General features: G+C 64.1%; 43 protein-coding genes (1 of these 43 running past the window's edge). 19 read left to right on the forward strand and 24 right to left on the reverse strand.

Annotated features, from left to right (window positions below; translation table 11 throughout):
- A partial coding sequence (locus P9273_RS03970) for a DUF5801 repeats-in-toxin domain-containing protein (RefSeq protein WP_278047715.1) occupies nucleotides 1-3,212 on the reverse strand: 3,212 nt, incomplete at its 3' end.
- Between the two features lie 350 nt (nucleotides 3,213-3,562).
- Here P9273_RS03970 and P9273_RS03975 point away from each other — a divergent pair.
- On the forward strand, nucleotides 3,563-4,492 hold the full coding sequence (locus P9273_RS03975) for a transglutaminase-like cysteine peptidase (protein WP_336619358.1): 930 nt from the start codon (nucleotides 3,563-3,565) through the stop codon (nucleotides 4,490-4,492).
- A gap of 360 nt (nucleotides 4,493-4,852) precedes the next feature.
- On the opposite strand, the gene P9273_RS03980 is transcribed toward P9273_RS03975, so the two are convergent.
- From P9273_RS03980 to P9273_RS03995, 4 genes are read right to left on the reverse strand one after another with little or no spacing between them, the layout of a single operon-like run.
- Nucleotides 4,853-5,494: a ribbon-helix-helix domain-containing protein gene (locus P9273_RS03980; protein ID WP_041003200.1), complete on the reverse strand. Its 642-nt coding sequence runs from the start codon at nucleotides 5,492-5,494 to the stop codon at nucleotides 4,853-4,855.
- The gene (locus P9273_RS03985) at nucleotides 5,484-6,773 is read right to left on the reverse strand and encodes an HlyD family type I secretion periplasmic adaptor subunit (protein ID WP_278047717.1); all 1,290 of its coding nucleotides are present in this window, start codon (nucleotides 6,771-6,773) and stop codon (nucleotides 5,484-5,486) included. The genes P9273_RS03980 and P9273_RS03985 overlap by 11 nt, the downstream gene beginning before the upstream one ends.
- A 15-nt stretch (nucleotides 6,774-6,788) precedes the next feature.
- Nucleotides 6,789-8,921 carry a type I secretion system permease/ATPase gene (locus P9273_RS03990; protein WP_278047718.1) on the reverse strand — a complete coding sequence of 711 codons (2,133 nt, stop codon included), beginning with the start codon at nucleotides 8,919-8,921 and terminating at the stop codon, nucleotides 6,789-6,791.
- A gap of 40 nt (nucleotides 8,922-8,961) precedes the next feature.
- Complete coding sequence (locus P9273_RS03995; RefSeq protein WP_278047719.1) at nucleotides 8,962-10,410, reverse strand: TolC family outer membrane protein; 1,449 nt, start codon at nucleotides 10,408-10,410, stop codon at nucleotides 8,962-8,964.
- Between the two features lie 413 nt (nucleotides 10,411-10,823).
- Here P9273_RS03995 and P9273_RS04000 point away from each other — a divergent pair, with 413 nt between their 5' ends.
- Complete coding sequence (locus P9273_RS04000) at nucleotides 10,824-12,164, forward strand: NAD(P)H-dependent oxidoreductase (RefSeq protein WP_278047720.1); 1,341 nt, start codon at nucleotides 10,824-10,826, stop codon at nucleotides 12,162-12,164.
- 7 nt (nucleotides 12,165-12,171) lie between these two features.
- Here P9273_RS04000 and P9273_RS04005 read toward each other — a convergent pair whose 3' ends face one another.
- The 6 genes from P9273_RS04005 to P9273_RS04030 all read right to left on the reverse strand — a co-directional run bounded on the left by P9273_RS04005 (nucleotide 12,172) and on the right by P9273_RS04030 (nucleotide 17,920).
- Nucleotides 12,172-12,459: a PTS sugar transporter subunit IIB gene (locus tag P9273_RS04005; RefSeq protein ID WP_278047721.1), complete on the reverse strand. Its 288-nt coding sequence runs from the start codon at nucleotides 12,457-12,459 to the stop codon at nucleotides 12,172-12,174.
- Nucleotides 12,460-12,472: 13 nt separating this feature from the next.
- Complete coding sequence (locus P9273_RS04010; RefSeq protein WP_278047722.1) at nucleotides 12,473-12,934, reverse strand: PTS sugar transporter subunit IIA; 462 nt, start codon at nucleotides 12,932-12,934, stop codon at nucleotides 12,473-12,475.
- Nucleotides 12,935-13,012: 78 nt separating this feature from the next.
- Nucleotides 13,013-14,419, reverse strand: a complete 1,407-nt coding sequence (locus P9273_RS04015) for a PTS galactitol transporter subunit IIC (RefSeq protein ID WP_278047723.1) — start codon at nucleotides 14,417-14,419, stop codon at nucleotides 13,013-13,015.
- A 318-nt stretch (nucleotides 14,420-14,737) separates the two neighbouring features.
- A complete protein-coding gene (gene proC, locus P9273_RS04020) occupies nucleotides 14,738-15,553 on the reverse strand; it encodes a pyrroline-5-carboxylate reductase (RefSeq protein ID WP_278047724.1) in 816 nt (271 codons plus the stop codon).
- 80 nt (nucleotides 15,554-15,633) lie between these two features.
- Nucleotides 15,634-16,953 (reverse strand): O-antigen ligase family protein, encoded by a 1,320-nt coding sequence (locus P9273_RS04025; RefSeq protein WP_278047725.1) that lies wholly within the window; start codon nucleotides 16,951-16,953, stop codon nucleotides 15,634-15,636.
- Complete coding sequence (locus tag P9273_RS04030) at nucleotides 16,922-17,920, reverse strand: glycosyltransferase family 2 protein (protein ID WP_278047726.1); 999 nt, start codon at nucleotides 17,918-17,920, stop codon at nucleotides 16,922-16,924. Before P9273_RS04030 ends, P9273_RS04025 begins: the two co-directional genes overlap by 32 nt.
- A gap of 169 nt (nucleotides 17,921-18,089) precedes the next feature.
- Between P9273_RS04030 and P9273_RS04035 the strand changes: the two genes are divergently transcribed.
- The 3 genes from P9273_RS04035 to P9273_RS04045 are packed head-to-tail and all read left to right on the forward strand — an operon-like array spanning nucleotide 18,090 to nucleotide 20,976.
- Nucleotides 18,090-19,262: a glycosyltransferase gene (locus tag P9273_RS04035; RefSeq protein WP_278047727.1), complete on the forward strand. Its 1,173-nt coding sequence runs from the start codon at nucleotides 18,090-18,092 to the stop codon at nucleotides 19,260-19,262.
- Nucleotides 19,259-20,053, forward strand: a complete 795-nt coding sequence (locus tag P9273_RS04040; RefSeq protein WP_041003215.1) for a WecB/TagA/CpsF family glycosyltransferase — start codon at nucleotides 19,259-19,261, stop codon at nucleotides 20,051-20,053. Before P9273_RS04035 ends, P9273_RS04040 begins: the two co-directional genes overlap by 4 nt.
- On the forward strand, nucleotides 20,050-20,976 hold the full coding sequence (locus tag P9273_RS04045; RefSeq protein ID WP_278047728.1) for a DUF6492 family protein: 927 nt from the start codon (nucleotides 20,050-20,052) through the stop codon (nucleotides 20,974-20,976). Before P9273_RS04040 ends, P9273_RS04045 begins: the two co-directional genes overlap by 4 nt.
- A gap of 3 nt (nucleotides 20,977-20,979) precedes the next feature.
- Here the strand turns inward: P9273_RS04045 and P9273_RS04050 are convergent, their stop codons facing one another.
- Entirely contained in the window at nucleotides 20,980-22,275 is a 1,296-nt protein-coding gene (locus P9273_RS04050; protein ID WP_278047729.1) for a lipopolysaccharide biosynthesis protein, read from the reverse strand.
- Between the two features lie 199 nt (nucleotides 22,276-22,474).
- Here P9273_RS04050 and P9273_RS04055 point away from each other — a divergent pair, with 199 nt between their 5' ends.
- From P9273_RS04055 to P9273_RS04070, 4 genes are all read left to right on the forward strand, one after another.
- Nucleotides 22,475-24,937, forward strand: coding sequence for a GumC family protein (locus tag P9273_RS04055; RefSeq protein ID WP_278047730.1), 2,463 nt, complete (start codon nucleotides 22,475-22,477; stop codon nucleotides 24,935-24,937).
- A 212-nt stretch (nucleotides 24,938-25,149) separates the two neighbouring features.
- Nucleotides 25,150-26,049 carry a bifunctional methylenetetrahydrofolate dehydrogenase/methenyltetrahydrofolate cyclohydrolase FolD gene (folD, locus tag P9273_RS04060; RefSeq protein ID WP_041003220.1) on the forward strand — a complete coding sequence of 300 codons (900 nt, stop codon included), beginning with the start codon at nucleotides 25,150-25,152 and terminating at the stop codon, nucleotides 26,047-26,049.
- An 18-nt stretch (nucleotides 26,050-26,067) separates the two neighbouring features.
- Entirely contained in the window at nucleotides 26,068-27,066 is a 999-nt protein-coding gene (locus P9273_RS04065) for a GlxA family transcriptional regulator (RefSeq protein WP_201413496.1), read from the forward strand.
- 95 nt (nucleotides 27,067-27,161) lie between these two features.
- Nucleotides 27,162-28,823, forward strand: a complete 1,662-nt coding sequence (locus tag P9273_RS04070) for a vWA domain-containing protein (RefSeq protein WP_278047731.1) — start codon at nucleotides 27,162-27,164, stop codon at nucleotides 28,821-28,823.
- A 67-nt stretch (nucleotides 28,824-28,890) separates the two neighbouring features.
- On the opposite strand, the gene edd is transcribed toward P9273_RS04070, so the two are convergent.
- From edd to zwf, 3 genes are all read right to left on the reverse strand, one after another.
- The gene (gene edd, locus P9273_RS04075; protein WP_278047732.1) at nucleotides 28,891-30,714 is read right to left on the reverse strand and encodes a phosphogluconate dehydratase; all 1,824 of its coding nucleotides are present in this window, start codon (nucleotides 30,712-30,714) and stop codon (nucleotides 28,891-28,893) included.
- Nucleotides 30,715-30,775: 61 nt separating this feature from the next.
- A complete protein-coding gene (gene pgl / locus P9273_RS04080) occupies nucleotides 30,776-31,492 on the reverse strand; it encodes a 6-phosphogluconolactonase (RefSeq protein WP_278047733.1) in 717 nt (238 codons plus the stop codon).
- Complete coding sequence (gene zwf, locus P9273_RS04085; RefSeq protein WP_278047734.1) at nucleotides 31,474-32,943, reverse strand: glucose-6-phosphate dehydrogenase; 1,470 nt, start codon at nucleotides 32,941-32,943, stop codon at nucleotides 31,474-31,476. Before zwf ends, pgl begins: the two co-directional genes overlap by 19 nt.
- A 290-nt stretch (nucleotides 32,944-33,233) precedes the next feature.
- On the opposite strand from zwf, the gene P9273_RS04090 reads away from it, so the two are divergent.
- Nucleotides 33,234-33,980, forward strand: a complete 747-nt coding sequence (locus tag P9273_RS04090) for an SDR family oxidoreductase (RefSeq protein WP_278047799.1) — start codon at nucleotides 33,234-33,236, stop codon at nucleotides 33,978-33,980.
- A gap of 75 nt (nucleotides 33,981-34,055) precedes the next feature.
- Nucleotides 34,056-35,351: a Mur ligase family protein gene (locus P9273_RS04095; RefSeq protein ID WP_278047735.1), complete on the forward strand. Its 1,296-nt coding sequence runs from the start codon at nucleotides 34,056-34,058 to the stop codon at nucleotides 35,349-35,351.
- Nucleotides 35,352-35,385: 34 nt separating this feature from the next.
- On the opposite strand, the gene P9273_RS04100 is transcribed toward P9273_RS04095, so the two are convergent.
- The 4 genes from P9273_RS04100 to P9273_RS04115 form a co-directional block, all read right to left on the reverse strand.
- Nucleotides 35,386-36,276, reverse strand: coding sequence for an SH3 domain-containing protein (locus tag P9273_RS04100; protein ID WP_278047736.1), 891 nt, complete (start codon nucleotides 36,274-36,276; stop codon nucleotides 35,386-35,388).
- 260 nt (nucleotides 36,277-36,536) lie between these two features.
- The gene (locus P9273_RS04105) at nucleotides 36,537-37,823 is read right to left on the reverse strand and encodes an NAD(P)/FAD-dependent oxidoreductase (protein WP_278047737.1); all 1,287 of its coding nucleotides are present in this window, start codon (nucleotides 37,821-37,823) and stop codon (nucleotides 36,537-36,539) included.
- A gap of 53 nt (nucleotides 37,824-37,876) precedes the next feature.
- Nucleotides 37,877-38,245: a four helix bundle protein gene (locus P9273_RS04110; protein WP_442920180.1), complete on the reverse strand. Its 369-nt coding sequence runs from the start codon at nucleotides 38,243-38,245 to the stop codon at nucleotides 37,877-37,879.
- A 53-nt stretch (nucleotides 38,246-38,298) separates the two neighbouring features.
- A complete protein-coding gene (locus tag P9273_RS04115; RefSeq protein ID WP_278047738.1) occupies nucleotides 38,299-39,735 on the reverse strand; it encodes a glutamine synthetase family protein in 1,437 nt (478 codons plus the stop codon).
- A 256-nt stretch (nucleotides 39,736-39,991) separates the two neighbouring features.
- Here P9273_RS04115 and P9273_RS04120 point away from each other — a divergent pair, with 256 nt between their 5' ends.
- Entirely contained in the window at nucleotides 39,992-40,699 is a 708-nt protein-coding gene (locus P9273_RS04120) for an HAD family hydrolase (RefSeq protein ID WP_278047739.1), read from the forward strand.
- A gap of 359 nt (nucleotides 40,700-41,058) precedes the next feature.
- Here P9273_RS04120 and P9273_RS04125 read toward each other — a convergent pair whose 3' ends face one another.
- The 3 genes from P9273_RS04125 to aceA form a co-directional block, all read right to left on the reverse strand.
- Entirely contained in the window at nucleotides 41,059-41,508 is a 450-nt protein-coding gene (locus tag P9273_RS04125) for a response regulator (protein WP_442920188.1), read from the reverse strand.
- A 225-nt stretch (nucleotides 41,509-41,733) separates the two neighbouring features.
- Nucleotides 41,734-41,976: an SMc00767 family acetate metabolism repressor gene (locus P9273_RS04130; protein ID WP_027168360.1), complete on the reverse strand. Its 243-nt coding sequence runs from the start codon at nucleotides 41,974-41,976 to the stop codon at nucleotides 41,734-41,736.
- A gap of 55 nt (nucleotides 41,977-42,031) precedes the next feature.
- On the reverse strand, nucleotides 42,032-43,321 hold the full coding sequence (gene aceA / locus P9273_RS04135; protein ID WP_278047740.1) for an isocitrate lyase: 1,290 nt from the start codon (nucleotides 43,319-43,321) through the stop codon (nucleotides 42,032-42,034).
- Nucleotides 43,322-43,572: 251 nt separating this feature from the next.
- Here aceA and P9273_RS04140 point away from each other — a divergent pair, with 251 nt between their 5' ends.
- The 6 genes from P9273_RS04140 to P9273_RS04165 all read left to right on the forward strand — a co-directional run bounded on the left by P9273_RS04140 (nucleotide 43,573) and on the right by P9273_RS04165 (nucleotide 50,548).
- On the forward strand, nucleotides 43,573-45,015 hold the full coding sequence (locus P9273_RS04140) for a helix-turn-helix domain-containing protein (RefSeq protein WP_278047741.1): 1,443 nt from the start codon (nucleotides 43,573-43,575) through the stop codon (nucleotides 45,013-45,015).
- Nucleotides 45,016-45,151: 136 nt separating this feature from the next.
- Entirely contained in the window at nucleotides 45,152-46,105 is a 954-nt protein-coding gene (locus P9273_RS04145) for a DMT family transporter (protein ID WP_278047742.1), read from the forward strand.
- A gap of 338 nt (nucleotides 46,106-46,443) precedes the next feature.
- Nucleotides 46,444-47,541 carry a polyamine ABC transporter substrate-binding protein gene (locus tag P9273_RS04150; protein WP_278047743.1) on the forward strand — a complete coding sequence of 366 codons (1,098 nt, stop codon included), beginning with the start codon at nucleotides 46,444-46,446 and terminating at the stop codon, nucleotides 47,539-47,541.
- Nucleotides 47,542-47,621: 80 nt separating this feature from the next.
- Complete coding sequence (locus P9273_RS04155; RefSeq protein WP_278047744.1) at nucleotides 47,622-48,761, forward strand: ABC transporter ATP-binding protein; 1,140 nt, start codon at nucleotides 47,622-47,624, stop codon at nucleotides 48,759-48,761.
- A 9-nt stretch (nucleotides 48,762-48,770) separates the two neighbouring features.
- Nucleotides 48,771-49,733, forward strand: a complete 963-nt coding sequence (locus P9273_RS04160) for an ABC transporter permease subunit (protein WP_278047745.1) — start codon at nucleotides 48,771-48,773, stop codon at nucleotides 49,731-49,733.
- Nucleotides 49,730-50,548: an ABC transporter permease gene (locus P9273_RS04165; protein ID WP_041008830.1), complete on the forward strand. Its 819-nt coding sequence runs from the start codon at nucleotides 49,730-49,732 to the stop codon at nucleotides 50,546-50,548. The genes P9273_RS04160 and P9273_RS04165 overlap by 4 nt, the downstream gene beginning before the upstream one ends.
- Before the next feature lie 35 nt (nucleotides 50,549-50,583).
- On the opposite strand, the gene P9273_RS04170 is transcribed toward P9273_RS04165, so the two are convergent.
- Nucleotides 50,584-52,464 carry an AsmA family protein gene (locus P9273_RS04170; protein WP_278047746.1) on the reverse strand — a complete coding sequence of 627 codons (1,881 nt, stop codon included), beginning with the start codon at nucleotides 52,462-52,464 and terminating at the stop codon, nucleotides 50,584-50,586.
- Nucleotides 52,465-52,729: 265 nt separating this feature from the next.
- On the opposite strand from P9273_RS04170, the gene P9273_RS04175 reads away from it, so the two are divergent.
- Entirely contained in the window at nucleotides 52,730-54,688 is a 1,959-nt protein-coding gene (locus P9273_RS04175) for an acetoacetate--CoA ligase (RefSeq protein WP_278047747.1), read from the forward strand.
- Between the two features lie 238 nt (nucleotides 54,689-54,926).
- Here the strand turns inward: P9273_RS04175 and P9273_RS04180 are convergent, their stop codons facing one another.
- Nucleotides 54,927-57,671 carry the 3' portion of a PAS domain S-box protein gene (locus P9273_RS04180; protein ID WP_278047748.1) on the reverse strand. The gene runs 1,296 nt beyond the window's last position, so 2,745 of the gene's 4,041 nt are visible here — the last part of the coding sequence; the start codon falls outside the window, past its right edge; the stop codon is at nucleotides 54,927-54,929.

The following is a 57,671-nucleotide window of genomic DNA, read 5'->3' on the forward strand; positions in this document are numbered from 1 at the left end:
ATCGAGGGGCCGTCATCGAGGAAGGTGACGGCGCCGCCGATGTCGATGGCACCGGTGCTGGCGGTGTCGCCGTCGGCATCCGTCACCGTCGCCGTCACGGCAATCTTGCCGGCAAGGTTGAGCGCGTCGTTGTAGGCGGCAGCCGTCGAGCCGTCGACCAGGTGTTCGAGCGCGACGTTCTGCACCACCGTCAGCTTGCCGTCGGAGGCGATCGACACGGTGAAGGCGGTGTGCGTGCCGCCGGCATCGGTATACTGGCCCTGCACCGTGGCGCCGACCTGGACCAGCGTGATGGCATGGTCGCCCTGTGCCGTCGCAAGGCCCGAGGCCGCGTTCGTCACCGACAGCGCATAAGCCGTCGTGCCGGCGCCGTCGGCGCCGTAGGTCGAGGTCAGCGTCACGATCGCCGCAGCGCTCGTGGCCGTCATGATCGCCGGGTTCAGCACGCCGTCCGTCGTCGGACCGTTGCTGGTCTCGTCGAGCGTCACCGAACTGCCGACCACCGCGCCCGAGATCGTCGGCACATCGTCCGTGATGTTGATCTTGATGGTCGACGTGGATGTATTGCCAAAGCTATCGGTCACCGTGAACGTGAACACGTCCTGCCCGGGCTGCACATTGGCGCCGTCATTGCCGGCCGGCACATTCGCTTCCGGCTTGGTCAGCGTATAGGTATAGGTGCCGTCCGCGTTGAGGTGCAGGATGCCGTATGTGCCATTGATGTTCGTGCCGACATTGCCGCTCACGTCACCGCCGATATCACCGGCCTGAACACCGGTCACGGTTGCTCCGTCGGGATCCGAGAAGGTCAGCGTGCCCGTCGTGGTCTCCGAGCCGTCGCCCGCATGCGAGCCGTCCACCGTCCCGGGGCCGAGGTCGCCGGCCGGCGGCGTCGTGTCGATGCCTGCTTCGTTGACCGCCGCAACCTCCGCCACCACACGCGGCTGGCTGCCGGTCACCTCGATCGTCAGCGTCGCCGGCGAGGTGTCGCCGTCACCGTCGGTGATCGTGTAGTTGAAGACGTCGGTGCCGGTGGGCGTATTCGGGGTGGCCTGATAGCTGTAATCGCCATTGGCATAGACCGTCAGCACGCCATGCGCGCCCGTCACAGTCGTCACGCCGTTGTTCGTTACCGCACCCGTCCAGGTGATCGATGCGATGCCGTCGGCGCCCGCCGTGTCGGCCGCGCCGGTGCCATGGGTGCTGGTGCCGGTCTCGACATTGCCCGTCACCGTCTCGCCGGACTGGGCGGCGTCAGTATCGGCCTTCGCCGCCGGCACGTCGTCGATGACATTGATCACCAGGTTGCCGGAAGCGGGCTGGCCATCCTGATCGGTCACGACGATTTCGAAGCTGGGTGTGGCTTCCGTGTTGGTGCCGTCGCCGCCCGTGGCGCTGTGATAGTCGGTCGTCAGTTCGTAGCTATAATGGATCGTGCCCGCTCCGGTGGCGCTGTTGTACTCGTACCACGCGCTCACCGTGCCACCCGTAGTCGGGTCCGTGAACGTCGTCGGATTGCCCGAATCGCTCGACAGCGCGTGGCCGCCCAGCGAAACCGAGTTCACCCCATCCTGCGAGGTAAAGCCGATCGTGCCGCTCGTCGCGTTCGAACCGTCATGGAGCGTACCGCTCGCCAGGCCTGCCTCGTTGACGACCGCGCCGTCGGCGCCTGCGGCCGGGATGTCGCCCAGCTTAGGTGGCTCGTTGCCGATATTGATCGTCAGCGTGGTGCTCGACTGATCGCCATCGCCATCAGTCAGCGTGTAGTGGAACACGTCGTCCACGCCGCCCGGCGTGTTTGCCGCGCGCGTGTAGGTGTAGCTGCCGTCCGAGTGCAGCAGCAGGGTGCCGTACTGGCCGGCGATCGAGACGCCTGCGTCCGTCACCGTCTGCGCGGAGCCGGCGCCGTCCTTGCCGTAGGCCGATGTCACACTGGCGTCGTCGGCGCCCTTGCCGTCGGCGCCCGCGGCGTTGCCGTCGCTGCCGGCGCCGGTAATGACATTGCCGTCGATCGGCGCATGTGAGCCCGCGGCCACGGCATCGGTGTCGGCGTTCGCCGTCGGCACGTCGTCGACGATCCGGACCGAGAGCGTGCCGGGAAGCGAGACGTCGCCGTCCGAGTCGGTGACGGTCACCGTCATGTTGTCGAAGATGGAATCGGTGCCTGCGCCGGGGTGAGGCTCGCTATGCAGCAGCGTGTAAGTGTAGCTCACCTGGCCGGTTGCCGGATCGTAGCCGTTGATGGTCAGCGTGTTGCCGAGCGGCGTCGTGATCTCGATCGGCGTCGTCCCGCTGTTGGTGAGCGCGGCTGCCGAGATCACCTGGCCGTTGATGTCAACCGAGCCGATGCCGTCGGGCGAATTGATGGTGAAGGTGCCGGTGTTGTGCTCTGACGGGTCGTTGTCGACCGCGACGTTGGTGCCAGCTTCTCCGGACCCTGTCGCGCCGGCGGTTTCCAGACCCTTCTCATCGACAGTGGTGTCGCCGCCGTCGACCGAAGGCGTCAGGTCGAGGATCGTCGGCGTGGAATTCTCGCGCACGAGACCCGGGAACAGGTCGCGATGCTCGGGTTGGCCGAACGCCAGATCCGTCGGCGGCAGCAGGGCGGTGAGGCCGAAGCCGTCGCCGATGCCGCCTGCGGGCTGTTCGAAATTTCCGCCCGCGCTGCTCGGCGAGCCGTTGCCGCCGGCCGAGATCGAGCCGTCGGCGCCGAAGGCGACATCGACATGGCTGGCCTCGAGCGCGGCGATCAGTGCCACGCGCGGCACCTCGACGTCCCCCAGGATGAAGGTCGGCACGTTCAGCGCGCCGTCCTTGATGACGATCTCGGATCCGTCAGGCTGCACCAGCACCAGATTGTGTCCGTCGACCTTGATGTTGTCGATCGAGACATTGGCGGGGAGCTTCACGACATTGCCGGCTTCGGCGTGATACTCATGCGGAACGTTCGTAGCCGCGGCATTCGCCGCCGGCGCGTTTCCTGCCGGCGCGTTTCCTTGGGCGGCATTGGAAGCCGGAGCGTTGGCGGCCGGCGCATTGGCCGCGCCCTGCGCCGGCGCGCCGCTGCCGACATCGACCGGCACGGGCTCGCTCGCCGCCTGGCCGGTGGTCGCCTGCGCGACCTGGACACCCGTCGAGATATGATTTTCAGCGGCGCTGGTATGCTCGTCCCAGGAATTTGAAACGGCGTCGAATTCGATATTGGTCGTCATAGCTAAAGCCCCTCCGGCATTTCCCGGAAAGAGACATGTCAGGCCCGGACTTTGCAACAGACCTTCAATCTATTTCATATACTCGAATATGTAGAGAATCGCATTTTTTACACTTGGTAAATCGCGATGATATATCCGGATATGCATGATCTTAAGGAATGCTGGATCGGCTTCGGCGCGCCGCGCCGGTTTGGTAAATGAAAGTATAAATTTAAATAAAATTTGATAGAAAATAGAACAGAGTGATTCGCGGAAATTTACCCACCTTCCTTTCCGATAATTTGAGACAAGATTGGTAGCGTCCACAGTCAAAGGTGGGCGTTATGAAAATACAAAAAGCAGCCCCGGGGATGACGGGGATCAAGGTTCTCTTGCTAGCGATCGGCCTTGCCGTTCCGGCGAATCCATCATCAGCCGGCGTGAATTCGGGCGCGGATCCGGCCCTGCAACAGGTGCCTGCGCCGGCGAGCCTCGGCGGCGTTTCGCTGGCCCGGCCGCAGCCTTTGCAGCCGGCCGCCGCCTACCGGATCGCCGACGTGTTGGCGGGCTATGCGCCGACGCTACGTTATCAGGTTGAAGCGCACTCGACCGCCATGGCCGATCCCGGCATCGACCCGATCCAGACCGCCGCGATCATTCCCGGTGTCTTCGGCTCCGTCGCTTTGTCGATGCGCAACTTTCCTGTCGCGGCGCGCTGGGCTCCCGTCTACAAGGCCATCCTCGATTGCACCGCCGGCAGCCCCTGCGACCATGAGAGCCCGACTTTCGCCGAGATCATCAAGATTGCCGGCGACAAGGGTTTTCGCGAGAAGCTGTCCTTCGTCAACAGCAGCATCAATCGCCTGATTGCCTACAAGTCGGATATGACCGTCTACGGCAAGCTCGACTACTGGGCGAAGCCCTCGGAAATTCTCGAGCATCGCGCCGGCGATTGCGAGGATTTCGCCATACTCAAGATGGCGGCGCTGCTCAGGGCCGGCGTCCCGGCGCAGAGCATGTCGCTGGTGGTGCTCCAGGACCGCCGCCGCAAGTTCTTCCATGCCGTGCTGTCGGTGAGCACGGGAAGCGGCGCCTTTATCCTCGATAGCCTCGGCAACGCCGTCATGCGCGACAGCGATCTGCCTGACTATGTTCCGCTCTATTCCTTCAGCACCGATCGCGCCTGGATCCACGGATCGAAGTCCGGCGCGCAGATCGCCGACATCGCCGGCGGTGTCGCGACGGTGGCGCCGGGCGAAGGCGCGCCGGAACAGTCAGTGGCTTCCGATCTCAGGCAGTAGTCCGAAGCGGCTAAACGTTTCCGGCGGAAACTGCCCTCTGCCTGTTGTCGCGCAAGCGCAAACGCTGGCGGTGAGCTGAAGGCTCCCGAACCTCGTCATTCCAGGGCGGAGCAAGGAGCGAAGCGACGCGCGCAGACCCTGGAATCCATGCCGTTACCTGGACCGAAGTGTGCAACGATGCGAATTCTGGACCGCTGCGGCGCTCCCAAGTCACGGCATGGATCCTCGGGTCTGCGCGGTTCGCTTCGCTCCTTGCTCCGCCCGTGGATAACGATCGCGATAGGCGTCTCGGCCAATCGCCAAGGCCGGAGATCTGCCAACGCACACTAACCCACCGGTCAATACTTCTGTATTGAGGAACTACCCGTTAAAGACGAACGCCATCAACAGTTCCGGTTCGGCGACGGGCGCGCGCACGGCGCTGAGCTGGCCACGATAGCGGCGCTCGCCGGCGCCGATGACGAAACCGCTGGTGACGGGTGTTTCGCCATTGGCGTCGAGCCGGGCGAAGATATCGGGAACGTTGAGGTCGAGCGCCAGCTTCAGATCCTGCCGGCCATCCTCGCCCGGCGCGCTCGGCAGTTGGCGCCTGACCAGTTGCTGGAACGGCGTGTTGAAGGCCAGGATCTTCTTGGAGGACGACAGCGCGAAAGCGGGTGAGGGGCAGGCGACCAGGATCGCGTTGATCGTGCGGATCGAAGCGAGCTTGCGCAGCTCCATACTCTCTTCGGCAAGGCCGCGCATGCAGGCGACCCGGATCGCCGAGGTGAGGTTGCCCTGGTCGGGATGATGTTCGGCGATCTCCTCGACCAGCATTCCGATCGTGCATTTGCGGCTTTCGGCCATCTGCTTCAGCGACACCCAGAAGGCGCGCTCGAGTCGGATGCCGCGACGCACGCCGCCGCGCGCCACGACGCGGAATTCCGGGCCGAAATCCTCGGCCGCGAGCGCCGGCAGCAGCCGCTCGCGCGAAGTGTCCGGACGGATGGCGCTATCGCTCACTCATTGCCTCCTGACGCGCCTTGTTGATGGGCTTCAAAAGATAGTTGAGGATCGTCTTGCGGCCGGTCTTGATGTCGACCGAGCAGATCATGCCGGGGATGATCGAATAGGTCTTGCCGTTCCTGGTCAGCGTCGACTTCTCGGTGGCGACCCGCACCTGGTAGTAAGGCTCGCCGGTCTTCTGGTCGACGAGGCTGTCGGCGGTGATGTTGGAGACCTTGCCCTCGATGCCGCCGAAGATCGAGAAATCATAGGCCGTGACCTTGATGAGCGCCTCCTGGTCCGGCTGGATGAAGGCAACGTCGCGCGGCGAAACCCGGGCCTCCACCAGCAGCGTCTCGGAGGTCGGCACGATGCCGGCCACCACCGCGCCCGGTTGCACGAAGGCGCCGAGCGTGTTGACGTCGAGCGTGTTGACGATGCCGTCGACCGGCGAGCGGATGTCAGTGCGAGCCACCTTATCGGTGGCGCCGCGGATGGTTTCGTCGACCACGGAAAGATCGGCAAGCGCCTGCGTCAGGTCGCTCAATGCCTCCTGCTGCAATTGCAGGCCCAATTCATTCACCTGAAGCTGCGCCTCGGTGATCGCGGCCTTGCTCTTCTTGATGGTCTCGCCGGCAAGGTTGAGCTGGCCGTGCAGGTCCGTCTGCTCCCGCTCGACGCGGATCTGCTCGGTCTTGGCCATCAGGCCCTTCTTGACCATGGATTCGACCAGCGCGGTCTCCTGGTCGCTGACGGCCAGGCTCTTGGACAGGCGGTCGGCATTGGCGGTGGCCTCGTCCAGCTCCTTCTCGCGCTGGTCGAGGCGCGATTTGAGAACCGACAGCTTGACCTCGAAATTGTCGCGGCGCGCGACGAGCAGCTTTTGCTCGTTGTCGCAGATTTCCGGCGCGACCTTCTGGATTTCCGCGGGGCAGGGGAACGACCCTTCGACATTGCCGCTCTGCTCGAACTGCAGCCGCGCGATGCGCGCCTGCAGCGCGCGCGCCTTGGCCTGTTCCTCGCCGAGGCTCGACGTGTTCCCCGAATTGTCGAGACGGATGATGAGGTCGTTCTTCTTGACGATCTGGCCGATCTGGACCGCGATCTCCTGCACCACGCCGGCTTCACTGGCCTGGATGATCTGCGTCTTCGAAGCCGGTATGACCTTGCCTTCGCCGCGCGCGATCTCGTCGACCTCGGCAAAGGATGCCCAGGCCGTGAAGCACACGAACAGCGCTCCGATGATGTAGACGGAGGCCGAGGCGAATAGGGGTGGCCGATCTTCCCTTGCAAGCATGTCTATGCGTTCCGGTCAGGCATTTGCCTTCTGCAGCGCCTGGATGACTTGTTCCTTCGGCCCGTCGGCGACGACGCGGCCCTGATCGATGACGATGAGGCGGTCGGCAAGCTCCAGCATGCTGTAGCGATGGGTCGACACGATCAGCGTCGTGTTGCGGTCGAACGCCACCTTGAGCTGCTTGATCAACTGCCGTTCCGAAGCGAGGTCCATCGAACCCGACGGCTCGTCCAGGAAGACGATCTTGGGTTTGGTCAGAAGCAGGCGCGCGATTGCCACCGCTTGCCTTTGCCCGCCCGACAGATTGGTGCCCCGCTCGCCGACATTCATGTCGTAGCCGCGCGGATGGCGCGAGACGAAGTCGTCGACGCCGGCGGCTTTGGCGGCATCGATGATCTCTTCGTCGGTCGCTTCGGGCGCCGCCATCAGGAGATTCTCCTTGATGGTTCCCGAAAACAGGTCGCCGGCCTGCGCGACGATGCCGACGGCGGCGCGGACCTCCGAGGGGTGGTATTGGCGGATGTCGATGCCGTCGATGAGCAGCTCTCCCGACGTCGGCAGGAAGAGCCGGCCGATCAGCCGGCCCATCGTGGTCTTGCCGGAGCCGATGCGGCCGATGATGCCGACCCGCTCGCCGGGCCGGACGGCGATGTTGAGCCCGCTCAGGACCTCGTTTTCCGTGCCCGGATAGGCGAAACCGACATTCTTGAAGACGAACGCGCCGCTGCGAATCGGCCGGTTGACGAAACCCACCGTGTCGGGCCGGTCCTCCGGCTGCGACATGATCGTGTTGATGATCCTGAGCGACAACATCGCCTGCCGGAAGCGGGCAAGCGTGATGGCGATCTGGCCGAGCGGCGCCACGGCTCGGCCGGCAAGCATAACGGTGCCGATGATGGCGCCGGTCGAGACCTGGCCTTCCGAGAACGCATAGGCGCCGGCCACAACCAGGGCAACGGTGACGAATTGCTGGATAGCGCCGGTGATGTTGCCTGCCGCCGCCGAGAGTTCCTTGATCTTCTCCGACGTGTTGGCCGCGTTCTTCGAGTGCTCGCCCCATTTGCGCAGCAGATAGGCTTCGGCGCGCAGCGACTTGATCGTCTCCAGTGTCGAAATGGATTCGACCAGCAGGGCCTGGCGTTGCGATGCCTCGTTCATCGAGGCGGCGACCCGTTTGCCGATCCGCCGCTGCGTGATCAGTCCGACAAAGACGGAGATGACGAAGGCCAGCGCCGGTATGATCACCAGCCAGCCGCCGATGGCGTAGATCACAGCCAGGAAGACGAAGACGAAGATCGTGTCGATGAAGACGCTGATCGTGTTCGAGGTGAAGAACTCGCGCACGAACTCATATTGCGTGACGCGGTTCGCATATTCGCCGGTCGACCCCGGCCGCGCCGAAAGCGAGGAATTCAGTACTTTCTCGAACAGCAGATAGGAAATCCGCAGGTCCGCCTTGCGGCCGGCATAGTCGATCAGCGATGCCCGGGCCGTCTTGAGCAGCAGGTCGAACAGGATCGCCACGCCGATGCCGAGCGCCAGCACCCAAAGCGTCGAGATCGCCTTGTTCGGCAGGATGCGGTCGTAGACGTTCATGGTGAAGATCGGCGAGGCGATCGCCAGCAGATTGATGAAGACGGCCGACAGCACCACCTTGGAGTAGGTGCGCCAGAACGCCCCCATCGTGCCGGTCAGCCAGTGGCGCCTTTCGATCCGCGCGGCCGTGCCGACCGTCATCTCCTCGGCCTGATTGGCATAGGTGATCGAAAAGGACGTGCCGCCGCTGATATAGCTTTCGGCGAGTTCCGCCCTGTCGATCGTGGTGCGGCCGTTTTCCTGGGGCGCAGTCAGATATTGTCCGCCCTCGATTTCCGCCAGGAGAGCGATCGGCAATTGGCTGACGCGGAAGACGATCGCCGGAAGGTCGAAGCGGCCGCGCAGGAAATCGCGATGGTTGAAATCCTGGACCTCCAGGCCGATGCGCTCGGCCAGATGGCGGATTTCCTCCGGCTCGATGCGCGTCTCCGAAATCGGCACGCCGGCGAACAGCACGGTTTCCGCGCTCGGCCGGCCGAGATAGGCCGCAACGGCGCAGAAGCAGGCTTTGAAGGCCTCCTTCGGCGACAGGATGTTCGGTTGCTGGTTCACGATCCGCCCCGAAGGACTGAAAGATCGATGCTTACATCGGCTACTTTTTCCTGACCGGCGCGAGGATGTCGAACGGCAGATCGTTCTTCTGCTCCGACGGCGTGCGCGCGTAGGTTTCGGTATCGGCCGTCGGCGGCACGCCGAACTCAGTCTGCGCATAAGCCGTGGCCTGCTTCGGCGGCTGGATGTTGAGCGTCTTCAGCAATTCCCCGGTCGCGGCCAGCAGCCTGTATTCCGCAAACAGCGACGCGTAGGACGATGTGTCGGCCAATGTCGCGGTGTTGAAACGCGTGTTCTGGGCATCGAGCACATCGAGCAACGAGCGCTGTCCGACCTTGAACTGCTCGCGATAGGAAGCGACGAGCTTTTCATTCGTGGCTGCCTGTTGCCGCAGTGTCTTTGCGAGATCCGCCTGGCGGAAGCGGCGGTCCCACGACGTGCGGACGGCTTCCTCGATCTCGCGCAGCACCTGGTGCATCGCAAGACGCTGCTCGCTGGTGCGGCGGATCTGTTCCTGTTCGTTGGCCTTGTCGATGCCGCCGCGGTAAAGGTTCCAGCGCAGCACCACCCGGGCCTGCAGGTCGCTCGCATCGCCGTTGTCGCCATCGATGTCGTAACCGCCCCGGGCAACGCCTTCGGCGGTGATCGTCGGGCCGTATTTCGCCCGCGCCGCATCGACGAGCGAGGCGGCGGCGTCGATATCGCTGTTGGCCATATGGACGCGCGGATTGTTCTGCCTGGCGAGCCCGATCGCATCGTCCAGCGACCGCGGCAGGGCGGCCGAGACGTCTGCCGGCCGCGATGGGTTGGTCAGCGGCTTGCCGACATTCTTGAAGAAGCGGATCTTGGCCGCCTCGAGTTCTTCGGTCGCTTCCTGCATCCGCGCCTTGGCGGCAAAGAGGCGTTCCTCGGCCTGCTGCCGGTCGGCCTCGTTGAGCGCGCCGCCCGCAATGCCTTGCTTGATGTCGCCGAGGATCGACTGATGGAAGCCCAGGTTCTTCTTGGCCTCGGCCACGATCGAAGCCTGCAGCATGTATTCAAGATAGTCCTGGACCACCGCGAGCCCGATGAATTCGGACCGTTCCAGAACCCGGAAGGAGGCTCCGTCGACCCGCGAGGCCTGGCGGTTCAGTTCCGCTCGCCGGGCGCCGCTGTCATAAAGCGTCTGCGAGACGGTGAGGTCGGCCTCGTTCGGATAGAGGGCTTTGTGATCCTCGTCGAGCGCGCGCCTTGTATCATTGTCCAGGCGGCGCACGCCGGTCGACGCTTCCAGATCGACGCTGGGAAGATAAAGGCCTTTCGCCTGGCGCAGCTCGAATTCGATTGCTTCGCGGTTTTCGATCGCCTGTCCAATCTCCGGATTGGATTCCACTGCGACGGCAACGGCTTCTTTGAGTGTGAGTGCGCTGGCGCTTCCGCAAGCCAACATCGACACCGTGACGGCGAGCGCAAGGCTCCAGCCGACGGTCACTTTACCCGTCCTGGTCATTTCTACCCCGTGACTATCCCCGCGCCATTGTCTTTTTTATTGGCGCTTATTTGCCCAAGCCTGCCACCGGAGCTTTCGACCAGTATCTATCAGATTTTTCGCGGTTGTGAGCATATAATGGATTAGACACCCGTTAAAAGTGCGATTCCGGACATTAGGGCCGAAGCCTGTAGCAAAAATGGCACAGAAACGGGGGTGCCCGTCGGGGCTTTTACCATTTGAAGCGAGCTGCAATGGTTAATGGCCTGAAAGAAACGGCGAATCGTGCACCCGCCACGTACAAGCTCCCCGCGAAATCTGCTGCGGCCCTGCAAAGCATGCGCAAGAAATTGCCATGTCGGACTGGTTTGATTGGCAAAGGCGGATCGTTCCCTGTATTGCGGGCTGGAGCAAAAAGCCGTGAGTTTTCTTGCATGATCAATATCGCCTTGACCGGGCTTGCCCGCGATCTTGCCCAGCGCGCCGCCGAGGGCAGGCCTGTCCGCATCGGCGTCATCGGCTCCGGCGAGATGGGGACCGACCTGGTGACGCAGGGCATGCTGATGCCGGGCATTTCGATCGCGGCCATTTCCACGCGGCGGCCGCATACAGCCCGCGAAGCGATCCGCATTGCCTATGGCGACGAGGCGATTGCCGTGGAGGCCGAAACCGCATCCAAGGTCACCCGAGCGATCGAAGGCGGCAGGATCGCCATCACCTCGAACGAGATGCTGGTCACCAACCCGCTGATCGACGTCGTCATCGACGCCACCGGCAAGCCGGGGGTCGCAGCCGATTTCGACCTGAAAGCCATGGAGCACGGCAAGCATCTGGTGATGATGAATGTCGAGGCCGACGTGACCATCGGCTGCTACCTGAAGCAGCAGGCCGACCGGTTGGGCGTCGTCTACTCGGTCGGCGCCGGCGATGAGCCGTCGAGCTGCATGGAACTGATCGAATTCGCCTCGGCGCTTGGACTGACCATCGTCGCGGCCGGCAAGGGTAAGAACAATCCGCTCAACCATGACGCCGTTCCGGACGACTACCGCGAGGAGGCGGCGCGCCGCAACATGAACCCGCGCATGCTGGTCGAGTTCGTCGACGGCTCGAAGACCATGGTCGAGATGTGCGCCATCGCCAATGCCACCGGGCTGGTTCCGGATGTTCCCGGCATGCACGGCCCCAAGGCCGACCGCGATCAACTGGCCAGGGTGCTGATCCCGAAAGAGGATGGCGGTCTCCTGTCGAGGAAGGGCGTCGTCGACTACACCATCGGCAAGGGCGTGGCGCCGGGCGTCTTCGTCATCGTCGAGGCGACGCACCCGCGCGTCGTCGAGCGCATGGACGATCTCCATGTCGGCAAAGGCCCCTATTACGGCCTGTTTAGACCCTATCACCTGACGTCGCTGGAAGTGCCGCTCACCGCCGCCCGCATCATGCTGTACGGCAGGCCCGACATGGTGCCTCTGCCGAGGCCGGTGGCGGAAGTCTGCGCGCTTGCCAAGCGCGACCTTGCCGCCGGGGAGACCTTCGATGGCATCGGCGAGACCTGCTACCGCTCCTGGACCATGACCGTCACCGACGCCCGAGCCAGTCGCGCCGTCCCGGTCGGCTTGCTCGAAGGCGGCAAGGTGCTGAAGCCGGTTAAGAAGGGCGGGTTGTTGACTGAGGACAATGCCGCGCCGGACCGGACGACGAGGCTCTATGCCCTGCGCCGGCTGCAGGATGACATGCTCTATGGAGCGAAGATCGCTTCACCGGCCCTGGCGGGCTGAGCCGCGCCTATTTGCGCAGCTCCGCCTCGATCTCGTCCAGCGCCTTGTCCTTGCCGATGCCGGTGAGGAAGGCGAGCCCCTTGATCACCGGCTTTTTCACGGATGCCGAGATCGGCGTGGTGGCGACGATGAAGTCGACGCTGTCGGCCAGTCCGGGTACTTCCGTGGCCTTGGCCTGCTGCGCGTGAAAGGTCAGGCCGCGCTCCTTCATCGCTTCCGTCACCGCGGCATTGACCGCCGTCGAGGTCGCGACACCCGTGCCGCAGGCAAAAAGAATGGTTTTCTGTCTGGACATGTTCTTTCCTTTGTCAGCCGAGAATGGCGCGGACGTCCTCGAAGGTCCTGGCCGTCCTCAAGCCATCCAGCGCCGCCGGATCCTGGATGGTGGCCATGACGGTCTGCAGCGTGTCAATCTGCTTGTCCTTGTCGTTGATGGCAAGCAGGAAGACAAAGCCCACCGGCAGCTTCTCGTCGGGATCTTCCATATTGGCGAAGGTGACGGGCCGCTTGAGCGTGCCCATCGCTACGCCTGGTTTCAGCACATGTTCGGGGTCGGTATGCGGCACCGCGACATTGTCGTCGCGCTCCAGCGGCAGTCCTGTCGGTATCGTCATCTCGCGTCGCACGACGGCGTCGGCATAGCTGCTCTTGACGTAGCCCAGCGCCTCCAGCCTGGAGGCCAGGATGCGGATGATCTCCTCATTGGTCGAGGCGTCGGAGCCGAGGACGACCGCCTCGGGGTCCAGCAGTTGGATCAGGCCATTCGACAAGGGGGCTCCATTCGATGCGGACCGTGCGCCCGCCGCATCGGCTTTGGGCGCACGGTCGTTAGTTCAGGCTGCGCCGGTTCAGGCAGTGCCTTCGGCCGGCTCATCCTCGGCGCCGGCGGCGCGCTCCCAACGGAGCGGGTTGCGGCGGTAGAACAGGAACAGCGCCGCGATGACCACCGCGATGACGGCGATGCCGATCACGCCGAGCCCCTGGATCGCTTCGATGATCACATAGGGAACCCAGAGGAACCCGTCGACCACGGAGGTGATCTGCAGCGCATCCGCGGGCAGTTTGAAGCCGGAGGCGACGGCCGCGCTGGTGAACAGCGGCGCCAGCGCGTTGGCGACGTAGAAGCCGACGGCGAGCGTCACCGTGCCGATCACCACCATGCGGAAGACATTGCCCCTGACCAGCGGCGCGGTCATCGCGACGATAAAGGGGATGACGGCAAGGTCGGCGAACAGGATGACGCGGTTGCCGGGCAGGATAATCGACAGGATAATCGCGATCGGCACCAGGATCAGCGACGACGAGATCGCCGCCGGATGACCGATCAGGATGGCGGAGTCGAGCCCGACCAGCAGCTCGCGGTCGCCGGTGCGCTTGCGCACGAACTCCTGCGCGGCGTCCGAAACCGGGAGCAGGCCTTCCATCAGGATCTTCACCATGCGCGGCAGAAGCAGCATCACCGCCGCCAGCGTCATGCCGGTGCCGAGCACCTTGGCCAACACCGTGCCGAGGTCGCCGGCGTTGTAAAAGGCGATCAGGCCAAGCACCAGGCCGATGATCAGCCCCAATATCACCGGTTCGCCGAAGACGCCAAAGCGACGCTCGATGGTCTCGGTGCTGATGTTGATGCGGTTGATACCCGGGATGCGGTCCATGATCCAGTTGAGGATGATGGCGATCGGCAGGATCTGCGCCGAGGCAAGATGCGGCACCGAAATGCCGGGCACGCCGTAGAACTGCTGCACCGCGCGCGCCGACCAGTCGGCGAAGAGCAGGGCGAGCGCGGCGACAAGCGCGGCAATGACGATGCCGTAAGCCAGATTGTTGGTGGCGGCGACCACCAGCGAGCCGACAAAGGCGAAATGCCAGAAGTTCCAGACGTCGACATTGAGCGTGCGTGTCATGCGCGCGAGCAGAAGCACGATGTTGACCAGGATGCCGACCGGGATGACCCAAAGGCCGACCGACGAGCCGAAGGCGATCGCGGCGGCCGACGGCCAGCCGACATCGATGATGTCGCGATGGATGCCGGTGTTGGTGACGATCGCCTTGGCCACGTCCCCGATCGAGGTGAACATCAGGCCGAGCACGAGATTGATGCCGATGAACGCGACGCCGATCGTGATGGCGGCGCGGAAAGCCTTGCTGACCTTGGCTCCAAGGACCACAGCGATGATGAAAATGACGATCGGCAAAAGCACTGTCGCGCCGAGCGTGTCGATGGCGCCTTTTAAGCCTGCAAGTATGGTGTCCATTCTACCTCCCCAGGGCATCGGCTTCGGCTCGAAGCGTATGATGCCCACAAATTCAATGACGCCTCGGCCCTGCGGCAGAGGCACTCCCCACTCGCCGACGAGGCTGGCATGTTCAGCCGAGCGGATGAACATTTGCTTTTGTCAGCGAACGAAAGTTTTATCTGGGTGGCCTATACCAAAGTCAATCGGCAATCCTTGGGCCAAAGGGAAACCCACCGATTGTTTGGGGAAATCGGTTAGCCGGGATGGCAGTGGTCGATCCGGCCCGGCGGATGCGGCGCGTGCCAGGCTGAGCTATCTGTCGGATCGGGCAGGGTGCTACTTGCCCAACTCGATGGACCGGAGCCGCGCTGCTTCTACGGCTTCGGTGACCAGCTTCGTCAGGCGGTCGCCGCCCATCAGCACGGCAAGCGCGGCGGCGGTGGTGCCGTTGGGACTGGTCACCTGCTGGCGCAGGGCGCCCGGCTCCTCGTCTGCTTCCGCGGCGAGCGAGGCGGCGCCGAAGACGGTCTGCATGGCAAGCAGCTTGGCGGTCTCTGCAGGAAGGCCGGCCTTCTCGGCCGCAACCGTCAGCGCCTCGATGAAGTGAAAGACATAGGCCGGGCCGGAGCCGGAGACGGCCGTCACGGCGTCCATCAGGCCCTCGTCGTCGATCGTCGTCACGACACCGCTGGCCGAAAGCAGCTCGAGGACGAAGCGCCGGACATCGTCGGAGACCAGCGGATTGGAAAACACCACCATCATGCCCTTGCCGATCGCAGCCGGCGTGTTCGGCATGCAGCGGATGATCGGCGCGAGCTCGCCCAGGATTTCCTCGAAGGTGGCGACCGGCGTGCCGGCGGCAATGCTGAGGAAGCTGGTCCGGCCGTCGCCGAAGCGCTTGTACTGCGCCGTCACTTCGCGGATCACCTGCGGCTTCACCGCGATGACGACGAGATCGGGCACGGCGTCGGCCGGAATGTCGGCGGCGTTGGCGGCGGCGCGGCAGCCGAGATGTTCGGCTCGGCTTCGCAGTTCCGCATTGGGCTCGACCACGAACACCGCTTGCGGCTCGAGCTTGGCGGATTTCAGCCAGCCCGAGAGCATGGCGTAACCCATATTGCCGCAACCGGCGAGAACGAGCCTGATCGTCATGGAAGCCTCCGCAAAGCCTCTCCTTAGACGCTGGAGGGGCGGCGGGAAAGTCCAGTTCGGTGGAGACTGATCGGCCAGGATCAGTGGGAGACGCGAACCGGGATCGGCCGCAGCGAGACTTGTCTCAAGCCAAGCACGCCCAGCACGAAGAAGAGCCAGACGGGGTCGCCGCGGTGGAAGAAGAAGCTTTCCAGGAAAGCGTTCAACGCGGTGAACAGCACCACCATCATGAAGAAGTCGCCGAGGAAGATGTTCTCCTTGCGTGCCGGAATGCGCATATAGTCGCGCAAGGGAGCGATCAGGAAGGTGTAGACGGCGACGCAGAGCGCCGGAATGCCCATCAGCACGGCGATGTCGAGATAGCCGTCATGGCCATGCACGATGGTGCGGATATCCCAGGGTCGGTCGAAGGGCTGGTCCTGGTTGAGCAGCAGCGGCGTCCCCCAGAAGCTTTCATAGCCGTAGCCGGTCCAGGGCTTCTTCGCCAGCATCTCGCCGGCGAACTCCCACAGCGTCGTGCGTCCGGTATAGGTGAGGTTGGGGAAATAGATTGCCGCCAGATGCTTCACCGGCGCGATGAAGACGATGCCGAGCGTGCCGACGGCGGTCGCGATGATCGCCAGCGCGAACAGGATAGGCGTGCCCAGTCGCATGCCGATGAGGCTGGGCAGCACGACGATCATGATCGAGAACGGGACGAGGCCGGCGGTCGTCTTGGAGCCGGTGTGGAGCATGAACACCATCGCCGCGCAGAAGGTGCCTGCGCCCCACCAGCGCTGCCCGCGCCGGAACAGATAGAGCCCGGCGAAGCTGAAGCAGGCCATCACCGGCCCGGCGATGTTCTTGTGGGTGAAGACGCCGCGCCACAAGCCGGCATGCTCCGGCTCCTGCGAGTCGGCGGTGTGCAGCGCCTCATGCGGGAAGACGAAGAGGCCGATATAGGAAAGGCCGATCACCACGACGGCGGTGATGATGATCACCTTGGCGAAGGAATCGGCGTCGCGCGGCAGCACCAGGACCGTCGCCATGGTGATGATGCCGATCATGGTGAAGGAGGCGGCGCGCATCGCCGCGGGCGGGTCCGTGGCAAGCACCACCGACAGAAAGAAGAAGCCCAGCATCAGCGCCCAGGAGGGGCTCACCAGCGAGCGCAGCACGCGCGGGTCGGCGAAGGCCAGCAGAGAGAAGATGGAGATTGCGCCGAGCGAGCCGAAGCCGAGCTGGTTGACGATGTCGCCGCCGCCGCCGGTCAGTTCCGCGCCAGCCGGCTGGAAGGGCCGGAACGAGACCATGATGACGGTGAACAAGAGCGCGGCGATAGCCGTCGCCACACCTTCCCGGGTGAAGGCGGCGCCGAGCGGCGCGCGCTCAATTCTTCTCAGGCTGTCGGTACTGCTCATTGGCATATCCGAATTCGGCGAGGACCCGGCCGAGCGCGACATAGACCGGGTAGAGGCCGCTGGTCAGCGAGCCGGTGCGCGCCAGCCGGACGGCGCCGCGCAGCGGCGAGGCCGCAAGCAGCGCCAGGCTTTTGAGGAAGACTTTAAGGCCGGCAAACGGCGTGCCGGCCCGCTTCTTCTTTTCGACAAGCGTCGAGATCACGCCGTTGCGGAGGCTGCGGGCGCGGATCCAGTCGGCCTCGACGCGTCTGGCCGGCACGGTTTCGTTGACCTTTGCCTCGGCGCACCAGCCAAGCACGAAGCCTTTCTGCGCGGAGCGGCTGAGGAAGTCCGAATCACCGCCGCCCATGAAATTGAACCTGAGGTCGAGGAAGGGCGGTCCCATGGCTGCAAGCACGTTGCGCCCGACCAGCAGATTGCCGGACGAATAGAGCGCCGGCACGCGGCCCGTCTCGCGATACGGCGGCGCAAACACCGGGTGCTCGGCCCATCGGGCGTGGCCCGGATCGGCAAAGACCGGCACTTGCGGGCCGCCGACAATGTCGGCTTGAAGCGTCTCGGCGGCGCCACACATGCGCTCCAGCCAGTCGGGCTCGGCGATCTCGTCATCGTCGATGACCAGCAGGTGGCGAAAATTGGGAAATTGCAGGATCGCCGTCTGCCAGCCGGCATTATAGGCGCTGCAATTGCCGCGCTCATGCGCGATGATGACCAGGCCGGGCATCTCGCCGCTCTCGAACAACGGAAGCACGGCCTTGGCGCCCTCGCGCGCCTCGGCCTCGTTTTCCATGACGATGACGGCAAAGCGCCGGTCGGTCCGCTGCGTCTTGAGGGAGGTCAGCGTTTCAAGCACCTGCTTAGGCCGCTTGAAGGTCGGCAGCGTCACCACCGCCTCGACGGTTTCCGCAACAAGCCCCGGCGACCGTCCCGCGATCGATACAGAAGCGTCGGACGGCAAGGGGATCATCCGTTTTAAGCAGCGTGGGTTTGAGCCCTCGATAGCATCGCGGTGATAACGTTCCGTTAATCACCTTCTCGCCCGCCTGTCGGAAGAGTCGGGTCTTCGGCCTTTGACAGTGCCATTTAATCAAGGCTTCACCGCGTTTTGCTACCGGCTGCAGTCAAGGATAGGTGAGATGCATCTGCTGTTCGCCACATCGATCGTGCCTGATGGCGCTCTCGCCTCGGGCTACGAGATTGCCAATGCCGCCATCATCGACGCGCTGCGGCGCGCCGGCGTGCGCGTGACGGTGATCGGCTTCATCTGGCCGGGCAAGGCCCCGTCCGACCCGCAAAACACTATCGTGCTCGATGCCGTCGAAGTCCGCACCGAAAGCGCTTCGCCGCTGCAGAAGCTTGCCTGGCTGGGCAAGGCGGTTCTCTCCGGCTTTACCTTCTCCTCGGTCAAGCTGCGCGTCGTCTCCGACGCGCAAGTCCGCGCCGCCATCGAACGCGCCGGTCCCTTCGACGGCTATGTCCTGAATTCGGTGCAGTTCGCCGGCGCCTTCGAGAAGGTTCTCGCCGACCGTCCATTCGTCTTCGTCGCGCACAATGTCGAGCATCGCTCGGCCGAGGAAAACGCCGCCGCCGCGGGCAGCGCGCTTCAGCGCTGGATGTTCCGCCGCGAGGCCAGGCTCCTCAAGGTCGTTGAGGAACGCCTCTGCGGCGCCGCGCGCTTTGTCTTCACGCTGGCCGAGGAAGACCGCGCGGCACTTGGCGTCGCCTCCGACAGACGCTCGGCGGTGCTGCCGCTGGTGACCCGTGCGCAGGCGCCGACAAGCAAGGCCAAGCGGCATATCGATTGCGACGCCGCGCTGATCGGCACCTGGACCTGGCAGCCCAACCGCATCGGGCTCGACTGGTTTCTGACCAAGGTCGTGCCGCATCTGAAGCCGGATTTCCGCGTCAGGATCGCCGGCAACATGCCTGCAGGCATCAGCTCGCCGCATCCCGGCATCTCTTTCGTCGGCAGGGTTCCGGATGCGCAGGCCTTTGTGCGCGGCGCCGCCGTCATTCCCTTGATCAGCACCGCCGGCAGTGGCGTGCAGCTGAAGACCATCGAAACCTTCGAGCTCGGCCTGCCCTCCGTCGCCACCAGCCGCTCGCTGCGCGGCATCGGCTATCGTCCCGACAATTGCGTGGTGACCGACGATCCGGTCGCTTTCGCCGCCGCCCTCCAGGCGGCCGCCGCCAATGTCCGCGATGTCGATGGCAGCGCCTTCCACCGCCGCCAGCTCAAGGCGCTCGACGCCGCGATCGAGCTTGGCCTGGAGAAGCTCGGCGCCATAAGGCAGGAGGTCGCGGCATGAACATGCACACCGCGCGCGCCGCCTTCGGCTTCGACACGCTGAAGACCATTTTGGGCATTCCGGTGCTGGCCATACGCTGGGACGAGGCCATCGCTCTGCTCACAAGGCTGATCGACGAGCGCCGTTTCACCAAGGTGAGCTTCCTCAACGCCCATAACGCCAACCTCGCCTGCACCGATCCGGTCTTTGCCGAGGCGCTGGAAAATTTCCTTATCCTTCCCGATGGTGTCGGTGTCGACATCGCGGCGAAGCTGCTTTACGGCGCGCCTTTCCCCAGCAACCTCAACGGCACCGATTTCATTCCGGCCTTCCTGCAGGCTTCGTCCCATCCGCTGACGGTGGCGCTGCTCGGCACGACGCGCGCCAATGCCGAAGCCGCATGCGCGAAGCTTTCGACGCTCGCCATGCAGCACAATTTCGTCGTCATCCATGACGGCTTCTTCTCCGCCGCCGAGGAGCCGGCGATCCTCGAGCGCATCGCCAGGCTGCGGCCGGATATATTGCTAGTCGCCATGGGCGTGCCGCGCCAGGAACTATGGATCGAGCGCCACATCGACAGCCGCCATTGCACGCTGCCGGTGGCCGTCGGCGCGCTGCTCGATTTCATGAGCGGCTCGGTGCCGCGCGCCCCCCTTTGGCTGCGCCGGCTGCGGCTCGAATGGCTGTTTCGCCTGTGGATCGAACCCGGCCGCCTGTGGCGCCGCTACATCGTCGGCAACCCGCTCTTCCTGTGGCGCGTCGTCAGGCAGAAACTGTCGCTCGGCCCGCGACCGCTGGAGGCGCGCCGGTGAACAGCCGCTTCGTGCCGGACACCGCCACTGCGATAGAACCGCTGCCGCGCGCTCCCCTGGCCGCGATCGTCACCGCGAGCTACGCACGCGACTTCGAGCGGTGCCGGCTCTTGTGCGAAACTGTCGACCGCCACGTCACCGGCATGGCGCATCATTACATCCTTACCGAACATCGCGATGTCGCGCTGTTTCGCCAGCTCGAAGGCAGCCGCCGCAGCGTCGTCGACGAGCGGGATCTGTTGCCGCGCTGGCTGCGCGTGTTCGACGACCCGCTGAGCGGCTTCCGCCGCCGCGTCTGGCTGAGCCTCAGAACGCAGCCGCTGCGCGGCTGGCATGTGCAGCAGCTGCGCCGCATCGCGATTGCCGGGCAGGCAAAGGAAGACGTGCTCGTCTTCTGCGATTCCGACGTCGCCTTCCTGAAACCGTTTGATACCGGCGCCTTCTGGCGCGACGGCAAGGTGCGGCTGTTCCGGCGCGACGGCGTGCTGTCGAACGACGGGCATGACGAGCATCGCATCTGGTCGCGCAATGCCGGCGCAGCACTCGGCATCGGTCCTGCCAATCGATCGAGCCACGACTACATCTCGACGCTGATCGCCTGGCGCCGCGAGACAGTCAACGCAATGTGCGGGCGCATCGAAAAGATGCACGGCCGCGACTGGGTCGGCGTCGTCGGTTCGGCGCGCCAGTTCTCCGAATGCATGATCTATGGCCGCTATGTCGACGACGTGCTTGAGGGCGCCGGCCATTTCCACGGTTCGGAGGAGTTCTGCCGCGTCCATTGGAACGGCGAGCCGCTCTCGGATGACGAGTTCCGCCGCTTCGTCGACACCATGGCGCCGGAACAGGTGGCGATCGGCATGCAGTCCTTCATCGGCACGGATATCGGCCGCATCCGCCGTCTGATCGGGCTTTTTGCGTAAGACTCAGATGGCTTTTGCCGGCCGGCGCATGGCCGAATAGGTCAAAAGCATCGAGGCGAGATAGAGCAGCAGGAAGACGATGTTGAGCGACAGCACCAGATTGGCCGTGTCAGGGATCGTCGTTAGCACATAGGTGAGCAGAACCGCTTTCAATCCGGCAAGCAGGCCAAGATTGATTGCCCTGACCGCCGTCTGGCCGCGCGCGAAGAGAAGCTCGGCCTGATATTCGACGAGGTTGCGCAATCCTGGCACGCAGACCGCGAGCGCCACCAGCGGTGCCGCCTCTGCGACATTCTTGCCGAGCGCGTTAGGGAAGAAATGCAGCACGATGCCGAGCGCCATCAGCGCCAGCGTCGAAACCAGGAACACGCCGCCTTCGATGCCGCTCTTGACCGCCAGCCGCGACAGAAGCTCCGGCGCACGCATCATGCGCTGCACCAGCATCATCGAGAAGGTGCGGATCGGGATCGCGGTCAGATCGACCAGCCGCATGATGATCGCATAGATGCCGGCGAGATGCGATCCGCCGATCGACAGCACCAGAAGCTTGTCGAACTCCATCTGCAGGTAGAACAGCACCTCGGACCCGGCAACATAGATGGAATCGGCGAGCCGCCGGAAATAGAGCTCTCTGCGCAACCTCAACCGCTGGCGCGGATAGAAGAAAACGAAGGCGACGATCAGCGAGGCGGCATTGGCGCCGATATAGAACAGCGACCAGACGCCGATCGTGTGCCGCGCGGCGAGCATGAACAGGATCGCGCCGACTGCCCTGAGCGCCGTCGCCAGGATCGCGAGCACGGCCGCGCGCCCGAACTTGCCGAGCCCGTTGTTGACGATCAGCGCCACTTCGACCGGCCGCCACAGAAGCGCCTCGGCGAAGACGACCGCGGCGAAGGACGACAGCGGCACGGTGCCGGCAAAGAAGATCAGGTAGACGATGTAGGAAGCGCTAGCGAGGAACGGCAGCGACAACACGCTGAGAAGCAGGAAACCGGCAGTGAAGGTGCCGATCAGGTTGGGACGGATCGTGGCGGTGCGGTAAAGCGCCGAGATGAAGCCGAAGGCCAGGACGCGCGACAGCATGATGCCGGCGGCCGAGGCGGTCGCGAACATGCCAAACTCGGCGATCGAAAGCGTGTTGGCCAAGGCGACGAAATAGGCGAGCGAAAAGACCAGACGACCGCCGGCGCCGCTGATGGCCGAGAGATAGTCGAATACCAGTTTCCGGCGGGTGGCCACGAAGTGGCCGATCCGCGCGAAGCTCCGCGTTTGCGGCATGTCGCTGGCCTGGGTCATATCCGGGGCGATAGATAGGCTGGAAAGTTTAACGCGGCGTTCTGGCGACGGCGCGGTGGCGATGAAATGCCCTGAACTAGGTGAAAAACTCCACCCGCCGCGGCGCAAAATTAACCGTTTGTTTCCTATGCCTGTTTAGCGTGGCTTAACGATTGGCCGATCCGCCGCGCCCAAGCCGCCAGAGAGTAGTTCCAGGACAATGGTCGACAGGGATAACCGTGATGACTGGAGGCGCGAGCGTTCTCTGCTCGCGCTCGGCCAAGCCATGCGCGGCGACGACAACACAGTTTCGATCGGCGACCGGGCTAATTCCTCCTGGCGCGAGGACGCCGCCGCGCGCCATCGCGCCGCGCGTTCCGAGCGCGAAGCGAAATTGAATGCACGGCCTGCCGAAACCGGCGAATTTGACCGGGATCAGGTGCAAGCGGAATCGGGGCCGGTCGACACCGAATATGACCGGCAAGGAAGAAATCGGTCCGATTCATCCGGGCCGCTCTATGAAGCTCCATTGGAGAGCCATCAGCCGCAAGCCGCTGCCGAACCTCATACGCGCCGGTCGCCAGCCGGCGACGATACCGAGGAATGGAAACCGCTGATCGATCCGATGCAGGTCGTGCACGGCATCACGCGATCCAAGGCGCTGATCCTGTCGACGACCATCCTTGGCGCCGCGCTCGGTGTCGCCATCGCCTTGTCGACGCCGAAGAAGTATGAGGCCACCACCGACGTCATCGTCGACCCGCGCGATCTCAAGCTCACCGACCGCGACCTGACGCAGAACGTGGTCGCCTCGGATGCGACGCTGGCCATCGTCGAGAACCAGGTTCGCATCCTGACTTCGGGTACCGTTCTCAACAAGGTCGTCAGCGATCTCAATCTCACCAACGATCCCGAGTTCAACGGCCAGGGCAAGGGCGGCTTTGGCCTGATGTCGATGCTGCGCTCGATCCTGTCACGGCAGGATGCGGGCGCCGCTGACGAAGCGCGCAAGCGCGCGCTGGCGGTGAGCAACCTGTATGAAAGCCTGGATGTCGAGCGCGGCGGCAAGACCTTCGTGGTCTCGGTCAGCGCCACCACGCAGAACGCCGAGAAATCCGCCCTGATCGCCAACACCATGGTCAAGGCGTTCAAGCAGATCTCCAGCGAGATCCAGTCGAGCACGGCGGGCCGCGCCAATGACGAGCTCACCGCTAGGCTCGACGAACTGCGCAAGGGTGTCGAGACGGCCGAGCGCGCCGTCGAGGATTTCAGGGCGACGCACGACCTTGTCGACGCGCAGGGCCACCTGATCAGCGACGACCAGATGCTGAAGCTCAACGAGCAGCTTTCTGTCGCCCGCGCCCGCACGCTCGAGCTCAATGCGCGCGCCGCCTCGGCCCGCTCGCTGAACGTCAATTCGGTGCTCAGCGGCACGTTGCCGGAAGAGATAAACTCCAACATGATGAGCGAGCTGCGCTCGCAATATGCGGCGTTGAAGCAAGAAGCCGACCGTGCCCAGGTCAAGCTCGGGCCGCGTCATCCAGAGATCGAGGCGCTCAACGCCCAGCTCGTCGGCGCGCGCGAGCGGATCGGCGCCGAGCTGCAGCGTATCGCGTCCTCGCTGCAGGTCGACCTGAAGCGCTCCGTCCAGCTCGAGCAAGACCTGTCCTCGCGCCTGGCGCAGGCCAAGGTGCAGAGCGGCGACGTCAACAACGATCTGGTCTCGCTGCGCGAGCTGGAGCGCGAGGCGGCCGCCAAGCGTTCCGTCTATGAGCAGTTCCTGCTGCGCGCCAAGGAAACCGGCGAGCAGAAGGACATCAACACCGCCAATATCAGCGTCATTTCGGAGGCCTATGCGCCGCTGCAGGCCAAGGGGCCGTCGCGTGCGGTGACGGCCTTGGCGGGCCTGTTTGCCGGCCTGTTCGCCGGCATCGGCCTCGGCGGACTTCGCGGCGCCTATGCAAGCTTGCGCGAGACGGCCGATAGCCGTTCGCGGCACAGGGCCGATGAACGTTCCAGGGTGGAAAGCAATTCCAATCGGGCCGCTCCGCCTCCGGCGCCGCCGGTCGTTACGCCGCCGACGGTCGCGCCTGCCGCTCCGGCGCCGACCTCGTCCTTCGCGCCACCGCCTCCGGCTCCGTCATTCACACCGCCTACAGCGGCGTCTTTTGCGCCGCCGCCTGCCTCACCTGCGGCTCGTACGCCGGTCGCGGAGGCGGCGCCGGGCCCGGCGCAATCCGTCACGCCGCCGGTGCCGGCCAATGACGCAGGCCGTCCGGGGCTCTTCGGCTCGCTGGCCTCGGCGGTTCGTTATTTCGTGCGCCGCGAGCCGGCCGACACGGTGGATCTGGACTCTGTCCCGCCCGAGAACGTCTGGCGCGCGCCTACATTGGAAGAGCGCTATCCTGGAGCTCAACCATCGGCGCGGGAGAATGTCCGGCCGCCTTACGAGCAGGGCTATTCCTATTCTTACCGGCCGGATCATGGCCCGACCGATCCCTATGAGGATCATTATTCGGTATCGCCTGCCTCCCACGATCTGCAGTCGCCGGCCGGCGGCGAGGCCGGCCGGCCAACCGCCGACCAGCAGGGCGAGATCGACGAGATCCGCGCCAGCCTGCGCGAATTCCGTGAGGCGGTGCGCGAGCTGACCGAGAGCCGTGCGCGCCGCCGTTATTTCTAAACCGCCCATATTTCTAAACGGCTCGCGGTCCGATAAAAGCGGCCGGTTTCGGGTTTACGGCATCCGACGACGCTTTGACGGGATTGCCTTGTCGAATTTTCGTGAAAATGCCGCGCTGCATTTCGGCCGCAAGCGTCTCGCTCTGGTGGATCGACATGCCGATCGAGGAATGAGGCCAGGCATCGGCCTCGTAGCGAAGCTGAGGGTTGGTGATGGCCGAAGTGATTGATGGGAAGAGTGTCGCCGAGGATGTGGTTTCGAAGGTCAAGGCTCTGACCGCGGAGCTGTCGGCCAAGGGAGCCACCAAGCCCGGCCTTGCCGTGGTGATCGTCGGCGAAGACCCGGCAAGCCAGGTCTATGTCGCCTCGAAATCGCGCACCGCCAAGGAATGCGGCTTCCATTCGCTCCAGCATACGCTGCCGGCCGACACCACCGAGGAACAGTTACTGAAGATCATCGGCGATCTCAACGCCGACAAATCGATCCACGGCATCCTCGTGCAACTGCCGCTTCCCGGCCATATCGACGCCGGCAAAGTGATCCAGACGATCGCACCGGAGAAGGATGTCGACGGCTTCCACTTCATCAATGTCGGCAAGCTTGGCACCGGCGAGCTCGAAACGGCCTTTGTGCCCTGCACGCCGGCGGGCTCCATGCTTTTGATCGAACGGGTGCGCGGCAAGGACCTGTCCGGCCTCAACGCCGTCGTCGTCGGCCGCTCCAACATCGTCGGTAAGCCGATGGCCAATCTCTTGCTCGCCGCCAACTGCACGGTGACCATTGCCCACAGCCGCACCAGGGACCTGCCGGCGCTTGCCCGCACTGCCGACATCCTGGTCGCCGCCGTCGGCCGACCGGAAATGGTCAAGGGCGATTGGGTGAAGCCCGGCGCGACCGTGATCGATGTCGGCATCAACCGCATCCCGGCGCCTGAGAAGGGCGAGGGCAAGAGCCGGCTGGTCGGCGACGTCGCCTATGCGGAGGCGGCCAAGGTCGCGGGTGCCATCACCCCGGTGCCCGGCGGTGTCGGGCCGATGACCATTGCCATGCTGATGGCGAACACTGTAGCTTCCGCCTACCTCGCGGCCGGGTTGAAGCGGCCGTCCTTCTGATTTGAGAAAGCCCTGGCATTGCCGAACCTGACTGCCTCCGTCGAGCGGCCGATCACGAACGATCCCGTTCAGGGCGGCCGCCAGTTCGGCTTCCTGCTCGTCGACAAATTCTCGATGTTCTCGCTGGCGGCGGCCATCGACTGCTTCCGCTCGGCCAACCGCCTGCTCGGCCGCGACTTCTACGGCTGGACGACGATTTCGGCCGATGGCGACGCGGTCATGGCCTCCAACGGTCTGCCATTGAAGATAGACTATTCGGTCGCCGACATGCCGCCCGTCGACATCCTGTTCGTCTCGGTCGGCCTTACCACGGAATTTCCCGGCAAGAGCAAGGTGCTGGCGGCGCTGCGCAGCTGGGGCCGGCGCGGCAATGCGCTGGGCGCATTGTCGGTCGGCTCCTATCTTCTGGCCGAGGCCGGGCAGCTCGACGGCTACCGCTGCACCATCCATTGGGAGAACCGCGCCGGCTTCATGGAGCGTTTTCCCGACATCAACTGCACCGGCAATGTCTTCGAGATCGACCGCAAACGCTACACCTGCGCCGGCGGCACCACCTCGATCGACCTGATGCTGGAGATCGTGCGTGGCGATTTCGGCTCCAACCTCGCCAACGGCGTCGCCAACCAGTTCCAGCACGAGCGCATCCGCTCGGCAGGAGACCGCCAGCGCGTCGGACCGGAGCGCGATCTCACCGGCAAGTCGGAGAAGCTGAGGCGTATCGTCGAATTGATGGCCGATCATCTCGACGAGCCGCTGTCGGCCGTGCAGCTCGCCAAGTCGGCGGGCCTGTCGGTGCGCCAGGTCGAGCGCCTGTTCCTGCGTCACCTCAGCGTGACGCCCGGCCGCTATTATATGCGGCTGAGGCTCGAACGCGCGCGCGAACTGCTGCGCCAGACCAATATGCCGATCCTCGACGTGGCGATCGCAACCGGTTTCACCTCGCATTCCTATTTCGCCCAGAGCTACCGACTGCAGTTCGGCCGTCCCCCATCGGAAGAGCGCCGCACCACCTATTAGAGCGTCCCGCCTTTCATCCGCGGCCGGGGTTGTTTCCAGGACCCGCCTCAAATAGCTTTCACAGCGCGGACGAGGGTTGCTCTCAGGAGATTTTCATGGCGGGACTGATACGGAGCGCCGCTGCGGCGGTCCTTCTTTTGTCGATGACCAGTTTCGGCTTTGCCGCCAACAAGGTCATCATCATCCTCGACGCATCGGGCTCGATGTGGGCGCAGATCGACGGCAAGCCGAAGTTGGAGATCGCGCGTGAATCGCTGCGCACGGTGCTGCAGTCGGTGCCGGCCGATGACGAGATCGGCTTCATGGCCTACGGCCATCGCACCAAGGGCAGCTGCGACGATATCGAGTTGATCGTGCCGCCGCAGGCCGGCTCCGCCAGCGCCATTTCGGCAGCGGCCGACAGCATGAAATTCCTCGGCAAGACGCCGCTCACCGCCGCCGTCAAGCAGGCCGCCCAGGCGCTCAAATACACCGAGGACAAGGCAACCGTGGTGCTGATCACTGACGGGCTGGAGACCTGCGGCGGCGATCCCTGCGCGCTCGGCAAGGAGCTGAAGCAAACCGGCGTCGATTTCAGAGCCGATGTCGTCGGCTTCGGCCTGAGCGCCGACGAGGGCAGACAGATCGCCTGCCTCGCCGAAAACACCGGCGGCAAATACATCCAGGCCTCCGACGAGAAGGCGCTGCAGGAAGCTCTGGCCGAGACCGTGGCGGCTCCAGTTCCTGCGCCCGAGCCCGCTCCGGCCCCAGCGCCGGCGCCTGAACCCGCCGCCAAGCCCGAATTCAATTTCATGCCGAGCGTGGTTATGGCCGAGGGTGATCCAGAAATCTCCGATAACAGCAATGCCTGGGAGATCTACAAGGCCGCCGCCGACGGCACGCGCGGCGACCAGGTCATAACCGAGTATGGCGAGCTCAAGACCAACCTCGAGCCGGGCGACTATGTTATCGTCGCCCGAGACGACGAGGCAAAGAGCGAGCAGAAGGTCAAGATAGAGGCCGGTCAGGTTTATAGGCCGCTGTTCACGCTGAACGCCGGCACCCTGGTCATTCACCCGCATGCGAGTCAGGGCTCGGAGATCAGCAGCGAGGCGCGCGTCGACTTCGCCTATCCGGGCGGCAGCACCACGCATTATGGCGACGCCAAAGCCACCCTGCCGGCGGGCGAGCAGAAGGTCACGGTGCAGATCGGCGCCGGCACCGTGACCGAAACCATCCAGCTTGCCGCCGGACAAACTGTCGAGAAAGATATCGTCGTCGGCGTCGGCCATGCCGTGCTCAACGCCTACTACACCGCAGGCGGCGACAAGGCCGACAATTCCGGCATCGGCTTCGAGATCGTCAAGGCGAAGAAGAAGATCGACGGCTCGCGCGAAAGCGTCGAGCACTCCTACGGACCGGACAGCAAGTTCTGGCTGCCGCCGGACGACTATGTGGCGCTCACGAAGCTCGATCTCGCCGTAGTCGAGCAGCCCTTCAGCATCAAGGCCGGCGACAACCAGAATGTTAATGTGGCTCTCGATGCCGGCGTACTGGCAATGTCTGCACCTGGCGCGTATTCGATCGAGGTGTTCTCGTCAAAGAAGGACATCGAAGGCAAACGCAAGTCGTTGGGCTTAAGCTATGGCGACAGCTGGCAGCAGACGATTCCGGCCGGCGACTATGTCGTCGTGCGCCACATGTCGGCTGAGGGCCAGGAGAAGGAAGTCCCGGTGACGATCAAGGCCGGTGAGCGGAGCGAGATAACCGTTCAGTAGGCCTTGGCAGCCCTGCAGGCGAAGAGGGCGGCGCCGAGCCGCCCTTTTTTGTAAAGCATGGGGGAGATCAGGCGTTTCCGAACGCCGCCGCCCCATGGTCGGCGCGGCCGACCAACTGCCGGAAGCCGGCGAACAGCTCTCGGCCGAAGCCGAACTCGTTGCCGATGAGGTCGGCGTCCGCCGTGCGGCGCAGCGCGAATTCCGTTCCCGGCACCAGCACTTCGAGCGTGCCGGCCTCGGCATCGAGCCGGATGATGTCGCCGTCATGGATCCTGGCGATCGGCCCGTCCTCGACCGCTTCCGGCGTCACGTGGATCGCCGCCGGCACCTTGCCGGAGGCGCCCGACATGCGCCCGTCGGTCACCAGCGCGACGCGCTGGCCGCGATCCTGCAGGATGCCGAGCACGGTGGTGAGCTTGTGCAGCTCCGGCATGCCGTTGGCCTTCGGCCCCTGGAAGCGGATGACCGCGACGAAGTCGCCGGTAAGCTGGCCTGCCTTGAAGGCATCGTTCAGCGCCTGCTGGCTGTCGAACACCTTTGCCGGCGCCTCGATGACGCGGCGTTCCGGTTTGACGGCGGAGGTCTTGATGACGGCGTGACCGAGATTGCCGCCGAGCACTTTCAGCCCGCCTGTCGGCTGGAACGCTTTCTTGACCGGTGCCAGCACCTTCTCGTCGCCGCTATTAAGAGGCGCCGCTTCGCGCACCACGCTGCCGTCCTCGCCAAGCCTCGCCTCGACCGCGTAGGGCCGCAGGCCTTCGCCCCACACCGTCTGCACATCCTCGTGCAAGAGGCCTTCGTCGAGCAGCTCGCGGATCAGGAAGCCGAGCCCGCCGGCGGCATGGAAATGGTTCACGTCCGCAAGCCCGTTCGGATAGACGCGCGCGAGCAACGGCACGGCCTCCGACAGGTCGGAAATGTCCTGCCAGGTCAATGCGATGCCCGCGGCGGCGGCCATGGCGATCAGGTGGATCGTATGATTGGTCGAGCCGCCCGTGGCGTGCAGGCCGACCACGCCGTTGACGATGGAACGCTCGTCGATCATGCGCCCGACCGGCGTATAGGCATTGCCGAGCGCGGTGATCGCCAGCGCGCGCTTGGCGGCTTCCCTGGTCAGCGCTTCGCGCAGCGGCGTGCCCGGATTGACGAAGGAGGCGCCGGGCGTATGCAGGCCCATGATCTCCATCAGCATCTGGTTGGAATTGGCGGTGCCGTAGAAGGTGCAGGTGCCCGGCCCGTGATAGGACTTGGACTCCGCTTCCAGCAGTTCGGCGCGGCCGACCTTGCCTTCGGCATAAAGCTGGCGGACCTTGGCCTTCTCGTCGTTCGCGAGCCCGGATGTCATCGGTCCTGCGGGGATGAAGACGGCCGGCAGATGGCCGAAGGTGAGTGCGGCGATCACCAGTCCGGGCACGATCTTGTCGCACACGCCGAGGAAGACGGCCGCGTCGAACATGTTATGCGACAGGCCGATCGCCGCCGCCATCGCGATCACATCGCGCGAGAACAGCGACAGCTCCATGCCGGGCTGCCCTTGGGTGACGCCGTCGCACATCGCCGGCACGCCGCCGGCCACCTGGGCGATGCCGCCGGCCTCGTGCGCGGCTTCCTTGATCAGCGCCGGGAACGTCTCGAAGGGCTGATGCGCCGACAGCATGTCGTTGTAGGAGGTGATGATGCCGAGATTCGGCACGCGGTCGCCGCCAAGCGCGATCTTTTCCGACGGGCTGCACACGGCAAAGCCATGGGCGAGATTGCCGCAGCCCAGCACGGCGCGGTTGGCGGTGCGGCTGGAAGCCTCCGCGATGCGGCCGAGATAGGCTTCGCGGCCGGCTTTCGAACGGTGGCGGATGCGTTCCGTGATGGCTTCGATATCGCGTCTGGCTGTCATGGTCCGTCCTTTCGAGCCCGGCGACGTCCTCCCTCTGCCACCGGACTGTCCTCATCTGAAATCAGGGTGCCCAGAACACCTCTATCGGTCGCGGCGCCGCCTCGAGCACTCTGCGGATTGGCTTCTTCGCGCCGGGACCGGTCGCGCCGTTGAACGCGGCGCGCTTGTCCTCGCCTTCAATATGGAGCGCGATGAAGCCGGCAGCGACGATGCGCGTCATCGACAGGGTGAGCCGCGGCTCACCGCCGCTTGCCGCGTGCACCGGCAGCACGATCCGCTGCGAGGCCGGGTCAAGCAATTCCTCGAGATTGCCGGCATCGGGGAAGAACGACGCCGTATGGCCGTCGCCGCCCATGCCGAGGATCACCACGTCGAGCGGCCAGGGCAGCGATCTGAGCGCTTCGCTGTCCGCCGCGGCTGCGTCCTCGATGCTTGCCGCCTCATGATAGAGCGGCACGAAGCGCGCCGTCGCGGCCTTGTTCTGGAGCAGGTTCGCCGCCACCAGTCCGGCATTGGACCGCGGCGAGGACGGCGGCACGAAACGCTCGTCGACCAGCGTCACGGTGACCTTGTCCCAGGCGATCGGCGTGGTCGACAGCACCGCGAACAGTATCGCCGGCGTGGTGCCGCCGGACACCGCGAGCAGCGCGGTGCCGCGTTCCGCGATGGCACCGGTCAACCGGTCTGCGATCTCACTGGCAAGCGCTGTCGCCAGGTCCTGGCGGTCGGCAAAGCCGTTCCATCCGTAGCGGAGTTCGCTCAATTGCTCTCGTGCCATGTCCGTCCGTCGCGTTCGATAAGAGCGATCGAGGCCGACGGCCCCCACGTTCCGGCCGTATAGCCTTGCGCCTCCTGCCTGGCGCTCTCCCAGGCATTCTGGATCGGGTCGATCCATTTCCAGGCCGCCTCGACTTCGTCGCGGCGCATGAACAGCGTCTGGTTGCCGCGCACCACATCCATGATCAGCCGCTCATAGGCATCGGGCGCGCGCCCGTCGAAAGACTGCGCGAAGCTCATGTCGAGCGAGATCTGGCGCAGCCGCATGCCGCCCGGCCCCGGATCCTTGATCATGATGAACTGCTTGACGCCTTCGTCGGGCTGCAGCCGGATCACCAGCTGATTGGCGAAGATCGGCCCGGCGCCTTCGTCGAAGATTGAAAAGGGGATCGGCTTGAACTCGATAACGATCTCCGAAACCCGGCTCGCCAGCCTTTTGCCGGTCCGGAGATAGAACGGAACGCCGGCCCAGCGCCAGTTGCCGATCTCGGCCTTTATGGCGACGAAGGTTTCGGTGGCGCTGTCCTTGCCGAGTTCCTCGACATAGCCCTTGACCGGGCCGCCCGCCGAGGCGCCGGCGCGATACTGGCCGCGCACCGTGTGCTTGGGCGCCTCGTTGCCGTTGATGCGCTTCAGCGCCCTGAGCACCTTCAGCTTCTCGTCGCGCACGGCGTCGGCGTCCATCGAGGACGGCGTTTCCATGGCCACGAGGCAAAGAAGCTGCAGCATATGGTTCTGCACCATGTCTCGCAGCGCGCCCGCCTTGTCGTAATAGGTGACGCGGTCTTCTAGGCCGACGGTCTCCGCGACAGTGATCTGCACATGGTCGATATGGGCGGAGTTCCACAGCGGCTCATAGAGCGCGTTGGCAAAGCGCAGCGCCATCAGGTTCTGCACCGTTTCCTTGCCGAGGTAATGGTCGATGCGGAAGATCTGGCCCTCGTGAAAATCGTCGCCCACCGCGTCGTTCAGCGCGCGCGCCGAGGCCAGGTCGCGGCCGATCGGCTTTTCCAGCACGATGCGCGAGTTCGGCGTGATCAGCTTGTGCTCCTTAAGCTGATGCGAAATATCGCCGAACAGCGCCGGCGCCACCGCGAGATAGAAGGCGCGGATGCAATCGCTCTCGCCGATCGCCTTCTTCAGCTTGTCGAAACCTGCTCCGCTGGTGGCGTCAGCCGGGATGTAAGAAAGCCTGGCGAGGAAGGTTTCCAGTTCCTTCTGGTCGATATCGGCCGGCTTGACATGGGACGAAATCGCCTGCTTGGCGAAAGCCTGGAATTCAGCGTCGCTCATCTTGGCGCGCGAGGTGCCGATGATGCGCGTCGGTTCGGAGAACTGATGGTCACGCTGGCGATAATAGAGCGAAGGCAGGAGCTTGCGTTCCGACAGGTCGCCGGTGCCGCCGAAGATGATGAAGTCGAAGGGATCGACAGGGATGATCTGGCTGGTCATGGTCAGTCCGATTTGATGCCGGATGCCGGCAGCGTGGTTGGTATATTCTAATCGATTTAAATTTTCCAGTGCCATGGTGTCACAGGCAGGACCAATCACTTGCTGTTGCATCGGTCCACCTGTTTCCCGACACTTGCGCCGCCGACAGGCCTGTCGGTAAAGCCACGGCTTCCGGCAACGTTCGCGGCCGCACCATAGAACGCGAATGTGACGAAAGCTAAGGGAGAATATCGCTGCGGGGCGGCAGCCGGAAAAGCAAGAACTGCGGAAATCCAATGGACGGGAAAACCATGCGTCTGGAAAACAAGGTCGCCATCATCACCGGTGCCGCGTCGGGTTTCGGGGAGGGCATGGCCCGGCGCTTCGCCGAAGAGGGCGCGCGCGTGGTCGTCGCCGACCTTAACGCCAAGGGCGCCGAGCGGGTGGCCGAAGAGATCGGTCCCAACGCGATCTGGACCCAGACCGATGTGTCCCAGCGCTCTGAATTCGACGAGATGATCGATGCCGCCAAGAGCGCCTTCGGCCGCATCGACATCATGGTCAACAATGCGGGTTTCACCCATCGCAACGGCGATCTGCTCGGCGTCGACGAGGAGACCTTCGACCTGATCACCGCCGTCAACATGAAGGCGATTTACCACGCAGCGCTGGCCGTCGTTCCGATCATGGACCGGCAGGGCGGCGGCGTCATCCTGACCACGGCCTCGACGGCGGGGCTTCGGCCCAGGCCGGGCCTGACCTGGTACAACGCCTCCAAGGGCTGGGCGATCACCGCCACCAAGTCGATGGCGGTCGAGCTCGCGCCGAAGAACATCCGCGTCAACTGCCTGTGCCCGGTCGCCGGCGAGACAGGCATGCTGGAGAAATTCATGGGCGCGGACACGCCTGAAATTCGTGAAAGATTCCGCGCCTCGATCCCGCTCGGCCGGCTTTCGACACCCCTCGACATCGCCAACGCGGCGCTGTGGCTCGCCTCGGACGAAGCTGCCTTCATCACCGGCGTGGCGCTGGAGGTCGATGGCGGTCGCTGCGTCTAGGTAACGGACGTGCGGCTCGTGTTTGACTCGATGATGCGGCGAAAGGCATAACGGTGCCTGGGTGGGGCGGGCGCTATGAATGCCAGACTGCGAAGAATTCGCGAGGACCTGGGGCAGCGCCTCAAGATCTACCGGGCGAGGCGCGCACGGGCGCGAAGCAAGGCCACCTTCATCGGCATAACCGGCAGCTCAGGAAAGTCGACTGCGGCGAGCCTGCTAGGACACATCCTCGCCGGCCACGCCCGGGTCTATACGCGGGTTTTGGCCAACACGATAAAGTCACTGATCAGCACACTCTGCAAGCGCATGAACAAGAGCGGCGAGGTCGACTACGTCGTCTTCGAGGCGGGCGCCTTCGGCATCGATACGATCAGGCCCATGGCGCAGATGCTCAAGCCGCACGTGGCTGTTGTCACCATGGTGCGGCTTGAGCATCTCTCCAGTTTCAAGACATTGGAGAACGTCGCTCGCGAAAAGCGCGCTCTTGTCGAGGCGCTGGAGCCCGGCGGCCTTGCGGTGCTCAATGCCGACGATCCCAATGTGCTGGCCATGGCATCGGACGCCGCGCATCGCTTCGTCACGTTCGGCGAGTCGGAAACGGCCGACTATCGCGTCACCGGTATTAATGCCGCTTATCCGCGCGCGCTCCACTTCACACTCCACTGGCGAGGCGGGGCGCTGAAGCTCAAGACACCGTTTCCGGGCGAGCATTTCTGGCTGCCGACCGCGGCCGCGGCAGCCACTGCGCTCGAGCTCGGCGTCCCTGCGCAAACCGTGGAGGAGAGGATCGCTACATTCGAGCCGTTGGCGAACCGCTGCCATGTCCTGGTCGTCGATGGAGGGCCTCATTTCGTCATCGACACTGCCAAAGCCCCTTGGCACTCGCTGTCGCTCGCCTTCGATATCGTGGCAAAATCAACGGCTGGGCGAAAGCGGATCGTGCTTGGCCAGCTGTCGGACTTTGCCGGATCGAACGCAAAATATGCGCGCGCCTATAGCAGTGCGCGCGAGATTGCCGACCAGGTGATCTATGTCGGGGAGCATGCCCATCGTTCGAAAGCCAGCCAGGCCGATCGCGGCAGCGGCCGGTTCGTCGAACTGCGCACGCCAAGAGAGGTTTCAGATCACCTCAGGCGCACGGCGATGCCCGGCGAACTTATTCTTCTCAAGAGCTCTTCCAGTCTTCATCTGGAGCGCCTCGCGCTCGCCTGGACACATGATGTCAAATGTTGGATTCCCGCTTGCGGGAAGAAGGAAGGCTGCCAGGATTGCGGCCTTTTCGAAGTGCCGTTCGAGGAGCATCGGGAATTCGTCAAAAAGCGCAGGAATGATCGCCGGCGGCAGCGCCTGCGTCGCCTCTTCGGCGGCTGACGCATCGCGGCTCGGCCGCGCCGGCACAACGGCCTCAGGCGCCGGTCTTGATGTAGCTTTTGTAGACCCAGCCGTGCTTGCCGTTATAGACGATCTCGCACCATTTCTTGCAACCCATCACCTGCACCGATGCCTTGGCCGGCACCGTGGTGATTGCGGCGGCACCTTTCTTCGGGCTTGAGCGCATGGTCACGGCTCTCAAAATGCGCCCGTTTGCGGCTACGCTGGCTTTTTGAGCTTTCGGCTTGGCCTGTGCCGAGCCATCGGTCGCTGCCGACTGCGAATCCGGAGCCTGCGGCTTGGCTTCGGGAATAGCGGCAGTTTGGGCGCCATCCATCTTGTCGCTCGGCTTCTTCGCTGCCGTCGCCGTGTCATCGGCGGAAGCGGCGACCTGCGACAGCGCATTCGAGGCATCGTTCTCGGCATCGGCCTCGGCAAAGGCCGTATCGGCGGATTGCGCGGGACTTGTATCGGCAGCCTGCTTGGATGGAGCTGGCGGGTTCTCGACCGGGGCAGGGGGCGTCTGGGCGTCGGAAGCCGTCCAGCGAGGGCTGTTCGGCGCCAGCGCCGGAATGCTGGCTTCGCGGGCCGCCGTCATGGGCGTAACCGCGTCCGCCTTGCGCGCGGCCTGCGCCGGCTTCGCCACGGTGACCGCCGCTGACGCCGGAGCGATTTTCGTGGTCTTCACCGGAATTGTCGGAACGGCTTGTGCGGCATTTGCCGCAGCCACTTGCCGGTCACTGCCCGGAAAACATAGCCAGAGCGCCACCGCGGCCACGCCGACCAACGCGGCAGTGCCTATCGCCGCAATGACCAGATGGGCGTTCGACTGCACCTTCTGCCAGAAGGATGGCCTTACGCTATAGCCGAACTGCATTGTAAAGCGCTGCCGTTCCGGCGTGCCGAAACTGAAGGGCCCGTTCACTCAAACCACCTCCAACAAGCGGGCCGACGTTCTTTCGATCATTGCCACGATGATTGGCTTCGATCGGCATCGGTCCCGAAATCATTGCGGACAAAGGCCCGCGAAATCCCCGGCTTTTTCGCCCATAATTGCATCTTTTACTGCTGATTATGGCATGAGTGAGCCAAATTGCGAAATTCTGCGCCCCTGTTAAGGCTTCCCCAACCTGCCGCGTGGAAGCCGCCGGCGTCGAATCGGTGGCTTCGGCCGGGCGGCCAGCTTCAAATCCTGTCGCGCAGCGCGAACCAGTTGAGGGCGAGAAACAACAGCGGCGCGCGAAATCGGCGGCCGCCCGGAAAGGCGGGGATTTTGAGATCCTCGATCAGTTTCAGCCGGTCGCGGTTGCCGGCAACGGTCTCGGCATAGAGCTTGCCGAAGAAGTTCGACAGCATGACGCCGTGGCCGGAATACCCGCCTATGGAAATCACCTTCGGCATCACCTCGCGCACGAACGGCTTTCTCGGCATCGTGATGCCGACATAGCCGCCCCAGCCATGCGTGATCTCGACATCCTTCAGCGCCGGGTAGAGCTCGGCGATCTGCTTGCGGATGTGGATATGGATATCCTTCGGATCGTTGACGGCGTAAACCTCGCGGCCGCCAAACAGGAGCCGGCCGTCTTTCGACTTGCGGAAATAGCGCACCACAAAGCGGGAATCGTCGACCGACTCGCCGCCGGGCAGAACTTTCGAATCCGAGCCCAGCGGCACGGTCGCGCCGATGAAGGAGCCGATCGGCATGATGTGCGCCGCGCTCACCGGCTCCAGATCGCCGCCATAGGCATTGACGGCGACCAGGCATCTGTCGGCGGTGATCGTGCCCTTGGGCGTCGTGACGGTCACCTTGCCGCCATTGGAAACGATGCCGGTGGACGGCGTCTGCTCGAAGAGATGCGCGCCGGCCGCCGCTGCCGCTTTCGCCGTGCCGATCACCAGCTTCAGCGGGTGGATATGGCCGGTGCCGGTGTCGCGGGTACCGCCAAAATAGCGCGTCGAGCCTAGCCGTTCCGCCGTCTCCGCCGCGTCCATGAAACTTACATGCGGGTAGCCGAAGCGGCTCGCCATGATCTCGGCATGGCGCCTGTAGTCGTCGACGTAACGCCGCTTGTGCGCCACCGAAAGCTGGCCCGGCATATAGTCGATGTCGATCGCGTTGGCGGCGGCGAAGTCGAGCAGATGCGCCTTGGCTTCTTCTGCCATGTCGAAGAGCGCCTTGGCGCGCGTGAGGCCGTATTCGGCTTCCAATTCTTCCGCCCAGGCGCGTTGCCCGGTGCCGAGCTGGCCGCCATTGCGCCCCGAAGCGCCGTCGCCGAAGCGATAGGCCTCGATCAGCACGACATTCGCGCCGGCCTTCGCCAAGTGCGCGGCTGCCGACAAGCCGGTGAAGCCGCCACCGACGATGACGACATCGCAGGTCCGGTCGCCGTCAAGCGGTGGGTATTCAGGACGCGGTCCTGCTGTGTCCTCGTACCAGGAACGGCCGGGGGAAATGGGAGATTGATAGGGCATGATGCTCGGCAGTAGGGGAGTAGGGGAGTAGGGGAGTAGGGGAGTAGGGGTAGCTAGTCGGCTGCTAATTTTCGAACCAGAAGTCGAAGAAGCTTTCCCACACTTTCGGTACTGGCTAGTAATGAAGCCGTCGTTTGTTGTGACGCGATACCGGTACGTTCAGCGATCAGAAGCTGTGTTTCTAGTTCCTTTAGCGACCCCTGAGCGATGCGGAGAAACTGCTGATAAGAGCCTCGAATCTCTCTGCCGTAACCCTCGGCTATATTTGACGGCACTGAAGCCGCGGAACGGCGCACTTGGCTGGTCAGTCCATAGAGTTCCTCCTTGGGCCAAGATTTTGTCGCGCCGTAAACCGACACTGCCAAATCCATCGCCTGCTGCCAGACCACCAAGTCCTTGTAGGATCCTGTCTTTTCGGCCACCCGTCCTACTCCCCTACTCCCCTACTCCCCTACTCCCCTACTATCTTAGTCCCCTATACATTCAGCAGCAGATACTCCCGCTCCCACGGGCTGATCACTTCCATGAAAGTTTCGAATTCGGCCCGTTTAATCGCTGCGTAAGTGGCGGCGAAGGATTTGCCGAGGATGGCCGCGAGTTCCTTGTCACCTTCGAACAGGTCGACCGCTTCCAGCAGGCTGCGCGGCAGGTCAATCTCGTCGGCATTGGCCGTAGTCAACACCGGAGGCTCCGCCTTGACTTTTCTGGTTATGCCGACCAGCCCGCAGGCCAGCGACGCCGCCAGGGCCAGATAGGGGTTGGCGTCGGAGGATGGGATGCGGTTTTCCACGCGTCGCGCCGCCGGATCCGAGCGCGGCACGCGGAAGGCGGTGGTGCGGTTGTCGTATCCCCATTTGTTGTTGACCGGAGCCGACGCCTGCTGCGTCAGCCGGCGGTAGGAATTGACGTAAGGCGCGAACATCACCAGCGCGTTCGGCACGTGCTTCTGCATGCCGCCGATGAAGTGGAAGAACGCGTCGGTCTCGGAGCCGTCCTCGGCGGAAAAGATGTTCCGACCGGTCTTCTTGTCGACCACCGACTGGTGGATATGCATGGCCGAGCCTGGTTGCCCCTGGATCGGCTTTGCCATGAAGGTGGCGTAGATCTCGTGCTTCAGCGCCGCCTCGCGGATGGTGCGCTTGAACATGAAGACCTGGTCGGCGAGCTCGATCGGGTTGCCGTGGCGCAGATTGATCTCGAGCTGGCCGGCGCCCTCCTCATGGATCAGCGTGTCGATCTCCAGGCCCTGCCGCTCCGAGAAGTGATAGATGTCGTCGATCAGTTCGTCGAATTCATTGACGCCGGCGATCGAATAGCCGGCGCCGCCGCCGATCGGCCGGCCCGAACGCCCGACGGGCGGCGTCAGCGGATAATCCGGATCGGGGTTCTTGCGCACCAGATAGAATTCGATCTCGGGCGCCACCACCGGCTTCAGGCCGCGCTCGTCATAGGCGGCAAGCACGCGCTTCAGCACGTTGCGCGGCGTGAACTCGACCGAGCGGCCGTCCTGGTGAACGAGATCGCAGATCACCGCCGCCGTCGGGTCTTCTTCCCAGGGCACGACGGTCAGCGTCGAAAGATCGGGCAGAAGCTTCAGGTCGCCGTCATCTTCGGGATAGTGGAAGCCGTTGCCGTCCTCGGGATAGCCGCCGGAGATCGTCGTCATGAACACGGCCGAAGGCAGCGCCAGCGATGTGTTGGAGGTGAATTTCTTCGACGGCATCATCTTGCCGCGGGCGACGCCCGCCTGGTCGGGCGTGATGCACTCGATGTCCTCGATGCCGCGCCATTCGAGCCATGCGCTGGCCTCTTTCCAGTTCTTCACACCGCGTTGGTTCTTCAGGAAAGCAGGCGTGCGGGCGCGTCCCCCCCGGTTTGACGGACGGACTTCCTTTTTCTCAGGCGGCATCATTCACCAGATTGTGTTGCGGATTTCGAACTATAGCCGGGCGCCATGGGGGAAGGGAAGGGGAGGCGCAAGGCGCGTGCCCAGGGAGCCGCTCCTTGCGAACCAGCTTGCAGCTTTTGCCGGGCGCTCGCGACGAAGCCTTCCAGCTCGTCCTTCCACGAATTCAGCATGCCTCCGCACTGTGCCGATCTCCAGCTGGAGCTAGCAGTGTCGCGCGAACGCGTCTACTACACCATCAGTTCGCGAAGACGAGGTGGCCATGTCCGCTCTTACCACGATCGGTTTCGATGCCGACGACACGCTGTGGCAGAACGAGCAGTTCTTCCGCATGACCGAACAGCGCTTCCTCGCCATGCTTGCCGAGCATGGCGATGCAAGCCGGATTTCGGCGAACCTGCTTGAAGCGGCAAAGCGCAATCTCGGCGTCTACGGCTTCGGCATCAAAAGCTTCACACTGTCGATGATCGAGACGGCGATCGAGGTTACGGAAGGCCGTGTTCCGGCCTCGACCATCGCCGAAATCCTGGCCGCCGGCCGCGACATGCTCAGCCATCCGATCGAGCCGCTGCCGCATGCGCGTGAGACGGTCGAGAAGCTCGCCGGCGCCTATCGCCTGGTGCTGATCACTAAGGGCGACCTCATGGACCAGGAGCGCAAGCTGGCGCAATCGGGACTGGGCGAGCTTTTCGATGCCGTCGAGATCGTCAGCGACAAGAGCGCCGCCACCTACGCCCGCATCTTCAGCCGCCATGGCGACGGACCGCAAAGGAGCATGATGGTCGGCAACTCGCTGAAGTCGGACGTCGTGCCTGCCATCGATGCCGGCGGCTGGGGCATCTATGTCCCGCATGAATTGACCTGGGCGGCCGAGCATGCCGAGGCGCCGGTCGACGCGCCGCGTTTCCGCCAGATCGCCGATCTGAGCGAGCTGCCGGCGCTGATAGAGCGCATCGCCACGGCGGGTTGACACACGTCCAGCTGGTTGTTCCCGGGCCTATGCAAACCCGGCGGCATGCTTCCGCGGCGTCGGGTGATGGGAGGCTCTGGCCGTCGGTTCGGGCGGCTGGCGGTCGGCGCGAATGAACCGGCCGACAAGCCCTTGCATCGGACCCTGGGGCCGGCCTTACAGGAGCGAGGGTCCAGACCGGAATGTCGGTCATGGACCACGAGCTGGATTGATCTGGCTTTGCGAGAACAGACGCCGGAGCGTCGTCTCGACCTCCGGCATGGTCTGCCGCGAAGCGCCCTGTGTTTTGATGCAATTCCAGACGGAAAGCCACGGCGAAGTCGCCGAGCTTAACCGCTCACACTTTTCCTGGAATTGCCCTAACCGCGCCCGACCAGGCGATCGACCACTGGTTGCAGCCTCTCGGGCGTGATCGGTTTGGCTACCACGGCATCGACCACGCTCGATAGGCCAAGGCTCTCCGGCGTGCCATTCTTGGTTGAAAGCAGGATCACCGCGGGCAGCGGCTTGCCGGAAGCGCGCCGCAGCGCGTCGATGGCCGACATCAGCGGGTCGCAATCCTTGTTGTCCGGGCCGCCGTCCAGGATGAGGGCGCCGGGCATTTGCCCGGCCAGCGTCTTCTCGGCGGCCTCGGGCGATTCCGAAATCGGCTTCAGTCCCGATTTCTCGACGATTTTCGACACCACGACCCGATTGATCGACGATTTTCCGACGACGAGTACTTTGGAAAAGTCGGCCGCGATCGCGCCAGTCCGGGCTGCCGGTTTCGGGCGTTTTTCGGAGTGGTCGTCACGGTCGGCGGGACACATCGGCGGGTGGGCACTCTGGTTCAATGCAGGGTTGAAACCTGAGGCACAATTGGGTGAGATCGCGGCCGGTGTCAAGCTGAAACGGTCGAGGTCGAAAATATAGCAAGAAATTCCGGAATTCAGCGCAAGTCGTCCCTCCCGGCGACGAAGGCAAAACGAAAAAATGCGATAGTCTCCCGAACGTATAGCGCGCGGGAGACATTCGCAGAGACTGTTGACGTTACGTCAGGTGTGACTCTGCTGGGTAACGATCACCGGAATCAAAAGATCTCCCCAGTTGCCGTCGCCGCCATGGTGCCTGGCCGAACGCACCAGCTCCACCGAGACACCGGCCTCGACGGCTTTCATCACCGACTGGTTGAGCCTGTGCAGATCGTTCGCGAGCATACGGATCGTCGCCTGCTGGTCGACGCTCATCGCGCTCGATTGTTCTTCTGCCCTTTCCTTGACGCGGCTTATCGATGCCATTGGTCTTCTCCTCGATCAAAAATACCCTGCGGGCGTTTCCTCTGGTTGTTATCCGTTACTCGGCCGCCGGCCTGAACTGGGCGTGCTCGGTCGATTCATGCATGGCGGTGGTCGAAGACTGGCCGCCGGTGATCGCCATCGACACGGCGTCGAAATAGCCGGTGCCGACCTCGCGCTGGTGCTTGGTCGCGGTATAGCCGTGGGCCTCGGCCGCGAATTCTGCCTCCTGCAGTTCCGAATAGGCGGCCATCTGGCGATCCTTGTAGCCGCGCGCCAGCTCGAACATGCCGAAGTTCAACTGGTGGAAGCCGGCAAGCGTGATGAACTGGAACTTGTACCCCATCGCGCCGAGTTCCTTCTGGAATTTGGCGATCGTCGCGTCGTCGAGATTCTTCTTCCAGTTGAAGGACGGCGAACAATTGTAGGCGAGCAGCTTGCCCGGATAGTGCTTGTGCACGCCCTCGGCGAATTTCCTTGCCTGCGCCAGATCAGGCTTCGAGGTCTCGCACCAGATCAGGTCCGCATGCGGCGCATAGGCCACGGCGCGCGCTATGCAGGGCTCGATGCCGTTCCGCACATGATAGAAGCCCTCGACCGTGCGGCCTGCGTCGTAGTCGACGAACGGCCGGTCGCGCTCGTCGATATCGGAAGTCAACAGCTTCGCCGCTTCGGCGTCCGTGCGCGCCACCACCAGCGTCGGCGTGCCCATGACGTCGGCCGCAAGGCGCGCCGCGTTGAGGTTGCGGATATGCGCCGCCGTCGGGATCAGCACCTTGCCGCCGAGATGGCCGCATTTCTTTTCCGAAGCCAGCTGGTCCTCATAGTGCACGCCGGCGGCCCCCGCTTCGATGAAGGCCTTCATGATCTCGAAGGCATTGAGCGGTCCGCCGAAGCCGGCTTCCGCGTCGGCCACGATCGGCGCGAACCAGGTCTCGACCGAAAGCCCCTTGCCTTCGGACGTCTCGATCTGGTCGGCGCGCTGCAGCGTGCGGTTGATGCGTTTGACGAGTTCCGGCGCCGCATTGGCCGGGTAGAGCGACTGGTCCGGATACATCGCCGAGGCGGTGTTGGCGTCCGCGGCGACCTGCCAGCCCGAAAGATAGATCGCCTTCAACCCGGCCCGAACCTGCTGCATGGCCTGGTTGCCCGACATGGCGCCCAGCGCGTTGACGAAATCCTCCTCGTGGATGAGCTTCCACAGCCGGTTCGCGCCCATCTCGGCCAGCGTCTGGCGAATTTGCACGGAGCCCCGCAACCGCTTCACATCCTCTGGCGAATAGGGGCGCTCGATGCCGTCGTAACGGTCTTCCGGCGCGGAGGGGATGAGGTTGTAAAAATCGGTCATTGATCACTCCGGGATCGTTTGGCAACTGTGTCAGCACTGCATCGCAAAGGCCGATTTGCGATATTTGCGTGTGACTTCGTTTACATTGCAGCGCGAAAGGCGCCTAGAAAAACCGCCAAATACCGCGAAGAATAAAGGAAAAGCTGTATTGCCATTGACAGGCTAGCTCTGTAAATTTGTCACGATTGTAAAAACGGCGAAGCGAGTGCCGGACTCGACGCACATGTAAATTCTTGTCAAGGATGGCAGGGATGGCCGACCAGAAGATCTTCGCCGGGCCGCGGCTGCGCCGGCTGCGCAACGCCAGGAGCTTGACCCAGACGGCGATGGCCGAGGGGCTGGGCATCTCGCCTTCCTATCTCAACCTGATCGAGCGCAACCAGCGGCCGCTGACGGTGCAGCTCATTCTCAAGCTTGCCTCTGTGTACAAGGTCGATCCGCACGAACTTCAGGGAGAGGCAAAAGGCTCGATCGCGGCCTTGCGCGAAGCGTTCAGCGATCCGCTTCTTGCCGGCGAGCTGCCAGGCGATCAGGAACTGATCGACCTCGCCGAGACGGCGCCGAATGCGTCGGCGGCGATGGTGAAACTCTTTCGCGCCTATCGCGAGCAGGCCGAGCGCCTGTCCGATCTCAACCAGCTCCTGGCCAAGGAGGGCAGGGCAACCGCTCTGTCGGGCGCGCGCCTGCCCGCCGATGAAGTCCATGAAGTGTTCGAGCGCCGGCCGAACCACTTCGCCTCGCTGGAAGAGGAGGCGGAGGCTTTCACATCGGTCCTCGAGCCCGGCGACGATCTGTCCGGCGCGCTGAAGGCTTGGCTGAGGCGTGAGCACGGCATCGTCGTCAAGGTGCTGCCGGTCGCCACCATGCCCAACTGGCGCCGCCGTTATGATCGTCATTCGCAGCGTCTGTTCCTGTCCGAGCGGCTATCGCCTTTCGACCAGCTGCGCGAAGTCGCCATGGAGGCGAGCCTCATGCGCATGTCGGTGGCCATCGCGGCCGAGGTCCAGGCGCTGAAGCTCGGCACCGACGAGGCGCGCCGGCTCGCCCGCTTCGAGCTCGGCCGCTACGCCGCGCATGCGCTTATGATGCCCTATCAGGCCTTTCACGCCGCCGCCGTTCGCGCCCGCTACGACATCGACGTCTTGCGTTCGCGCTTCGGCGTCTCTTTCGAGCAGGCGGCCAACCGGTTGACCATGCTGCAACGGCAGGGTGCAGCGGGCGTGCCGTTCTTCATGTTGGAAGTCGACAACGCCGGCAACCGCTTCCGCAAGGCCGGCAGCCAGGGTTATCCGCAAAGCCGCTTCGGCGGCGGCTGCCCCAAGCTTCCCATCCATGCGGCCTTCTCGCAGCCAGGCCAGATCCTGGTCGAGGCGGTGGAAATGCCCGATGGCGCCGAGTTCCTTTGCATCGCCCGCACGCTGGAAGGTCCGCAAGGGGCCTTCTCCGAACGGCCGCGTCGCACCGCGCTCCTGCTCGGCTGCGATATCGGCTTCCGGGACGAGATCGTCTATGGCGCGGCGCTGCCGATCGGAGCCACCGGTAAGCCCGGGCAAGGCTTCGGCACGCCGGTAGGCCCCGCCTGCAGGCTCTGCGAGCGCGTCGGCTGCCTTGCGCGCGCCGAGCCGCCGGTGACGCGCCCGCTCGGCCTCGACGAGATGGTGACGGGCCTCAGCGCCTTCGATTTCCAGGGATAAGCTCGGCCGAAGTGCCCCAAGCTTCGCCGAATGCTGGATCACGCCGGTTTTGCGCCTTTGCGCTACGCGAATGGGACGCAGTTCTTTGCGTCTCCGGTGCATCGTGTCGAACGCAACTCGCTGACAGTCATCTGCCATGTCCGATACCGCCTCGTCCTCCGTTGCCCCGTCCTCCGCCGTCTCGCCGCGCGAGGAGCGGATCGGCATGCTCCTGGTCTTCCTGTCGGCGCTGATGTGGAGTTTCGGCGGCACCATCGCCCGTTTCATCCATATCGGCGACAGCTGGACCGTGGTGTTCTGGCGTTCGCTCTGGGCCGTGGCCTTTCTCATCGCATTCATGCTTTGGCGCGACGGTTGGCGCGGCACTCTGAAGCTCTTTCGACACATGGGCCTGCCTGGCCTTGGCGTCGCCTTCTGCTTCGCCACCGCCTCGACCAGCTTCGTGGTGGCGCTAGGCTACACGACGGTCGCCAACATCCTCCTGATGCAGGCCGGCGTGCCACTCCTGGCGGCTCTCCTTGCTTGGCTCCTGTTTCGCGAACGGGTCGGTCCGGCGACCTGGATCGCGATTGCCGCCGTCATCGCCGGTGTCGCCATCATGGTCTCCGAATCCCTGGGCGGCGCCGTCTCGCCGATCGGCGACGGCCTGGCGCTGCTGATCGCGGTAATGTTTTCGGTCGCGACCGTGATCACCCGGCGCTTTGCCCATGTGCGCATGGTGCCGGCCAATTGCCTTGCGGCGCTGCTCGCCGGTGCTTTCGCCGCTTCCCAGGCATCTGAGTTCGCGGTCTCCGGGCGCGACATGGGCTTCCTCTTCGCCTTCGGCGTTGTCAATCTCGGCATTGGCCTCGCCTTTTTTGCCATGGGCGCGCGGCTGGTGCCGGCGGCGATGGCGGCGCTGCTCGGCACCTTCGAGCCGATCCTTGGGCCGATCTGGGTCTGGCTCGTCCATTCCGAAGTGCCATCGGTGCGCACTATCATCGGCGGCGCGGTCGTGGTCACGGCGCTGCTCGTCCATATCGGCCTGGAGTTCAAGCGCCAGGCGCGGCCGGCGCGTCCCGGCGTCACCGGCCTGCCGTCGCCCAATTGACGATCGGGCAGTCTTCCCCATTGACAACCCAGTCGCCGGGCGGGCAGGCTGCGATTACGGCAACAACAAGACAGGCGTATCTTGCCAAGTGTCTCCGCCGGCCTGCTCGGGGCCGGACAGCATCATCATAGCTCTCATTACACCACGGTGCATGCCGTTGACGCCGCCCGGGCGCCTCGCCGGGGAGGCCGGGACGCCTCGAATCCTGATGCCATGAGAGAGCCTGGCATAGGCAGTTCACGCTTGTCGCTCTCCGGAAAGCTCAATAGTCTGAAACCAACGCCGCCCCGCCATTTCGCGACGAGCCGGCGAGGGAACACTCACCAAAGGAGAACACCATGATCCGCAAAGCGCTTTTGCTTTCGGCGACGTCGGCATTTCTGACGCTTTTCACACTAAGCGGCCACGCCGAGGACCGCGTCGTCAACGTCTATAACTGGTCGGACTATATCGACAGCTCGATCATCGACGACTTCACCAAGAAGACCGGCATCAAGGTCGTCTACGACACCTTCGATTCCAACGAGATCCTGGAGACGAAACTGCTCGCCGGCGGCAGCGGCTATGACGTCGTCGTGCCGAGCGCGAACTTCCTGGCGCGCCAGATCCAGGCAGGCGTGTTCCAGAAGCTTGACAAGTCGAAGCTGCCGAACCTCTCCAACATGTGGGACGTCATTTCCGAGCGCACCGCCAAGTATGATCCGGGCAACGAATATTCGGTCAACTACATGTGGGGCACGGTCGGCCTCGGCTATAATGTCAAGAAGGTGCAGGCCGCGCTCGGCACCGACAAGATCGACAGCTGGGACGTTTTCTTCAATCCGGACAAGCTGGCCAAGCTGAAGGATTGCGGCGTTTATGTGCTGGACTCTCCCGCCGACGTCATTCCCGCGGCGCTGAAATATCTTGGCCTCGATCCCAACAGCACCTCGCCCGATGACATTTCCAAGGCCGAGGAGGCGTTGCTGAAAGTGCGGCCCTATATCCGCAAGTTCCATTCGTCCGAATACATCAACGCCTTGGCCAATGGCGATATCTGCCTGGCGATCGGCTGGTCGGGCGACGTCTTCCAGGCGCGCAACCGCGCCGCGGAAGCCAAGCAGGGTGTCGAGATCGGCTATTCCGTGCCGAAGGAAGGCGCCCAGATGTGGTTCGATCAGATGGCCATCCCCGCTGACGCGCCGCATGTCGCCGACGCTCTCGAATTCATCAACTACATGATGACGCCTGAAGTCATCGCCAAATCGACGAACTATGTGCTCTATGCGAACGGCAACAAGGCCTCGCAGCAGTTCGTCGACAAGGCGATCCTGGAAGATCCTTCGGTCTATCCGGACGAAGAGACGACGAAGAAGCTGTATACGGTTGCGCCATACGATCCCAAGACACAGCGCATCATCACGCGCACCTGGACCAAGATCGTCACCGGCCAATAAGCATTGAGAGACGGCCCCGGCAGCCAACTGCCGGGGTCGCTTTCTTTTGGGGAATTTAAAAAAGTAACGGAGTGGGGATTATGAAATCGCTTGGCAGCATCCGCAGGGATTTCGCGCCATGGAACGACCCGAATGCCAAGCCATATATCCAGTTCGACAAGGTCACCAAGAAGTTCGGCGACTTCACCGCCGTCAACAATCTGTCGCTGACCATCTTCGAGCGTGAATTCTTCGCCCTGCTCGGCGCTTCCGGTTGCGGAAAGTCGACGCTGCTCAGGATGCTCGCCGGCTTCGAGGAGCCGACGGCGGGCCGCATCCTGCTGGACGGGCAGGATCTGCGCGGCATCCCGCCCTACAAGCGGCCGGTCAACATGATGTTCCAGTCCTACGCGCTGTTCCCGCATATGACGGTGGAAAAGAACATCGCCTTCGGTCTCAAGCAGGAAGGCATGCCCGCGCCGGATATCGAAAAGCGCGTCGCCGAGATGCTGAAGCTCGTCAAGCTCGAGCAATTCGCCAAGCGCAAGCCGCACCAGCTCTCCGGCGGTCAGCGCCAGCGCGTGGCGCTGGCCCGCTCGGTCGCCAAGCGGCCGAAGGTCCTGCTGCTCGACGAACCGCTCGGCGCTTTGGACAAAAAGCTGCGCGAGGAAACCCAGTTCGAGCTGATGGACCTGCAGCAGGAACTCGGCCTCACCTTCGTCGTCGTCACGCATGACCAGGAAGAGGCCATGACCATGGCCGACCGCATCGCCATCATGGACAAGGGCGAGGTGATGCAGGTCGCGACGCCTGCCGAGATTTACGAGGCGCCGACCTCGCGCTTCGTGGCGCATTTCGTCGGCAATGTGAACATGTTCGAGGGAAAGGTCGCCGAGCGCACGGCAAGCACGACCCGCATCACCGGCGCGACCGGGGCGGAGATCGTCGTCGACAACGGCGGCAATGCCACCGCCGGCTCCGACATCGTCTTCGCGATCCGGCCGGAGAAGATCAAGGTCTCCTCGACAAAGCCGGCCGATGCCGTCAATGCGCTCGAAGGCGAGGTCTACGACGTCGCCTATCTCGGCGATATGACCGTCTATCATATCAAGCTTGATGACGGGCAGATCGTGCGGGCGAGCGCGCTGAACGCCTCGCGCATCACCGAGGATCCGCTCACCTGGAACGACCGCGCCTGGGTCTCCTTCCGGCCCGATGCGGGCGTCGTGCTGACAAGGTAGGAGGCTGAGATGACCGATATCGCAGCGACCGCCGCCCCATCGACTGAGAGCGCGACACTGCCGGCGAGGCTGGCGAAGGGCTTCGTCAACCGCCTCGTCATCATCATTCCCTATCTCTGGCTGCTGTTCTTCTTCCTCATTCCCTTCATCATCGTGTTCAAGATTTCGCTGTCGCAGACGGCGATCTCGATGCCGCCCTATACGCCGGTGCTCGACTTCAAGGACGGCGTCGCGGGATTCCTCGCCGGTTTCCGCGAGCTCAACTTCGACAACTACACCTGGCTCACCCAGGATGCGCTCTACTTCAACGCCTATGTGACGAGCCTGATCATCGCGGCGATATCGACGATACTCACGCTGATCGTCGGTTATCCGATCGCCTATGGCATGGCCCGCGCGCCGGCCACGATCCGCCCGACCTTGCTGATGCTGGTGATCCTACCCTTCTGGACCTCGTTCCTGATCCGCGTCTATGCCTGGATCGGCATTCTGAAGCCCGAGGGCCTGCTCAATCAGGTCCTGCTCGCCACGGGCCTGATCAGCCAGCCGCTGGTCATCCTCAACACCTACACCGCGATCTTCATCGGCATTGTCTATTCCTACCTGCCCTTCATGGTGCTGCCGCTCTATTCCTCGCTGGAGAAGATGGATTATTCGCTGATCGAAGCCGCGCAGGACCTCGGCTGCCCGCCGACCGGCGCCTTCTGGAAGATCACCTTCCCGCTGTCGCTGCCCGGCGTCGTCGCCGGCTGCCTGTTGGTGTTCATTCCGGCCGTAGGCGAGTTTGTCATTCCCGACCTTCTCGGCGGCTCGCAGACGCTGATGATCGGCAAGACGCTCTGGAACGAGTTCTTCTCAAACCGCGATTGGCCGGTGTCGTCGGCGGTGGCCGTAATCCTGCTCCTGGTGCTGACAATACCGATCATGTTCTTCCAGCAGGCGCAGGCAAAGGCACAGGAGCAGGGCAGATGAACTCGACCTGGAGCCGCTTCAACATCACCTCGATCGTGCTGGGCTTTGCCTTTCTCTATTTGCCGATCGTGCTTCTGATCGTCTTTTCCTTCAACGAATCCAAGCTCGTCACCGTCTGGGGCGGCTTCTCGACCAAATGGTACGTGTCGCTGTTCCACAACCAGGGCCTGATGGATGCCACCTGGGTGACGGCGCGCGTCGGCGTCATCTCGGCAACGGTCGCGACCGTGCTCGGCACGCTCGCCGCCATCACGCTGACCCGCTACACGCGCTTCAGGGGACGGGTGCTTTTCTCGGGCATGGTGTTCGCACCGCTGGTGATGCCGGAAGTCATCACCGGCCTCTCGCTGCTTTTGCTCTTCGTCGCCGTCGGACTCGACCGCGGCTTCTTCACGGTGACGCTCGCCCATATCACCTTCACCATGTGCTTCGTCGCAGTCGTCGTGCAGTCGCGGCTGGTCTCCTTCGACCGCTCGCTGGAGGAGGCGGCGATGGATCTCGGCGCGCCGCCGGTGAAGACTTTCTTCCAGATCACCTTGCCGGTCATCCTGCCGGCGATCATCTCCGGCTGGATGCTGGCTTTCACGCTCTCGCTGGACGATTTGGTCATCGCGAGCTTCACCTCGGGTCCCGGCGCGACCACGCTGCCGATGAAGATCTACAGTCAGGTGCGCCTCGGCGTGACCCCTGAAATCAACGCCGCCTGCACGATACTGATCGCGGTGGTGGCGATCGGCGTCATCATCGCCTCGATCGCCAACAAGCGCCGCGAGATCCAACGCCAGCTCGACGAGCAGGCCGCGCAGCGCGGTTGAGAGATGAGCGGGGCGGGGACGCTTTGCGCCCCGCTTTACTGGCCTGAAACGCCGGGAGCGATCGGCGAGATGAACGGCGCGCTCCAGTTGCCGCCGACGAAGAACAGCGACTGGTTCGGCGGCGGGGGAGGCGGGCTGGCCGCCTGACCGTTGGTCTGCTGGGGCTGCTGCGCCGGCTGTCCGTTGGGCACCACGCCGCCCGAGAGCGCCAGCCCGCGTCCGACATAGGAGGCAATGCCGGACAGCCAGATCTTGTATTTCTGGGCATTGATCTCAGCCTTGTCCAGGCGCGCCACGCCCTTCGAAATGCTTGCCTTGATCTCGGCACCGTCGATCGGCAGCGAACCGTTGGCGACGTCGTTGAGCGCGAAGAAACCGCCTTGCTGGTTGCGCTTGAGGAAGGCCGGCAGATCGAGCCCGTTGAGCGTGCCCGGCCCGAACGTCGCCGAGAACGACCCGTCGGCATTCTCGAAGATGGAATTCCAGGCCTTGCCCGGCCCCTTGAGGATGACCGATACCGTGCCGGTGCCGGCCGGCACCAGCCGCGTCATTCCCGCCGCCGTGGCAAAGGCACCCGTATCGACATCCGAAGCCAGGAGCCGCATCTCGACCTGCGTGCCTTCCGGCTTACGGTCGAAGCGCAGGCTGCTCTGGATGTTGCCGTTGAAGGCCGACGCGTCGGATATGTCGAAGACGGCAAGGCCGTTCTTGACCTGCGCGGTCGCCGCGACGTCGGCAAGCTGGACCGGTCCCGCGTTGGCATGCGCCGCCGACAGCCTGAGGTCGAGGTTGATGCGGTCGGCGAAGCTGGTGTCGATGTCGCCGAGGCCGGCCTCGCCGGTGGGCGAGACAGGCGTGAAAGCCGACAGGAAGGATCTCAGATCCAGCGTATCGAAGGCGAGGGTGCCGGCAATCACCGGGCGCCCCTCGGCGAAGGAGAAATCCAGCGCTCCCATGCCCGGATTGTTGTTGAGCGTGACCGTGGTGTTCTCGAACTTCGCGCGCCCCGCCGAGGCGTTCACCTTGCTGCTGACCGAGACGGCGCCGATCGCAGCGCCCGGCGCGATGCCGGCCTGCGACCACTCCAGCACGCGCCGCAACGACGGTGCTAAGAACTTTGCCTGGCCGTCCAGATAGGCATTGTCCGACATCGAGGCCGTTCCGTCGAAGGAGAATATCGCGGGCGCCGCCTTGAAGGAAAGGGTGACGGGAGCTGCCCCACCGGCAAACAGCACCAGCGGTTTCGCGGAGGAGAAATCGAGCTGCACGCTCTCGCCGCGCCAGATTCCGGTCGCGGTCAGCGATGCATCGCTGTTCATCGCTTCCCAGTTGACCTGGCCATTCAGGCTGCTCAGGATTTCAGTGTCCTTGCCGTCGATCGAAGTCACCACGCGGCCATCGCGGAATTCGACGGTGCCGAACGGATCGGAAGGCAACCTGCCGAGATCCGGCTTCTGCGGGTTGGCGCTGACCACGCCGCGCGCGGTATCGATCGAGCGCGTGATGCGCCCGCCGGTCGGAAGCGGCGGCAGATAGAAGCCGCTCGCCGTGCGCTGAACCCTGATCGTCGGGCGCACCAGCCTTGCGGTCGAGAAGGCGACGTCGCCCTGCAGGGCGGCCATGGCTGAGAGATCGACTTCGACGCGGTCTGCCTCGACCACCGGCGGCATTTCGGTCTCGGTCCATTGCGACAGCGTTACGTCGCTGAGGATGGCCCGGAACTTTGGCCACACTTCAATGCGCGGCGAGCCGTCGATTGTGACCCTGAAGCCGCTCCAGGCGCTCAACTCCCAGGCGATGCGGTCGCGCACGATGCGGGTCGAGGCAATCAGCGGTAGCGCAGCGACCGCGAGCGCGATGACGAGCACGGCAACGCCGATCGCCCACACCCCGCGCCGGATCAGAGATGATCGCATTTCGCCCCGTATGCTTTCGTTGCCAATAAATCGCCCGACGGGTGTAACCGAGCGCCGACGCTTTTCAAGTCTTTATGGCCTTGCGATGGCATTTGCGCAGCGGCGACCATGGGTCGCCGGAACAAAATCTTGCTCTGCTGCGCTGCAATATGCATAAGCGGGCTGCACGATCCCGATCCGCAATCGCGCGCCGTTTCTGGGACGATGGCATATGCGACGATGAGCTTAACTGGCTCGAACGCGACGCGCTTTGGGAGGAGCGATCATGGCCGCCGACACACCCTTGTGGACCCCGACGCAGGAGCGCATCGACGCAGCGCCTCTAACCGCGTTCATGAAGGCCGCGGAAGCAAAGGCTGCGCTTTCCTTCTCCGGCTATGCCGAACTCCATCGCTGGTCGATCGACAACCGCGAAGCCTTCTGGAGTCTGGTCTGGGACTTCTGCGGGCTTGTCGGCGACAAGGGCGAGCGCCACCTTATCGACGGCGAACGGATGCCCGGCGCCAGCTTCTTCCCCGACGCCAGGCTGAATTTCGCCGAGAATCTTTTGCAGAAGGCCGGCGGCGGCGAGGCCATCGTCTTCCGTGGCGAGGACAAGGTCGAGCGCCGGCTCTCCTGGAACGAGCTCCATGCGCTGACCTCGCGGCTGCAGCAGCTCTTCCTGTCGCTCGGCGTCAAGGCCGGCGACCGCATCGCCGCCATGATGCCGAACATGCCCGAGACCATCGCCGCGATGCTGGCGGCAAGCTCGATCGGCGCTGTCTGGTCGTCATGCTCTCCCGATTTCGGCGAGCAGGGCGTGCTCGATCGCTTCGGCCAGATCGAGCCGGTCGTCTTCATCGCGCCCGACGGCTATTGGTACAACGGCAAGGCGATCGAGGTGGCCGACAAGGTCCACGCGGTCGCGACGAAGCTTGCCACGCTGCGCAAGGTGCTGATCGTCGACTATCTCGGCACCTCTCAGGACGTGGCCGCCACCGTCGACAAGGCGACCGCGCTCGAAGATGCGCTCTCGCCCTTTGCGGTGAAGACCGTCAGCTTCGAGCGGCTGCCCTTCGCCCATCCGCTCTACATCCTGTTTTCCTCGGGCACGACCGGCATTCCGAAATGCATCGTTCATTCGGCAGGCGGCACACTGATCCAGCACGTCAAGGAGCATCGGCTGCATGCCGGCCTGCTCGACGGCGATCGCCTGTTCTATTTCACCACCTGCGGCTGGATGATGTGGAACTGGCTGGTCTCGGGTCTCGCTTCCGGCGCGACGCTGCTGCTCTATGACGGCTCGCCCTTCTACCCCGACGGCAATGTGCTGTTCGATTTCGCCGATGCCGAGAAGATGACCTATTTCGGCACCTCGGCGAAGTTCATCGATTCGGTTCGCAAGGCCGGTCTGAAGCCGATCTCGAGCCATGATCTGTCCAGCGTGCGCACCATCTCCTCCACCGGCTCGCCGCTGTCGCCTGAGGATTTCCGCTTCGTCTATGACGGCATCAAGAAGGACGTGCATCTGGCCTCGATCTCGGGCGGCACCGACATCGTCTCCTGTTTCGTGCTCGGCGTGCCGACCGAGCCGGTCTGGACGGGCGAGATCCAGGGCCCCGGCCTTGGCCTGGCGGTCGACGTCTGGGACGACAACGGCAAGCCCGTCCGGCAGGAGAAGGGCGAGCTTGTCTGCACCAAGGCCTTCCCGTCGATGCCGATCGGCTTCTGGAACGATCCCGAAGGCAAGAAGTATCACGCCGCCTATTTCGAGCGTTTCGACAATGTCTGGTGCCATGGCGACTTCGCCGAATGGACGGCCCATGGCGGCATGATCATCCATGGCCGTTCGGACGCCACGCTCAATCCGGGCGGGGTGAGGATCGGCACGGCCGAGATCTACAACCAGGTCGAGCAGATGCCGGAAGTCCTCGAGGCGCTCTGCATCGGCCAGGATTTCGACAATGATGTCCGCGTCGTGCTGTTCGTGCGGCTGGCCGCGGGCGTGACGCTGGACGAGGATCTGGAAAAGCGCATCCGCGCCAGGATCCGCACCGGCGCTAGCCCGCGCCACGTGCCGGCCAGGATCGTCGCCGTCACCGACATCCCGCGCACCAAGTCGGGCAAGATCACCGAGCTCGCGGTCCGCGACGTGGTCCACGGCCGCACGGTGAAGAACAAGGAAGCGCTCGCCAATCCCGAGGCGTTGGAGCTGTTCCGCGACCTGCCGCAGCTCGCGAGCTAGCGGTTAACAAAATATGTCCACCGAATTTACCTAGATTTCATGGGTGGTACACATTCGTAAATTTTTTTGGCTGCCGGTAAGGACTTGTTAACGGACGACCCCGATAGTCGCGTGTAACTTGAGGGAGAAATCCCGTTCCTCGCCCCTGAGGTTCAGCTCAAGCCCCCGTTGTGACAGCATCCCATTTCTCAAGGCGTCCTCCAGGACGCCTTTTTCTTTGGCGTGGCCTTCCGGCAGGCTATTCCGCAAGCACGCGCGTCGAAGGGAAGGCGACCTCGACCAGGGTTCCTTCGCCAGGCGTCGAGGTGATGGCGAAACGGGCGCGGTTCGCCTCCACCATGGCCTTGGTGAGGGGCAGGCCGAGGCCCGTGCCGTCGCCGCGTCCGCGCTTCAGCGCATTGATCTGCTTGAACGGCTTCAGCGCCTGCTCGATCTCGGCCTGGGTCATGCCGATGCCGGTGTCCCGCACGCGCATGACGACATCGCCGGAGGCTTCGTAAGCGGTCGAGACGATCACCTGGCCGCCGGCCTGGGTGTAGCGGATGGCGTTGGACAAGATGTTGAGGGCGATCTGACGCACGCTTCTCAGGTCCGCCACCACCTCCGGCAGCCGCGAAGCGAAGCTGGAGCGGATGATGACGCGTTCGCGATTGGCCTGCGGCTGCATCATCGCCACCGTCTCGGCCAGCGTGTCGTTGAGCGACACCGCCTCGTAATCCATCTCCTGCTGGCCGGCCTCGATCTTCGAGATGTCGAGCAGGTCGTTGACCAGGTCGAGCACATGGTTGCCCGACCGGTTGATGTCGCGCAGATAGTCGCGATAGCGATCGTTGGTGATCGGGCCGAATTTCTCGTCCACCATCAGCTCGGAAAAACCGATGATCGCGTTGAGCGGAGTGCGGATCTCGTGGCTGATGCGGGCCAGGAAATCCGTCTTTTGCGAGGAGGCGCGCTCGGCTACCGCGCGGGCTTGCGTCAGGTCTTCCTCCGCCCGCTTCCATTGCGTGATGTCGCGCACCACGGCGCAGAAGCCGCTGTCGTTGGGCAGTCTGCCGATGGTCATGAACAGCGGAATGAAACGCCCCTGCGCCTCGCGGCCGATGACCTCGCGGCCGTCATTCAACACGCTCGCAACGCCCGGCTCCGAAAGGCCGGCGAGATAGTCGCGCGCCGCACGCTGGCTTTCGATGGCAAACAGCGAGGCGAAGGGCTTGCCCGCGACCTCGTCGCTGTCGAAACCGAACAGCGCTTCCGCCGGCCGGCTGATCGAGCGGATATTGCCGTCGCGGCCGATCAGCACGACGCCGTCGGTGGCGGTGTCGATGATGGTGCGCATCTCGGCGATGCGCGACTTCAGCTCCGGCACGTCCGGCTGCAGCGCCGGTTCGTCATTGGCGGCGGTGAAATGCGCCGCGTCTTCCTCGCCGGATCGCCGCACCACCAGCATCAGCGCCTTGCCGCCGCGCCACGGCACCGAGCGCAGCAGCGCCTCGATCGGGAATTCCTGGCCCTGGCGGGTCTTGAGCTTCAGCGAGTGGTCGCTTTCGTCCGTCGCGGTGTCTTCGGCATAGGGATCGGCGAAGAGCGCGCCAAGGCCCCCCGCATCCGCGAGGTCGTCCAGCGCGTCGTAGCCCGTCAGTTCGAGGAACGCGTCATTGGCATAGTGCAGCACGTCGCCCGAATGGATGAGCAGCGGCACCGGCAGCCTGGCGAGGATGGATGTATCGGGCGCCTTGGCCTCTTCTCCGGTCGAAAACGCGGACGGGACAAAACCCGAAAGTTTCAGCGGCGGCACGTCGAGGCGCGGCCGCGCCTCTTCCGGCTGTTCTTCCGCCCTGGCGGCATCCGCGTCGGAGCCTGCCCAATCCCCATTGTCCTGCGCATCGCGGAAATCGTCGGCGGTCATGCTGTCGTCGTCGGCCGCCGCATCGAGGCCAGGCCGCCCGGCAGCCACCTGCTGCGCCGCAGGCTCTTCGGCCGGCTGCCGCGGTTCCGCGGCAGCATATTCGGCAGCCTGCCGGGCATCCTCTGCCTGCTCGGGCTGCGAAACCGGCGCGCCCCCAGTTTCGTCGGCGGATTTCTCGCCATCGGCATAGTTGAGCAGCGAGCCGGAAACGGCCGAGGTCCCGGTCTGGCTAGCGGCCTCCGTCTCGGCGGTGTCATCGATACCGTCGAGCCGCGCCAGGTCTTCCTGATCTTCCGCCTCGGTCTGCGCCTCAGCGGTCACCGCATCGGCCTTTGCGTCATCGGCTTCCGAGGCTTCCGGTGCGGATGCCGGGTTCGCTTCCCGCGTTGAATCGTCGTGCTCGACAGCGTCAGGCGGAAGCGGCTGGTTTGCGTCGGCTCTCGATGCGCTTGTCGGTTGTCTTACCGTCGCCGCATCCTCGCCGCCGGCGGTCGCATCGGGCTGCTTGTCGGCTTCGGCGGCACGTTCCTCGGCAGGCGCGGCGCTGTCCTTGCGCAACCGCTCGCCGATCTCGCGGAAGGCGCTGCGCTCGAGGACCGACAGGCTCCGCAGATTTGACGGCGTATCGGTTCCCGGCTGCTTGTCGTTGGCCGGCTGGCGATGCTCGGCCAGCCTTATCACCTTGTCGGCGAAGCGACGCTCCGGCTTGGGCACGATGGTCAGCGCCGGCACTTCGCCCCGGAATGGGTCCTCGGGCTTTGGCTGTTCCGGCGGCGTCTGCTCCGCCGCCGGCGGTTCGACCGACGGTACGGTCCCGCCGGAGGAGGTGGCCTCGGTCGGTGCGGCATTCGGCACCAGAACCATGCCGAGCGCTTCGGGATCGACCACGGCGTCGGCCGCGCGCGCAACGCCGAAACCGCGAAACCCTTCGAAAGCGCGGCTGCGGCCATAGACGGGCAGCGCCGCCAGATCGACGGGGATCTTCAGACCGGTTCCCGCCACCGGCCACAGCACCGAACGCCCGGACCAGGTATCGCGCCGGTCCAGCAGGCCGGCGATTTCGCCCGAGGCGTCGAG

This window comes from Mesorhizobium sp. WSM4935, assembly GCF_029625735.1.
In the GTDB taxonomy this organism is placed as follows: Bacteria; Pseudomonadota; Alphaproteobacteria; order Rhizobiales; family Rhizobiaceae; genus Mesorhizobium.

Excerpts from the sequence above, each read along its gene's own strand:
- folD (WP_041003220.1), top strand. The coding sequence starts at position 25,150 with ATGGCCGAAGTGATTGATGGGAAGAGTGTCGCCGAGGATGTGGTTTCG.
- P9273_RS04025 (WP_278047725.1), bottom strand. The coding sequence starts at position 16,953 with ATGAGCAGTACCGACAGCCTGAGAAGAATTGAGCGCGCGCCGCTCGGC.
- P9273_RS04005 (WP_278047721.1), bottom strand. The coding sequence starts at position 12,459 with ATGTCCAGACAGAAAACCATTCTTTTTGCCTGCGGCACGGGTGTCGCG.
- P9273_RS04030 (WP_278047726.1), bottom strand. The coding sequence starts at position 17,920 with ATGATCCCCTTGCCGTCCGACGCTTCTGTATCGATCGCGGGACGGTCG.
- P9273_RS04175 (WP_278047747.1), top strand. The coding sequence starts at position 52,730 with ATGGCCGCCGACACACCCTTGTGGACCCCGACGCAGGAGCGCATCGAC.
- P9273_RS04015 (WP_278047723.1), bottom strand. The coding sequence starts at position 14,419 with ATGGACACCATACTTGCAGGCTTAAAAGGCGCCATCGACACGCTCGGC.
- P9273_RS04090 (WP_278047799.1), top strand. The coding sequence starts at position 33,234 with ATGCGTCTGGAAAACAAGGTCGCCATCATCACCGGTGCCGCGTCGGGT.
- P9273_RS04155 (WP_278047744.1), top strand. The coding sequence starts at position 47,622 with ATGAAATCGCTTGGCAGCATCCGCAGGGATTTCGCGCCATGGAACGAC.
- P9273_RS04115 (WP_278047738.1), bottom strand. The coding sequence starts at position 39,735 with ATGATGCCGCCTGAGAAAAAGGAAGTCCGTCCGTCAAACCGGGGGGGA.
- aceA (WP_278047740.1), bottom strand. The coding sequence starts at position 43,321 with ATGACCGATTTTTACAACCTCATCCCCTCCGCGCCGGAAGACCGTTAC.
- edd (WP_278047732.1), bottom strand. The coding sequence starts at position 30,714 with ATGACAGCCAGACGCGATATCGAAGCCATCACGGAACGCATCCGCCAC.
- P9273_RS03985 (WP_278047717.1), bottom strand. The coding sequence starts at position 6,773 with ATGCTTGCAAGGGAAGATCGGCCACCCCTATTCGCCTCGGCCTCCGTC.
- P9273_RS04035 (WP_278047727.1), top strand. The coding sequence starts at position 18,090 with ATGCATCTGCTGTTCGCCACATCGATCGTGCCTGATGGCGCTCTCGCC.
- P9273_RS04140 (WP_278047741.1), top strand. The coding sequence starts at position 43,573 with ATGGCCGACCAGAAGATCTTCGCCGGGCCGCGGCTGCGCCGGCTGCGC.
- P9273_RS04165 (WP_041008830.1), top strand. The coding sequence starts at position 49,730 with ATGAACTCGACCTGGAGCCGCTTCAACATCACCTCGATCGTGCTGGGC.
- P9273_RS04000 (WP_278047720.1), top strand. The coding sequence starts at position 10,824 with ATGATCAATATCGCCTTGACCGGGCTTGCCCGCGATCTTGCCCAGCGC.
- P9273_RS04055 (WP_278047730.1), top strand. The coding sequence starts at position 22,475 with ATGGTCGACAGGGATAACCGTGATGACTGGAGGCGCGAGCGTTCTCTG.
- P9273_RS04040 (WP_041003215.1), top strand. The coding sequence starts at position 19,259 with ATGAACATGCACACCGCGCGCGCCGCCTTCGGCTTCGACACGCTGAAG.
- P9273_RS04145 (WP_278047742.1), top strand. The coding sequence starts at position 45,152 with ATGTCCGATACCGCCTCGTCCTCCGTTGCCCCGTCCTCCGCCGTCTCG.
- P9273_RS03975 (WP_336619358.1), top strand. The coding sequence starts at position 3,563 with ATGACGGGGATCAAGGTTCTCTTGCTAGCGATCGGCCTTGCCGTTCCG.
- P9273_RS04130 (WP_027168360.1), bottom strand. The coding sequence starts at position 41,976 with ATGGCATCGATAAGCCGCGTCAAGGAAAGGGCAGAAGAACAATCGAGC.
- P9273_RS04105 (WP_278047737.1), bottom strand. The coding sequence starts at position 37,823 with ATGCCCTATCAATCTCCCATTTCCCCCGGCCGTTCCTGGTACGAGGAC.
- P9273_RS04120 (WP_278047739.1), top strand. The coding sequence starts at position 39,992 with ATGTCCGCTCTTACCACGATCGGTTTCGATGCCGACGACACGCTGTGG.
- pgl (WP_278047733.1), bottom strand. The coding sequence starts at position 31,492 with ATGGCACGAGAGCAATTGAGCGAACTCCGCTACGGATGGAACGGCTTT.
- P9273_RS04160 (WP_278047745.1), top strand. The coding sequence starts at position 48,771 with ATGACCGATATCGCAGCGACCGCCGCCCCATCGACTGAGAGCGCGACA.
- P9273_RS04095 (WP_278047735.1), top strand. The coding sequence starts at position 34,056 with ATGAATGCCAGACTGCGAAGAATTCGCGAGGACCTGGGGCAGCGCCTC.
- proC (WP_278047724.1), bottom strand. The coding sequence starts at position 15,553 with ATGACGATCAGGCTCGTTCTCGCCGGTTGCGGCAATATGGGTTACGCC.
- P9273_RS04150 (WP_278047743.1), top strand. The coding sequence starts at position 46,444 with ATGATCCGCAAAGCGCTTTTGCTTTCGGCGACGTCGGCATTTCTGACG.
- P9273_RS04125 (WP_442920188.1), bottom strand. The coding sequence starts at position 41,508 with ATGTGTCCCGCCGACCGTGACGACCACTCCGAAAAACGCCCGAAACCG.
- zwf (WP_278047734.1), bottom strand. The coding sequence starts at position 32,943 with ATGACCAGCCAGATCATCCCTGTCGATCCCTTCGACTTCATCATCTTC.
- P9273_RS04070 (WP_278047731.1), top strand. The coding sequence starts at position 27,162 with ATGGCGGGACTGATACGGAGCGCCGCTGCGGCGGTCCTTCTTTTGTCG.
- P9273_RS04050 (WP_278047729.1), bottom strand. The coding sequence starts at position 22,275 with ATGACCCAGGCCAGCGACATGCCGCAAACGCGGAGCTTCGCGCGGATC.
- P9273_RS04170 (WP_278047746.1), bottom strand. The coding sequence starts at position 52,464 with ATGCGATCATCTCTGATCCGGCGCGGGGTGTGGGCGATCGGCGTTGCC.
- P9273_RS03995 (WP_278047719.1), bottom strand. The coding sequence starts at position 10,410 with ATGACCAGGACGGGTAAAGTGACCGTCGGCTGGAGCCTTGCGCTCGCC.